The 57,671-nt window shown below is 38.9% G+C and carries 53 protein-coding genes, 6 tRNA genes and 1 other RNA gene (1 of these 60 only partly in view); 33 read left to right on the top strand and 27 right to left on the bottom strand.

Annotation, left to right across the window (positions count from 1 at the left end; translation table 11 throughout):
* From BLS16_RS07190 to BLS16_RS23500, 3 genes are all read right to left on the bottom strand, one after another.
* Positions 1–558, bottom strand: partial view of an aminopeptidase gene (locus tag BLS16_RS07190; protein WP_092331701.1) — the 5' portion only. 819 nt of this gene lie to the left of the window's left edge; 558 of the gene's 1,377 nt are visible here — the first part of the coding sequence; its start codon is at positions 556–558; its stop codon lies off the left edge, out of view.
* 124 nt (positions 559–682) lie between these two features.
* Positions 683–1,420 (bottom strand): CvpA family protein, encoded by a 738-nt coding sequence (locus tag BLS16_RS07185; RefSeq protein WP_092331698.1) that lies wholly within the window; start codon positions 1,418–1,420, stop codon positions 683–685.
* Positions 1,421–1,681: 261 nt separating this feature from the next.
* A tRNA-Sec gene (locus BLS16_RS23500) sits at positions 1,682–1,779 on the bottom strand.
* A 150-nt stretch (positions 1,780–1,929) separates the two neighbouring features.
* Between BLS16_RS23500 and BLS16_RS23495 the strand changes: the two genes are divergently transcribed.
* Entirely contained in the window at positions 1,930–2,073 is a 144-nt protein-coding gene (locus BLS16_RS23495; protein ID WP_176786098.1) for a hypothetical protein, read from the top strand.
* On the opposite strand, the gene BLS16_RS07180 is transcribed toward BLS16_RS23495, so the two are convergent.
* From BLS16_RS07180 to BLS16_RS07140, 9 genes are all read right to left on the bottom strand, one after another.
* Positions 2,070–2,597 (bottom strand): DUF2889 domain-containing protein, encoded by a 528-nt coding sequence (locus BLS16_RS07180; protein WP_092331696.1) that lies wholly within the window; start codon positions 2,595–2,597, stop codon positions 2,070–2,072. The genes BLS16_RS23495 and BLS16_RS07180 overlap by 4 nt on opposite strands.
* A 49-nt stretch (positions 2,598–2,646) precedes the next feature.
* Positions 2,647–3,273 (bottom strand): CBS domain-containing protein, encoded by a 627-nt coding sequence (locus BLS16_RS07175; protein WP_092331694.1) that lies wholly within the window; start codon positions 3,271–3,273, stop codon positions 2,647–2,649.
* A 223-nt stretch (positions 3,274–3,496) separates the two neighbouring features.
* Positions 3,497–4,201 carry an ABC transporter ATP-binding protein gene (locus BLS16_RS07170; RefSeq protein ID WP_034599260.1) on the bottom strand — a complete coding sequence of 235 codons (705 nt, stop codon included), beginning with the start codon at positions 4,199–4,201 and terminating at the stop codon, positions 3,497–3,499.
* Positions 4,201–4,968: an ABC transporter ATP-binding protein gene (locus tag BLS16_RS07165; RefSeq protein WP_092331691.1), complete on the bottom strand. Its 768-nt coding sequence runs from the start codon at positions 4,966–4,968 to the stop codon at positions 4,201–4,203. The genes BLS16_RS07170 and BLS16_RS07165 overlap by 1 nt, the downstream gene beginning before the upstream one ends.
* Positions 4,949–5,902, bottom strand: coding sequence for a branched-chain amino acid ABC transporter permease (locus BLS16_RS07160; RefSeq protein ID WP_092331689.1), 954 nt, complete (start codon positions 5,900–5,902; stop codon positions 4,949–4,951). Before BLS16_RS07160 ends, BLS16_RS07165 begins: the two co-directional genes overlap by 20 nt.
* A gap of 8 nt (positions 5,903–5,910) precedes the next feature.
* Positions 5,911–6,801, bottom strand: a complete 891-nt coding sequence (locus BLS16_RS07155; RefSeq protein WP_092331686.1) for a branched-chain amino acid ABC transporter permease — start codon at positions 6,799–6,801, stop codon at positions 5,911–5,913.
* 212 nt (positions 6,802–7,013) lie between these two features.
* Entirely contained in the window at positions 7,014–8,177 is a 1,164-nt protein-coding gene (locus tag BLS16_RS07150; protein ID WP_092331684.1) for an ABC transporter substrate-binding protein, read from the bottom strand.
* A gap of 493 nt (positions 8,178–8,670) precedes the next feature.
* Positions 8,671–10,572, bottom strand: a complete 1,902-nt coding sequence (selB, locus tag BLS16_RS07145; RefSeq protein ID WP_092331681.1) for a selenocysteine-specific translation elongation factor — start codon at positions 10,570–10,572, stop codon at positions 8,671–8,673.
* Between the two features lie 103 nt (positions 10,573–10,675).
* Positions 10,676–11,707 (bottom strand): YkvI family membrane protein, encoded by a 1,032-nt coding sequence (locus BLS16_RS07140; RefSeq protein WP_092331679.1) that lies wholly within the window; start codon positions 11,705–11,707, stop codon positions 10,676–10,678.
* A gap of 126 nt (positions 11,708–11,833) precedes the next feature.
* Between BLS16_RS07140 and yyaC the strand changes: the two genes are divergently transcribed.
* A complete protein-coding gene (gene yyaC / locus BLS16_RS07135; protein ID WP_092331676.1) occupies positions 11,834–12,406 on the top strand; it encodes a spore protease YyaC in 573 nt (190 codons plus the stop codon).
* Positions 12,407–12,414: 8 nt separating this feature from the next.
* Here the strand turns inward: yyaC and BLS16_RS07130 are convergent, their stop codons facing one another.
* The 13 genes from BLS16_RS07130 to rpmH all read right to left on the bottom strand — a co-directional run bounded on the left by BLS16_RS07130 (position 12,415) and on the right by rpmH (position 24,642).
* Complete coding sequence (locus BLS16_RS07130; RefSeq protein ID WP_176786097.1) at positions 12,415–12,897, bottom strand: DUF4446 family protein; 483 nt, start codon at positions 12,895–12,897, stop codon at positions 12,415–12,417.
* A gap of 163 nt (positions 12,898–13,060) precedes the next feature.
* Positions 13,061–13,762 carry a DUF554 domain-containing protein gene (locus BLS16_RS07125; RefSeq protein WP_092331671.1) on the bottom strand — a complete coding sequence of 234 codons (702 nt, stop codon included), beginning with the start codon at positions 13,760–13,762 and terminating at the stop codon, positions 13,061–13,063.
* Positions 13,763–14,887: 1,125 nt separating this feature from the next.
* Positions 14,888–15,736: a ParB/RepB/Spo0J family partition protein gene (locus BLS16_RS07120; RefSeq protein WP_092331668.1), complete on the bottom strand. Its 849-nt coding sequence runs from the start codon at positions 15,734–15,736 to the stop codon at positions 14,888–14,890.
* On the bottom strand, positions 15,729–16,490 hold the full coding sequence (locus BLS16_RS07115; protein WP_176786101.1) for a ParA family protein: 762 nt from the start codon (positions 16,488–16,490) through the stop codon (positions 15,729–15,731). Before BLS16_RS07115 ends, BLS16_RS07120 begins: the two co-directional genes overlap by 8 nt.
* A gap of 218 nt (positions 16,491–16,708) precedes the next feature.
* A complete protein-coding gene (locus BLS16_RS07110; protein ID WP_092331663.1) occupies positions 16,709–18,157 on the bottom strand; it encodes a VanW family protein in 1,449 nt (482 codons plus the stop codon).
* Between the two features lie 142 nt (positions 18,158–18,299).
* Entirely contained in the window at positions 18,300–19,019 is a 720-nt protein-coding gene (gene rsmG, locus BLS16_RS07105) for a 16S rRNA (guanine(527)-N(7))-methyltransferase RsmG (protein WP_092331661.1), read from the bottom strand.
* Between the two features lies 1 nt (position 19,020).
* Entirely contained in the window at positions 19,021–20,922 is a 1,902-nt protein-coding gene (gene mnmG / locus BLS16_RS07100; protein ID WP_092331658.1) for a tRNA uridine-5-carboxymethylaminomethyl(34) synthesis enzyme MnmG, read from the bottom strand.
* A gap of 8 nt (positions 20,923–20,930) precedes the next feature.
* Positions 20,931–22,295: a tRNA uridine-5-carboxymethylaminomethyl(34) synthesis GTPase MnmE gene (mnmE, locus tag BLS16_RS07095; RefSeq protein WP_092331655.1), complete on the bottom strand. Its 1,365-nt coding sequence runs from the start codon at positions 22,293–22,295 to the stop codon at positions 20,931–20,933.
* Positions 22,296–22,407: 112 nt separating this feature from the next.
* Positions 22,408–23,034, bottom strand: a complete 627-nt coding sequence (gene jag / locus BLS16_RS07090) for an RNA-binding cell elongation regulator Jag/EloR (RefSeq protein WP_092331653.1) — start codon at positions 23,032–23,034, stop codon at positions 22,408–22,410.
* Between the two features lie 29 nt (positions 23,035–23,063).
* Positions 23,064–23,738 carry a YidC/Oxa1 family membrane protein insertase gene (locus BLS16_RS07085; RefSeq protein ID WP_092331650.1) on the bottom strand — a complete coding sequence of 225 codons (675 nt, stop codon included), beginning with the start codon at positions 23,736–23,738 and terminating at the stop codon, positions 23,064–23,066.
* Positions 23,739–23,749: 11 nt separating this feature from the next.
* The gene (gene yidD / locus BLS16_RS07080) at positions 23,750–23,956 is read right to left on the bottom strand and encodes a membrane protein insertion efficiency factor YidD (protein WP_092331647.1); all 207 of its coding nucleotides are present in this window, start codon (positions 23,954–23,956) and stop codon (positions 23,750–23,752) included.
* Positions 23,957–23,964: 8 nt separating this feature from the next.
* A complete protein-coding gene (gene rnpA, locus BLS16_RS07075; protein WP_092331646.1) occupies positions 23,965–24,303 on the bottom strand; it encodes a ribonuclease P protein component in 339 nt (112 codons plus the stop codon).
* A gap of 204 nt (positions 24,304–24,507) precedes the next feature.
* Complete coding sequence (gene rpmH, locus BLS16_RS07070) at positions 24,508–24,642, bottom strand: 50S ribosomal protein L34 (RefSeq protein ID WP_007777819.1); 135 nt, start codon at positions 24,640–24,642, stop codon at positions 24,508–24,510.
* A gap of 360 nt (positions 24,643–25,002) precedes the next feature.
* On the opposite strand from rpmH, the gene dnaA reads away from it, so the two are divergent.
* From dnaA to BLS16_RS07000, 14 genes are all read left to right on the top strand, one after another.
* Positions 25,003–26,364: a chromosomal replication initiator protein DnaA gene (gene dnaA / locus BLS16_RS07065; protein ID WP_092331643.1), complete on the top strand. Its 1,362-nt coding sequence runs from the start codon at positions 25,003–25,005 to the stop codon at positions 26,362–26,364.
* Between the two features lie 441 nt (positions 26,365–26,805).
* The gene (dnaN, locus tag BLS16_RS07060) at positions 26,806–27,909 is read left to right on the top strand and encodes a DNA polymerase III subunit beta (RefSeq protein ID WP_034599286.1); all 1,104 of its coding nucleotides are present in this window, start codon (positions 26,806–26,808) and stop codon (positions 27,907–27,909) included.
* A gap of 7 nt (positions 27,910–27,916) precedes the next feature.
* Complete coding sequence (recF, locus tag BLS16_RS07055; protein WP_092331641.1) at positions 27,917–29,011, top strand: DNA replication/repair protein RecF; 1,095 nt, start codon at positions 27,917–27,919, stop codon at positions 29,009–29,011.
* Positions 29,012–29,272 (top strand): extracellular matrix regulator RemB, encoded by a 261-nt coding sequence (gene remB / locus BLS16_RS07050; protein WP_092331638.1) that lies wholly within the window; start codon positions 29,012–29,014, stop codon positions 29,270–29,272.
* A gap of 145 nt (positions 29,273–29,417) precedes the next feature.
* Entirely contained in the window at positions 29,418–31,352 is a 1,935-nt protein-coding gene (gene gyrB / locus BLS16_RS07045; protein WP_092331636.1) for a DNA topoisomerase (ATP-hydrolyzing) subunit B, read from the top strand.
* 14 nt (positions 31,353–31,366) lie between these two features.
* Positions 31,367–33,847 carry a DNA gyrase subunit A gene (gene gyrA, locus BLS16_RS07040; RefSeq protein WP_092331633.1) on the top strand — a complete coding sequence of 827 codons (2,481 nt, stop codon included), beginning with the start codon at positions 31,367–31,369 and terminating at the stop codon, positions 33,845–33,847.
* A gap of 106 nt (positions 33,848–33,953) precedes the next feature.
* Complete coding sequence (pdxS, locus tag BLS16_RS07035) at positions 33,954–34,838, top strand: pyridoxal 5'-phosphate synthase lyase subunit PdxS (RefSeq protein ID WP_014901047.1); 885 nt, start codon at positions 33,954–33,956, stop codon at positions 34,836–34,838.
* Between the two features lie 2 nt (positions 34,839–34,840).
* Complete coding sequence (pdxT, locus tag BLS16_RS07030; protein ID WP_034599293.1) at positions 34,841–35,419, top strand: pyridoxal 5'-phosphate synthase glutaminase subunit PdxT; 579 nt, start codon at positions 34,841–34,843, stop codon at positions 35,417–35,419.
* Positions 35,420–35,829: 410 nt separating this feature from the next.
* A complete protein-coding gene (gene serS, locus BLS16_RS07025) occupies positions 35,830–37,095 on the top strand; it encodes a serine--tRNA ligase (protein ID WP_092331630.1) in 1,266 nt (421 codons plus the stop codon).
* 124 nt (positions 37,096–37,219) lie between these two features.
* Positions 37,220–37,309, top strand: a tRNA-Ser gene (locus BLS16_RS07020).
* Between the two features lie 33 nt (positions 37,310–37,342).
* Positions 37,343–37,419: transfer RNA gene (locus BLS16_RS07015), tRNA-Arg, on the top strand.
* Between the two features lie 69 nt (positions 37,420–37,488).
* Positions 37,489–37,566, top strand: a tRNA-Arg gene (locus tag BLS16_RS07010).
* 16 nt (positions 37,567–37,582) lie between these two features.
* Positions 37,583–38,029 carry a tRNA adenosine(34) deaminase TadA gene (gene tadA / locus BLS16_RS07005; RefSeq protein ID WP_092331628.1) on the top strand — a complete coding sequence of 149 codons (447 nt, stop codon included), beginning with the start codon at positions 37,583–37,585 and terminating at the stop codon, positions 38,027–38,029.
* A 41-nt stretch (positions 38,030–38,070) separates the two neighbouring features.
* A tRNA-Ser gene (locus BLS16_RS07000) sits at positions 38,071–38,161 on the top strand.
* Positions 38,162–38,312: 151 nt separating this feature from the next.
* Here BLS16_RS07000 and speD read toward each other — a convergent pair.
* Complete coding sequence (gene speD / locus BLS16_RS06995; RefSeq protein WP_092331625.1) at positions 38,313–39,119, bottom strand: adenosylmethionine decarboxylase; 807 nt, start codon at positions 39,117–39,119, stop codon at positions 38,313–38,315.
* A gap of 213 nt (positions 39,120–39,332) precedes the next feature.
* Between speD and BLS16_RS06990 the strand changes: the two genes are divergently transcribed.
* From BLS16_RS06990 to rsmI, 17 genes are all read left to right on the top strand, one after another.
* Positions 39,333–39,424, top strand: a tRNA-Ser gene (locus BLS16_RS06990).
* A 166-nt stretch (positions 39,425–39,590) separates the two neighbouring features.
* Positions 39,591–39,856: signal recognition particle sRNA large type (gene ffs, locus BLS16_RS06985), an RNA gene on the top strand.
* 98 nt (positions 39,857–39,954) lie between these two features.
* A complete protein-coding gene (gene dnaX, locus BLS16_RS06980; protein WP_092331622.1) occupies positions 39,955–41,619 on the top strand; it encodes a DNA polymerase III subunit gamma/tau in 1,665 nt (554 codons plus the stop codon).
* An 87-nt stretch (positions 41,620–41,706) separates the two neighbouring features.
* The gene (locus BLS16_RS06975; RefSeq protein ID WP_014901054.1) at positions 41,707–42,033 is read left to right on the top strand and encodes a YbaB/EbfC family nucleoid-associated protein; all 327 of its coding nucleotides are present in this window, start codon (positions 41,707–41,709) and stop codon (positions 42,031–42,033) included.
* 7 nt (positions 42,034–42,040) lie between these two features.
* Positions 42,041–42,637 carry a recombination mediator RecR gene (gene recR, locus BLS16_RS06970; protein WP_092331620.1) on the top strand — a complete coding sequence of 199 codons (597 nt, stop codon included), beginning with the start codon at positions 42,041–42,043 and terminating at the stop codon, positions 42,635–42,637.
* A 682-nt stretch (positions 42,638–43,319) separates the two neighbouring features.
* Entirely contained in the window at positions 43,320–46,850 is a 3,531-nt protein-coding gene (nifJ, locus tag BLS16_RS06965) for a pyruvate:ferredoxin (flavodoxin) oxidoreductase (RefSeq protein WP_092331617.1), read from the top strand.
* Positions 46,851–46,983: 133 nt separating this feature from the next.
* On the top strand, positions 46,984–47,238 hold the full coding sequence (locus BLS16_RS06960) for a pro-sigmaK processing inhibitor BofA family protein (RefSeq protein WP_092331615.1): 255 nt from the start codon (positions 46,984–46,986) through the stop codon (positions 47,236–47,238).
* Positions 47,239–47,453: 215 nt separating this feature from the next.
* A complete protein-coding gene (locus tag BLS16_RS06955) occupies positions 47,454–49,025 on the top strand; it encodes a spore germination protein (RefSeq protein WP_092331612.1) in 1,572 nt (523 codons plus the stop codon).
* A gap of 2 nt (positions 49,026–49,027) precedes the next feature.
* Positions 49,028–50,119, top strand: coding sequence for a GerAB/ArcD/ProY family transporter (locus BLS16_RS06950; RefSeq protein ID WP_092331609.1), 1,092 nt, complete (start codon positions 49,028–49,030; stop codon positions 50,117–50,119).
* 4 nt (positions 50,120–50,123) lie between these two features.
* Positions 50,124–51,218, top strand: coding sequence for a GerAB/ArcD/ProY family transporter (locus BLS16_RS06945; protein WP_092331607.1), 1,095 nt, complete (start codon positions 50,124–50,126; stop codon positions 51,216–51,218).
* Positions 51,215–52,441, top strand: coding sequence for a Ger(x)C family spore germination protein (locus BLS16_RS06940; protein ID WP_242876222.1), 1,227 nt, complete (start codon positions 51,215–51,217; stop codon positions 52,439–52,441). Before BLS16_RS06945 ends, BLS16_RS06940 begins: the two co-directional genes overlap by 4 nt.
* Before the next feature lie 29 nt (positions 52,442–52,470).
* Positions 52,471–52,725, top strand: a complete 255-nt coding sequence (locus BLS16_RS06935; protein ID WP_092331601.1) for a sigma factor G inhibitor Gin — start codon at positions 52,471–52,473, stop codon at positions 52,723–52,725.
* 151 nt (positions 52,726–52,876) lie between these two features.
* Positions 52,877–54,295 (top strand): aminotransferase class I/II-fold pyridoxal phosphate-dependent enzyme, encoded by a 1,419-nt coding sequence (locus tag BLS16_RS06930; protein WP_092331599.1) that lies wholly within the window; start codon positions 52,877–52,879, stop codon positions 54,293–54,295.
* A 28-nt stretch (positions 54,296–54,323) separates the two neighbouring features.
* The gene (locus tag BLS16_RS06925) at positions 54,324–55,202 is read left to right on the top strand and encodes a DNA polymerase III subunit (RefSeq protein ID WP_092331596.1); all 879 of its coding nucleotides are present in this window, start codon (positions 54,324–54,326) and stop codon (positions 55,200–55,202) included.
* Positions 55,195–56,007 (top strand): PSP1 domain-containing protein, encoded by an 813-nt coding sequence (locus BLS16_RS06920; RefSeq protein ID WP_092331594.1) that lies wholly within the window; start codon positions 55,195–55,197, stop codon positions 56,005–56,007. The genes BLS16_RS06925 and BLS16_RS06920 overlap by 8 nt, the downstream gene beginning before the upstream one ends.
* Positions 56,004–56,309: an initiation-control protein YabA gene (locus tag BLS16_RS06915; RefSeq protein WP_014901066.1), complete on the top strand. Its 306-nt coding sequence runs from the start codon at positions 56,004–56,006 to the stop codon at positions 56,307–56,309. Before BLS16_RS06920 ends, BLS16_RS06915 begins: the two co-directional genes overlap by 4 nt.
* A gap of 36 nt (positions 56,310–56,345) precedes the next feature.
* Complete coding sequence (gene rsmI, locus BLS16_RS06910) at positions 56,346–57,191, top strand: 16S rRNA (cytidine(1402)-2'-O)-methyltransferase (RefSeq protein ID WP_092331591.1); 846 nt, start codon at positions 56,346–56,348, stop codon at positions 57,189–57,191.
* Between the two features lie 93 nt (positions 57,192–57,284).
* On the opposite strand, the gene BLS16_RS06905 is transcribed toward rsmI, so the two are convergent.
* Entirely contained in the window at positions 57,285–57,563 is a 279-nt protein-coding gene (locus BLS16_RS06905) for an AbrB/MazE/SpoVT family DNA-binding domain-containing protein (protein ID WP_092331588.1), read from the bottom strand.
* Between the last annotated feature and the right edge of the window lie 108 nt (positions 57,564–57,671).

Raw genomic sequence — 57,671 nt, 5'->3', positions numbered from 1 at the left:
AGATACTGCTTCACTCAGCTTTTTGTTATATTGATCCTTTGCTAAATGCGGGAGTAAATCCGAAATTGTAAAAACAGGGTCTGCTTCATCTTCTCCAATAATTATTTCAACCTTCTGCCCGTTGCGCAAGAAGACGACTCCATGAAGAGATAGAGGGAGGGCCATCCATTGGTACTTTTTAATTCCCCCATAATAATGAGTTTTTAAGAAAGCCAACCCTTCCTCTTCATACAAAGGACGCTGCTTAATATCTAATCGCGGAGCATCAATATGGGTTGCGATTAGTCGAAAACCCTCGCTCAAAGGTCTCTGTCCTGAAATTGCTAAGATACCTGCTTTTCCTCGAACTGCCAAACAAACTCTTTGACCAGGTTGAAAGCCTTCAAGCTTATCTAGAGGTATAAAACCTTCCCGTTGAGCCCAACTCTCAATAATCTGCCAAGATTCTCGCTCAGTTTTTCCTTTACTCAAGAAAGAAAGGTATTCCGTTATAGCATCTCGTTCTTGATCTGATATCATTAGATCATCCCAGGCTAGTTTGACTTTTTTAGATCCCATGCAATCACCCCTAAAACTTAATTAACTTGATTTTACAATGTCAGTTTCTTTAAGTTTTCTTCATTTTCGCCTCGTTTATCCGACAGATATGTCAAACTTAACTAGATTCTGTTAAGTAAGACGATCAGAACCATACTCCCTTACCCATTGAAAGTGGCTCAAGCAACTTTTCTTTAAGTTGAGCAGAAAACATCTGATCTAAGAGGTTAAATGTTTGGATCAAATGGGGATATAGGTATGAATTCAGCACAAGTTCCATAAAACCATCATTTGCGCCGATATTTAGAAACGGTGACAATAATCCAGCTAATACTGACAGACCAATAAGTGACCCTAGTCCGCCAAACAATAGCCCTCCTCCGCGATTAAATGACCCACTCCAGCTTCCAAGTGGGCGCAGAAGAATAGCTACCAGTATCTGAATACATAACACCACAAAATAAAATACAAAGCCAAAAGCAAATAAGCTTAATATACTCTCGGTAATTGTCCCTGCTAAACTATGGGTTACTTGTTCAAGAGTTTGAGGCATTTGGGTACTGGATAAATCTGAAAAGGGGAAAAACCCGCGCCATTCTTCAGGAATTATACCTAGGATATTCCCTAGTACTTGTTGCTGCAGAGTTTCCGCTTTAGACTCCACAGTAGGAAGTAGTACACGGTAAATCATTGGCTCTATCCATTGTCTAAGTGGAAAATACTGTTCTGCAAGGCTCAAGACAGCCACGTATTTCCACGATGCTACTAAGAACCCTACAAGCCATATAAAAAAATTAACAATGCTTGTTATCAAACCTTTTTGGTAGCCATGTAGTGCTCCAAATAAGATAAACCCTATAATAAGTACATCGACTAGATTCACATAGTCCCTCCCTAATTGACCCTCGTCAGATTTCTACAAGTGTATAAATAAAGCTTATTCGGGTTAAATCCATAAAATCCTGCTGTATTATTATTCTTCTAATCTTCACTTTAACTAACCACAGAACCAATATATCAAAAGGCAGCTTCACGCTGCCTATAAAAAACAATTCCAACTACTCCGGATATATTTTTGAAATAAAGGTACCTAATCGCTTTAAGATAACTCAAACCTATAACCTAGGATTTCGAAGTTCAAATTTGGCGGGGATGTGTGCGAATCGAACACACCTCGGAACGTTCTGCGTCCCGACACGCGGATTTGAAGTCCGGGAGCAACACCAGTCACCATCCATCCCCTTACTAACGACAATCATATTATCACATTAATTATCATTTGGAAAGTAAATCAGTCAAAGTCCCAAATAACTTGATGGTTAGAACTTATTGTATTTGTACAAAATAATTCTAACAAAGAAACCCATAATACATTAAAGGAGGATTAAGCAAATGAACCCTTCGGGAACTTTGATTTCAAACTTAACAAAGGAACAAATCGATGATCTGAAAGCATTAGAGCATAAGTTTAGCTCTATTACTGGTCAAGAGACTATCCTAATAGCCTATAAAACCCCAAATAATGAAAGTCATTAAACCGCTCCTTTGTTATAATGAAAGCAACTACCCTCCAAATACTTCTCGACAATTTCATTAACTTGCTCTTCTCCCATGGTAAGGTGCATCAACTGATATGAAGCTTGCATTAGGCTCTTTACACACTCAAGAGTTAGGTCAGTAATATGTGTGCACCCTTCTTTTAGGCCAACAGCAGCTTGTACTTGTCTCCGAACATTTTTATTGAGATTTATTCCTACCAGCTTTTGAATTCGTTTTTGAGTTTCAGCACAATCTGTATGGGGGGCTCGACGTAATTCTCCCGTAGCTGTTGTTATTGTACGAGTCTTTATATCAACTTCCAAAGTCAAGCATAGCTCATGATGAGTGTCAATAAAAGTACCCTCCACAGTCAGTGTATCTTTGTCCTTTGAACGAACACTAATGGAAATTGAACGGTTAAAAAGGTGCAATTCTTCCATCTCCTCATTTTTTTGGTAGTTTCTATCTACATTATATCTCTTTTCTTTAAGAAGAAAAGCACTGGGTGAATACCTCTTCATCCAGTGCTTTCTTTTTGAAATAAAACCAATGTAAATCTTTTAAAGAATATTATTTTTTAATTTGATAACCTTTTTTATCCAAGGATTTTTCAACTTCGTCAACCTGATCCCCCTGAAGACGAGCAAGAATCTGAACCTTATTGTCTTTGAGATGATATACAGCTAAACTTCCAATATTGACCTCATGTTCCTTAGTCACAAGGGCTAAATCCGACATAACCCCAATTTGATCCTTAGTTTCAATCGTTACGCGCTGTCCCGGACTACGAAATCCCATGATATCTAAAAAGGCATCTAATATGTCTGAACCAGTTATAATCCCAACCACTTTACCTTCTTCAATGACAGGTAATCCACCAATTTTATGGTCTCTCATCATCAAAGCGGCATCCTCAATTTGAGTGTCTGGGTGGCAAGTTATGACCTTTTTAATCGCAACTTCACGGATGGGTGTCTTGGCAATAAGGTAGTTAAGTTCAAAAATACTTAATGTTGTTGCTGGAGAAGGAGAGACCTCACGGAGATCTCCATCTGTGACAAAACCTACAAGTTTACCCTTTTCTACAACCGGCAATTTACTAATCTTTTTTTCTCTCATAAGAGCCATTGTATCCGCAATAGATTTATCCGGGCCTACCGTAAAAACTTGAGCTGTCATAAATTGGCGAACATACATTTCTAATTACCTCCTTCTACAATTAAGCATAGCCAGCAAAAACCAAGTTACACACTCTTTGGTACCAAGCTAATGCAACTGGCAGCACTTAGTAACCATTACGTCACGCAAAATAGACCATGATCCCTAATCCATCCATGCTGCTTATTGTTGCAATGTACCCTGAGACGAAGATGGAGAGAAGGGAAACTCCGAAAAGTCTACCATCAGCCTATGATTTATATTAGCCTCCTAAGTAGGCCTTACGGACTTCTTCACTGGCGGCCAGTTCTTTAGAATCACCGGAAAGAACTATCTTACCAGTCTCTAATACATACGCTCTATTAGCAATAGAAAGAGCCATATGGGCATTTTGTTCAACAAGTAAGATTGTAGTACCACTTGAATTTATCTCCTTAATGATTGAAAAGATTTGTTTTACCAAGATCGGTGCCAAACCCATTGAAGGCTCATCTAGCAGCAAGAGTTGAGGTTTAGACATTAGTGCTCTGCCCATTGCCAGCATTTGTTGTTCTCCACCTGATAAAGTGCCTGAAAGCTGACTTTTTCTTTCCAGTAAGCGTGGAAATAATTCGTAAACTTTCTTCATGTCTTCTTTAACGCCCGCTTTATCCTTACGTAAGTAAGCTCCGAGTTCTAGGTTTTCAATGACAGTCATATTGGCAAATACACGTCTACCTTCTGGTACTTGAGATATTCCCTGGGCAACTATACTTTGAGGAGCAATACTAGCAAGGTCTGACCCTTTAAAGGAAACCTTCCCTGTCTTTGGCCGCAGTAAGCCAGAGATTGTTTTGAGACAAGTGCTTTTACCGGCACCATTTGAACCGATAAGTGTCACAATTTCCCCTTGATTAACTTCGAGGGAGATACCTTTAAGGGCGTGAATTGCACCATAGAATACATTTACATCTTCAAGGACAAGCATCAGACAACCTCCTCCCCTAAATAAGCCTCGATGACTTTGGGATTATTCTTGATTTCATCTGGTGTGCCTTGCGCAATAATCATTCCATAATCTAAAACATAGATTCGTTCGCATACGCCCATTACTAGAGACATATCATGTTCAATTAACAAAATAGCTAAATTGAATTGTTGACGAATCCAACGAATGAGATTCATAAGGTCGTGTGTCTCTTGAGGATTCATCCCCGCTGCAGGCTCATCAAGCAATAAAAGCTTAGGCTCTGTGCCTAAAGCACGAGCAATTTCTAAACGGCGTTGTTCACCATAAGGCAAATTTTTAGCAACTTCTTCAGCCTTATCCTCCAGATTAAAGATCTTGAGAAGTTCCATCGCTTTACGCTGCATTTCTTCTTCTCCAGCATAATAACTTGGCAAACGTAAGAAGGCACTAAGGGTACTATAGGAACTTCTTTGATGATATGCTATCTTAACATTTTCAATAACAGTTAGATCACTAAAAAGACGGATATTCTGGAACGTCCTGGCCATCCCACTTTGGGTAACCTGATAGGGTTTAAGCCCTCTCATATCTTTACTCTGAAATTTAACGCTGCCCTCCGTTGGCTCATAAACTCCTGTCAGCAAATTGAAAACTGTGGTTTTTCCGGCACCGTTTGGACCAATTAAACCGATCAATTCCCCGTCGTTAATCTCAATATTTAGATTTGATACGGCTTTTAAACCTCCAAAAGACTTGGAGAGTTTGTCAATCTTTAGAAGAGGCATTCTTATCACCCTTCTTTCCGAGGAAACTTAAGCTAAATTCTTTAGTTCCTAGTAGTCCCTTCGGTCTAAAAATCATCATTACGATTAAAAGTACGGCTGTTATTACTAGTCTCCACTCTGGCCAACCTGATAATGCAGCGGAAACCACCGTCATTACCACAGCACCCAGAACACTACCCGTTAAACTTCCTAAGCCACCGAGTACAACCATAACTAAGATATCAAATGACTTTAAAAAACTAAAGGTTAGAGGTTGAATAATATATAGGTAATTAGCATAGATTCCGCCTGCCAATCCTGCAAAGAACGCACCAATTGTAAAGGCCATAATTTTGTATTTTGTCGTATTAATACCCATTACATCGGCTGCAATTTCATTCTCCCGAATAGAAATACACGCTCGACCATGGGTTGACTTAATAAAATTTCTAATAATTATAATACTTAAGACCGTTAGCCAAAATGCCCATGTCCAAGTAATTGTTTTCGGCACTGAAAATCCTGAAGCCCCTCCAACGTAGCTTGTATTTAAAAAAACAATTCTTACTATTTCTCCAAATCCTAAGGTTGCAATCGCCAAATAGTCTCCCTTTAGTCTTAAAGTAGGCAGACCAATTAAAAAACCGGCTACGGCAGCAGCCGCTGCCCCAGCAATCAAGGCCAATAGAAGAGGTCCATGAAATTTAACAACGACAATAGCTGCCACATAAGCTCCGATCGCCATAAAGCCTGCATGCCCAATTGAAAATTGGCCTGTGATCCCATTGATTAAGTTTAAGCTTGTTGCAAGAATTATAAAGATACAAACCTGAATCAAAGTGAGGGCAACAAAAGGGGGTAAGATGTCCATGAAAATACTTCCCTGAACGATGGCATAGACAAGTAGGACACCTACTAAAGTTAGGACACTTTGACGATTAATCCGCTTACCCATGATTCCACCTACACTTTCTCACGGATGTTCTTACCAAAAAGCCCACTTGGCTTAACAATGAGAACAAGTATTAAAATTAAAAATGCTACTGCATCGCGCCATGTCGACGCTCCTAAACCACTAACAAATGATTCTGTAAGCCCTAAGAAAAATCCTCCTACCATCGCACCGGGAATAATACCAATTCCCCCTAAAACTGCAGCAACAAAGGCCTTAAGCCCCGGAATAATACCCATTAACGGATTAATTGTATTAAAGTATACTCCCATCAAAACCCCTGCAGCGGCTGCCAGAGCGGAACCAATTGCAAAAGTTGCCGAAATAGTGTTGTTAACATTAATACCCATCAATAACGCTGCTTCAGTATCGAAAGATACTGCCCTCATGGCTTTTCCAATCTTTGTATACTTAACAATACCATGCAGCAAAACCATAAGGACAATTGAGGTGACAATCATAACAATATCACCATATTTAATGATGATGCCACCTACATTATAAATTGTATCGGGAAAAACAGGAGGATAAGTGCGCATCTGAGGAGATACAACTAACATGCCCCCATACTCAAGGAAAAAAGAAACTCCAATAGCTGTAATTAAAGATGCAATTCGAGTAGCATTACGCAGCGGTTTATAAGCAATCCGTTCGATTAATACCCCCAGAATCGCACTAACTGTCATTGCAATTAGCAACGCCGGAATAAACGACATATGCAATGTAGTTGTTGCAAACCAACCTGCATAGGCTCCGACCATCATTACATCACCATGAGCAAAGTTTATAAGCTTAATGATACCGTAAACCATGGTATAACCGAGAGCAACTAAAGCATAAATACTTCCTAGAGAAAGTCCGTTTACTATCTGCTGCAATACTTGCTCAGTTACACTTCCCATATTCTCAACTCCTTACTCCCGAATAGTTTTTTCCACTTATCAAATCCGAGACAGCCACTTCTTGTCAATAGGTGTTTCGATTTGTAACCCTGGACAAATAATAAAATATTTTATACCTTAGCATTGGCACTTTGCCGGAGTCTAATACAAAAAAGAGGGAGGGGTTGTCCTCCCTCCTTAGCTTTTTGTGACAATTCTTCCAAGTTGATAGATTATTTTGGGTTAACTTTTGTCATGAATACGCTTTTGCCCTCTTTAAATTGTAGAATCGCAGCACTCTTCACTGGGTTATGAGTTGCTGGATCAACATTCAATTCTCCACTTATCCCTTGGAATCCCTTCATGGTTTCCAGAGCACTTCTCAATTTTTCAGGTTCTGTACTGCCGGCGTTCTCAAGAGCTTTAATTAAAAGATTTGCGGTATCATATCCAAGAGCTGCGAATGTGTCAGGCTCTGAATTATATTTTCCTTGGAAATCTTTAATGAATTGAGCCATTCCTGGATCATCCATAGCTCCATGATTGACATAGTAAGTATTCTCTAATGCTGCAGCACCTGCTACATCAACTAATTGAGGGGAACCCCAGCCGTCTCCGCCTAGGAATACTTGCTTCATCCCCATTTCACGTGCTTGCTTAACGATTAAGCCTACTTCCTGATAATATCCAGGAACAAAGACTACATCGGGATTAGCGGCTTTAATTCGTACTAAGGTTGCTCGGAAATCTAAATCACTGCCTGCTACATACTGTTCTGTGGCAACAACTTCTCCGCCTGATTTTTTAAAGTTGTCTTCAAAGGAAGTAGCAAGACCTTTAGAATAATCTCCCTTTTGATCTATGAAAAGTGCGGCTTTCTTTGCTTTAAGGGTATCTGACGCGAAGTTAGCAGCTACCTGCCCTTGGAAGGGGTCAATGAAGCAAGCTCTAAAGATCCAAGGCTTTACCTTCCCGTTTTCAAATGTAACACTATCTGATGTACCTGTAGGTGTAATCAGCGGCACTTTGCTATCGGTGACTACTTGGACAGCAGCTAAAGTATTTCCACTTGTCATAGGCCCAAGTATTGCAACAACTTTGTCTTGAGTCGCCAGCTTTGTTGAAGCTACAGTCGATTCCCCAGGGTCTGACTTATTATCCGAAGATACGTATTCCAGTTTCTTTCCTAACACTCCACCCTTAGCATTTTGTTGCTCAAATGCAAGCTTAATGGCCTTCTCAGCGTATTGCCCAAAAGCAGCTGCTCCACCACTTAACTCAAGGTTACCCCCAACTTTTATAACCTCAGCGGACTTTTGCCCCCCAGTTGCTCCGCAACCGGTTACAAGGGAAAGACTTAATAAAGCTACAGTTGCTACTGAAAATAGTTTTCTCATCTTTCTACCCCTCTCTAATATTGACCCTTTTTTACTTCTGTTTATCGGACATGACTGTGATTCCTATATTGATTTTTTAGGATTATTTCTGCTTAATTCACCCCCAATTATAACCCTCAAGCACCTCTGGATATAGTACAAGGTCTAAGTCATCCAATCAAAAACTTATATGATTGGGTTTAATGTAAGGCTGTTAGATAACAACCCTCTAGTTCTATATTCTATATATTATAAAACAATTTGACAAGCTATTAGAGTACAATGTGTCACGAATTTTATAAACAATTTGATGGCAAATAATAGCAAACCATCTCATTCTGGATTATTTCTATTAGTTTTGATTAAAAGCCCTCGACTAAATTGTAGAACTTGATAATATTGGAATATTTTTCTATCTACTCTCTTAAGAATTTATTTATCTTTCTAATCTTAAAGTTATAAAGCAAAATGAGTAATTAACTTAATCTTTAAGCTAATTACTCATTCATCAAATCTATATTTTTCCCAGTATTCTCTTGTCTCCCTTTCGTTGAGTGACACGTTGTTGGTCAAAATACTCTAACAAAGGAACTGTATATTTACGGGAAGTCTCCCACAATTCTCTAACCTCTGCTACCCCAACTTCTCCTTTTAATCCTAACAATTCTATTAAGCTCTGCTTTGCCTTTTGAATATCCTCACTTTTAAAGTAAAACCCGCTAATAGACACCCATTCCCCTTGATCACATAAGTATCCCGCATATTCTTGAATCTCAGCTTTTCCTATTCCACACTTTTCAGCAGCTGAACTTAATTCAGGAGGCATAAATTTGATAGTTTGCCACAGAGATCTTAAGTCATTTAATCCCTTCATAATTGAGAGCGGAATCTGGGCACCTTCATTCGTTTGAACCTTACTCCCGGAGATTTTATAAAACTTTCGGGCACTTCCTTGTTCTAATATCATCTGCCAACGTCTATGACTCCACAATATTCCTAGACGGGTTTTTAGTTCTTCTCTACTAATTCCGCCTCTTAACGGAAATTCCTGTTCATTTGCTTTTACAACTTTTAAGAGTTTTTCTCTCCACGTTTCAGCATCTTTTTTTGCCCAATAAAGAGCAACATCATCTTCTGCCCAAATCTCTAGCCTTTCCTGTTCCTCCAGTGATTTCAAGTTTTCAACTAAATCATCAAGGTTGACGTGTAAGCGATTTGCCAAATCTTTAGCAGCTCTTGGTTCATCCATCTCTCTCTCTAAAAGGTCAAGGGGATCTCCCTGATCTTTAATCCTCAGTTGTGCTAATACACTTTCTTTAAAGCGTTTCAATTTAAGCTCAGACACATCTAATATTTTTCCTCCTGCTATTGTGAAAGTAGGAGAATAAAATCTTAAAACAAACCGGTCTCCTGGTGCTGCAAGAACGGGCTCTTCTAATAATATCTGAGCAAACCCCTCACCACCAGGATTAATTTCCTTGTGTTCTAAGAGGTGTAGGCGTCCCAATATCTCCGTTGTCCCAATATGAAAGCGAACTCTCTGCCTCTGCACTAAAGGCTTTTCTGCAGTGGTAAGGTTTGTTACTTTTAAATCCAATATTTTTCCAACTTTAAATACTTTTGGCTTTACGAGTACTGAGCCCCTAACAACTTCTGAGACATCTACCCCAGCCAGATTGACCGCTACTCTCTGTCCCGCCCCAGCAAAGTTAACTTTTTTATTATAAACTTGTAATGAGCGAACTTTCGATTGTATATTACTAGGCTCTATTGCCAACTCTTGGCCCAATTCTATAGTCCCACTATGAAGAGTGCCTGTCACAACCGTCCCAAAACCCTGAATGCTAAATACTCTATCAATTGGCATTCTCACTGGGCCGGTTGATTTCTTACTTTCCACATCAGAAAGCAAATTATCAATAATATCTCGAAGGTCGTCAATACCTTGACCTGTTAAAGCTGAAACACGACATATTTGAGCTTGATTGAAGGCTGTATCTTTAAGTTTATTATGTATCTCTTCATCCATGAGATCTAGCCACTCATTATCAACAAGATCTGCCTTATTTATGACAACAATTCCTCTGGGAATTCCCAACAATGTCAATATATCTATATGTTCTTGAGTCTGAGGCATTATTCCCTCATCAGCCGCAATGACCAATAGTACAACATCCATTCCGCTTGCCCCCGCCAACATCTGGCGGACAAAACGTTCATGGCCTGGAACATCAATCATTCCAACTTGACGGCCGCTTGGAAGTAACATATGTGCAAAACCAAGTTCTATTGAGATACCTCTTTGCTTTTCTTCTTTTAATCGATCAGTATCCATACCGGAGAGAGCACGAATTAACTCAGTTTTACCATGATCTACATGTCCGGCTGTTCCCACTAAATAGTGTCTTTCACCCATTTTAGTTCCCCTTAAGCTATTTGCATATTCTATTTTAAATCTTATATGGTTTACTCGTCTTATTTACTATAGCAAAATTGTAACTTGTTTAGCAAACTCAATTTTATCTTTTTAGCCAATAATACATAATAACAGGCAAAAATACTAATCCTAGGTATCCAAACAGAGGATAAACGATCTGCACAATATGAGAAAATCTGACCCCAGCTAATGGTAGCAACAATACAAATAATGCTAATGTCGCTCTACCATAGTTTAAACGACCTGAATCAACAACTCTGCTTATTAGACTAAAGCCATTCCCTACGGCTGCAGTAATCATAGCTAACCACAAGACTACTACATAGAAAAAAGCCGGCCAGTCACCTAACTTGCCTGCAATTCCAACCATCGGAATTTCAAGGCCTAATATATCTGGAAAACTTAGCAAAGATACACCTATGGCTAAGGCAAACAATCCTAAAGCAATTCCTCCAAGCAAAGCCCCTAACCGGGCACCTGCTTTCTGTACATCTCGTCCAAGAGATGCAAATACTACCATTGCTAATGTAACGTTAAATGAGACATATAGGATGGCCGAGATAAACCAGTTACTAACAATCGGGTTTTGGAGGATTATTGTTGGTTCATTTCCCCCTGAGCCTGCAAGAAGTGTTGCTACTGTAGCAATCCCTAGACAAAAGATGAACTTTAAAGGAATGAGCACAGAATTAATCCAAAGTACTCCTTCACCCCGATACCACAAGGCTAATGCAATCACACTTGCAGTCAATAGAATTCCTAACCACCTTGAGAAGCCAAAATACTCTTGAAAGAGAGCCCCACTGCCAGATATCATCGCTAGCATACCTACGAATAAGAGAATACTTACAAGGATATCTGCCCAGCTTCCTAGTCTTGGACCCAGCAAATAGTTGAAGAAACCATCATAGGATGTTACTTTCCAACGACTCTGTAAATCCAGCATACCCCAACCTAGGAGAGAAAATAGAAACGAACTCAGCACAACTCCTACTAAACCCCAATACCCAAACCGTGCAAAGAACTGCTGTATTTCTTGACCGGAGGCAAAGCCAGCCCCCATCACCGCACCTACGTAGGTTGCAGCCACTTGAAAAGATGTTTTCCAACGCATGATTACTCCCTCCTCGCCATCATGCTTATGGCTAGAAATGGGATATCATGCATAAAAGATGATCTATTTGGTAAATAATTTAATGAATAGCTAAATTTTTAAATACATCGAGTAAGGGGGCTGCTTGTGAGTTTATTTTCATTGCTTACTGAAACTCAAAAAATCAAAGCCCATGTGGATGATTATACTGCAAAAGAGAAACTTGAAACGCGTCTTTCAGATCTTTTTGTTTCTACTCTGAAACGCCCCGCTGTTATTTTATGTATAGGGACAGATCGTTCAACGGGAGATGCTTTAGGGCCATTAATTGGCACACAGCTCTCCCGTCTAAAACTCCCTGAACTTAATGTCTATGGTACATTAGATAATCCCGTACATGCTACAAACCTCGAATCAAACGTTTATAACATACAAAGTATTTTCTCAAATCCATTTATTATTGCGGTAGACGCTTGTTTAGGGCGTCTTGACTCAATCGGCTGCATTACTCTTTCTGATGGGCCATTAAAGCCCGGAGCAGGCGTTAATAAAAATCTACCGGAAGTAGGTGAAGCTCATATGACCGGTATTGTTAATGTGGGGGGCTTTATGGAATATATGGTTTTGCAAAACACTCGTCTCAACTTAGTTTGGAGACTGTCCGAGAATATTAGTTCTATAATTACACGTTCATATTTGAAAGTACGAAGGAGCAACTAAGCACTTAATTATATTTTCTTTCCGTTCATTGCTTTTAATACCACATCTTTTTCCTCATCTGAAAGTGAATATTGGGACTGTCCGCCACTTATCGGTTTTGCATATATTCTGGCCTCTTCACGACTATGAATCGAACTTAATACTAGGCCATCTCCTTCTTGATTTAAGAAGGCAACTGCAAAGCTCAAGTCACTTCCGACATCTTCAAAGGCTCTAAAACGCTGTATTTCTGCTCTATCGATACTAGCTCTTAATTTAATTTCAATGGGGTCAAGCCTTTCATTGCATTTTTCGAGATTTTGCTCTAAGTCTGATACTTTTTGAATATATTTATCAAGAAGTACATCCATTTGTTGACCGTCCATAAATGTCTGTAGACTTATATATGATGCCTGAAACTTTTTCATCTTACTGTATAGAAAAATCTTAATAATTAATAGCATAACTGTAAGGAAGGCTAAAACACCTATAGCCAACCAATTCATTGACATTACACCCTCTATCATCACCAATTTATCCCTGGTCTTAGAATCTCGGCTTTGATTCCGCCTTGACGACTAAACAAAGCGGTAGATCATTTTTAATGATCTACCTAAAACCAGGTTTTTCACTTCCTTTCAAGTACAAATTTTATCATTGTTTACTTATCTCGCCCTACATACCTAAATGAAGACGTGTAAAAAGCATTGCTATTGGAATCGCCAAAAACAACCCCGGTAATAGATTACCCACTTTAATCTCTTTTATTTCTAGAATATTTAGGCCTATCCCGACAATCAAAAGTCCGCCAGTCGCTCCCATCTCATTTATTATCTGGGAAGACAAGACTCCCTCTAAGAGACCTGCTGTGACCGTGAGTAATCCTTGATAGGCAAACACTGGTATTGCCGATGCAAGCACGCCAATTCCCATTGACGAAGCAAAAACAATTGCGGTTATTCCATCCAACATTGATTTGGCGTAAAGTATTGTATTGTGTCCTGTTAAGCCACTCTCTAGGGCTCCCATAATTGCCATTGCCCCGACACAATAAATTAGGCTCGTTGTTACGAAGGCCTTGGTGAAATCTCCTCCTCGTCCATTTTTTGATAGCCTACTTTCAAGCGACTGCCCAAACTGTTGTAGTCGAAGTTCTATGTCAATGATTTCACCAATTATCCCGCCTAACACTAAACTTGCTATAACAATCAACGTGTTCTTAGTTTGAATGGCCATTGATATACCTATTAATAATACTGCTAGCCCAATTCCTTGGATTACTGTCTTTTTCATTTTTTCTGGTAATGCTTGTCCGAACATAAGACCTAGCAATCCACCTATTAAAATTGCCCCAGTGTTTACAATAGTTCCTAACAATTATATCCCTCTTCCTTTATTGACTGATTAAATGTTCCACGTGGAACATTTAATCAAAGTTGCCATGCTTGCCGCTATAAGACAGCACCATCACAAGATGAAAATAGGGCCCCCTCAGGGCAAGACGGTTTTGCCCACATCCTTCATGACCAGCTAAATTCTTCACACGAATTAGCCTACTTGCTGAACGGCGAAAGGAAACCTGCGATACTGTTTCTACACATGCTTTGTAGGCTTTATGCTATCCATGCAATGGGTTCACTCCTGTTAGAGCGTAACCGCTTGTTTTTAGGCACAATATTTTAAAAGACGTTTTGGGGCTATTTTGACTAGATTTCATCACGCAACCATTCCAGTACCCTCAGATGTAAAAAAAACTAAGTAACGTCATCTTAACGTCCTAAAGATATTAAATAGCATATATGAAAGTCCCCATATTTGTTGTTTGTTGTTTGTTTCCACTCACAACAAACTTGGCTTGAAGAGCACTTCTCAGAAAAGCAGATGCTTCAGGGTAGTCAGGCTGAGGCGAGAGACGACGGTTCGCGTCCCCTTAGCCCACCGCAGTACTTGTCCTTGGATGGAGTGATGCCGCTGTGCCCGAAGACACTGTCTTCGCACGTATTAGCCTTCTTGCAGAATGGCATAGAGCGGCACAAAAGCGACAGAACACGACGTTCCTATTGCTACATGCCCCAAAGACGGCATAGCGTACGGCAAGAAATGCCCAGATTGGACGATTGCGCGATCCGTCCAGCCAGCCAGCGTCGAAACACTCAGACCCGTGCAAACCAAAACTCCGTCTTCCCACAGGTTAACTCAGCCGAAAGCGATCCACCTCATAGCCAAACAGAAGACCAACACCGTGGTAACCTAGAAGATTATCAGAGTGGACGACCATGCCGCTTCAATGTTAAGCGTCAACTCATATATACAAAATAAGTTAACGCTCAGTGTTTTTTCATATAAGATTTAAACAATAATTTACAGAAACATATTTTTTTGAGTGCACTCAGCTTAAAAGCTTCTGCCATTCACAACGGATAAAAAGGGTGGGCGTGCCACCCATCGCCCTTAAGAAAGCTAAACCATAGAGTAACTAGATGTTCCACGTGGAACATCTAGTTACTCTATGCGGATGTTCCAAAGCTCTAGTAACCTATTCAACTCTTCTTCCGAAAAAAACTGAACCTCGATGCTGCCGCGTTTAGTGTCACCCTTAATATTGACTTTTGTTTGAAAACAGCTCCTAAGATGATCTTGCACTTGGTTTAGTAAAGGACTAAACTCCCGAGTATGTCGCACCTTATCTGATTTCTCCGAAAGTCTGTTGATCAAACTTTCAGTATCTCGAACAGACAGTTGTTCTTTAGCGGCTTTTTGAGCAGTTAAGACTTGTAAAGTTGTATCTTTAACACCCAACAACACCTTGGCATGGCCTAATGAGATAGAGTTACTTCGAAGTAAATCAAGAATAGCATTTGGTAATTGTATTATCCGTAGAAGATTAGTTATTGTTGATCGAGCCTTGCCAACACGTTGTGCAACTTGTTCTTGGCTCAATCCGTATTCTTTAATAAGTTTCTCATAGGCCAGTCCTTCATCAACAGGAGATAAATCAGCACGCTGAATATTCTCAATTAATGCTCTCTCGGCCATTTCTTGATCACTGCACTCTTGAACAATGCACTTTATAGTAGATTGTCCGACAATCTTTGCAGCACGAAGGCGTCGTTCACCGGCGATTAAAATATACCTGTCGCCGGACGATCTAACCAGAATAGGTTGTAACAATCCATGTACTCGTAAGGAGTCTGCAAGATCATTTAGTCCTTGAGGATCGAATTCCCTTCTCGGTTGCTCAGGGTTAGGGTCTATAATTGATACTGGGATTTCTTTAATACTTTCTTCATTACCACCTAAATCATCTGATAGGAGTGCTTGAAGTCCCCGACCAAGTCCCTTCTTAGACACGTTCTAACACCTCCTTAGCTAAATCACGATAAACTTCTGCACCTCTAGACCGGGAATCATAAGTATTGATTGCCTTACCATGACTAGGAGCCTCACTGAGGCGTACATTACGCGGAACAATATTGCGAAAAACCTTTTGCGGAAAGTACTTCTTGACTTCATCAACTACTTGAATCGATAGATTGGTGCGAGCATCAAACATTGTTAAGAGGGCTCCCAAGATATTTAATTTTGGGTTAAGATGTTTTCGAACACGATCCAAGGTATTCATTAGTAGTGTTAACCCTTCAAGAGCATAATACTCGCATTGAATCGGTATGATTACATCTGTAGCAGCAGTGAGCGCATTAATTGTTAGAAGCCCTAAAGAAGGAGGACAATCAATAAAGATAAAATCATAATCATTTTTTACGTCTTCAATAGCCTTCCTTAATTTCGCTTCACGTGAACTTTGAGAAACAAGTTCAATTTCTGCACCGGCAAGTTCAATTCTTGCAGGCACAACCTTTAAGCCTTTTTGCTCAGTTTTCATAATAACCTGTTCTAAAGGAACATCATTGATAAGAACGTCATAAATACATCGAGTCAGCTTATTTTTGACGATTCCCATACCACTAGTAGCATTACCTTGTGGATCTAGGTCAATAAGTAAGACACGTTTACCTAGTTCCGACAGACAGGCACTCAAATTTATCGCTGTTGTAGTTTTAGCGACTCCGCCTTTTTGATTAGCAATAGCGATCACATTAGTTATCAATAGCCAGCACTTCCTTCATTACACAATACAATACTATCTACATGATCTTAGAAACAAATTATTCTATCGACGAAACTGGTTCAGGTCATTGAAATCTTATATACAGATTCGATTAAAGACGAAAAATGTGTACTCTCTGATAGTATCAAACCAAACCCAATAAAAAAAGCGCTTTTGACGCTTTTTTACAAATTAAAAATAATAATCTTATAAAATTATGCACCAACTGAAATAATTTTAGGTAAGGGTGCGTACCGACTTTGATTAAGTGTTTCTGTATTTTTGATATTACCATTCAACTTAATAGTTCGGAAGGATTTAACCACATATCCGGGCTGACCCTCTTGAGTGGTACGTGAAACTCCATGAGCAAGAGTTTCATCGACTAAACGTTGTTCTTCAACTGGAATAACTGACTCGATCTTACTCGATATAAGCACTTCTTGTCCTTGAACAAGCTTTCCAAAGAGTTCAATTGTTACAGAATTACTACTTACCTTTGTACGAACAAGTAGATACCCACCTGTATTATTGTTAAACTTTAAGTCGAGATCTGGGTAAGCAACAGTGGCATCTTGTCCAAGTGGTACGTATGAGATAGCTAAATCATGATTGCTTCTCTGAGTAACAGGTAAATTAGCCAATAATCCCGTATTATAAAGAGTGCTGGATACTTGACATATTCCGCCTGCTAATCCGGGAACAAATTTACCATTAACGATTATATAGGCATCTTTATAGCCAGCCTCAACAGTTCTTTCACCAACAATCTTGTTAAAGGATAAAGTTTCACCTGGTTTTATAACAGCCTTATCCATAGCTCTAGCAGCAATGCGAACATTTTCTGATCTTGCAGTTTGAGAGGGATCAAAACGTGTAGTATAACTGGCCAGTAATCCAGTAATTTTTTGTTCTTCTAATTGGGCAGCAGTTACAATTGGAAGTTGATCTTTATACTTTACCGTAAACTCTGGCACTTGGGAGAAAATATCGATATCTTTGATCCGATCAACTAAATCTTCGGTATCGATAACTCTTCCAACGACTTCCTTTTTTATAACCATTGAGTTATGAGGATTAATATCAAAAGATGCATCTATGGCAGGCTTATTAAATTCTCCTAAATCTTTGTTAAGTCGTTGTAGTAATTTATCGTCGTCCCATTCCTGTGCCAATCCCAAATTAATGCCCTCAGAAGTTTTCATCTTAGCTAATACTTTATTTATAATTGTTCCTCTTCTACTAACTTGATAAGCTTCCTCTAATGCGGCATCTGCAGAGACAGTTAAGCCTAAATCTTCTAATTTAACTTCTTTTACTTCATCATCCACGTTAAGCTTTACGGTTTGCCCAAGAAGACGTTCAACTTCCAATTCCATTGTCTCCTTGGCTTGATCCATTGTCATATTACCTACATCAACATCAGAAATTGTGACTCCATCAACAATTAGATGCTGATCCCAGGTATATATCGTAGCCGAGAGAGCAACAACAACTAAGAAACTTATTATAAGTCCTAATGATATATATAATCTTTTACTCTTTTTAAAATCGAACTTAAATCTTTGTTTCCTTGCACTTCTTCGATGTCTTCTACTGAGCTCTGTCCCCGAAACTAGATTAGCATTATCTCTTCTAAACCTTTGATTTTGTGAATCTTCCAAATTGCCACCCCCTACTATACCTACACCCTGCAATACAGCACTTTATTGTTAAATTCGACGTTCTAATCCTATTTCCTTCACTGTCCGTCATAAAAAAGAGCCTTACACTCAAAAAGAGTAATGCCCTAGCCAAAATTATTGTCTAAATAATAGGATTCTTACTAGGAGTTCCTGCCTTGCGCGGGTATTGGGATGGAGTTTTTCCAACTTTACGAATTAATATTACTGCTCGATGCTCTGCACTATGCCCTAAATTATACTTTTCAATTCCTTCGGGTTTCCCATTTAGAACCAACAATGCATTTTTTGATTCAGCTAGCTCTTGATCTGCATTCAAGCCTTTAGCAGCAATGAATCGACCATTAACTTTAAGAATAGGCATAGCATACTCTAACAAAATAGGTAAACGTGCTACAGCACGTGAACAAACTGTATCAAAAAAACCTCTATATTGTTGATTACGTCCAAAATCCTCGGCTCTGGCATGATTTGTAACAATTTTATTTAACTTTAAGGTCTTAATAACAATATCAAGGAAGTCTAATCTCTTCTTCAGCGAATCAACAAGCACGACACTTAACTCAGGAAGCAAAATTTTAAGTGGTATTCCGGGAAAGCCCGCTCCGGTGCCCAGATCTGCAAAATGCTCACCCTGTATATATTGGGCAAGAACCATGGAATCAATGAAATGTTTTAAAATTACTTCCTGGGGGTCTGTGATTCTTGTCAAATTGAGTTTCTGATTCCACTCGATTAACAGGTCTCCAAACAAGCAGAACTGATCCATTTGAGATTCAGACAATTCATATCCTATATGATTATAGGTTAACCCCTTAATAAGGGTTGAATACTCACTGAACACGTTATTTCTCCCTTCGGCGACGTTGTTCTAAAGAGACCAATAATACTGAGACATCTGCCGGGCTTACTCCTGTAATTCGGGAAGCTTGCCCCAAATTTAAAGGGGTAACTTCCATTAGTCTTTGTCGCCCCTCGGTAGATAAACCGCGGATATCTTCATAACGGAGATTCTTAGGTAAAATTAGGTCTTCCAGCTTAGAAAACTTCTCAATTTCCGCCCATTGTTTTTCAATATATCCAGAGTATTTAGCTTCTATCTCGGCTTCCTCTAACACTTCAGAATCCAAATTATTAAATTCAGGTATAAGTTCAACTATTTGTTTAAGAGTAATCTCCGGCCTACGAATTAAATCTTGAGCACTTATTCCTCCACGTGTTGGAGTAGAATTCACCTCAATCATTACTTTCTGCAAGGTTTCATTGAATGGGGAGAATACATTAGTTTTTAATAGTTGATTAATATACATCAAATTACTTTTCTTCTCTTGAAACCGTTGCCAACGATCATCACTCACTAAGCCAATGAATCTTCCTTTTTCTGTCATTCTTAAATCAGCATTATCTTGACGCAGAACAAGCCGATACTCCGCTCTTGATGTCAATAAGCGATAGGGCTCCTTAACCCCCTTTGTGACTAGATCATCAACTAAAACTCCCAAATAACCATCAGAGCGTCGCAGCACAAAAGGTTCTTTAGCTAGAGCCCGAAGAGCAGCATTTATCCCTGCCATCAAACCTTGAGCAGCTGCCTCTTCATACCCAGAAGTACCATTTAACTGACCAGCAGTAAACAAGCCATTTAATTGACGTACTTCTAGACTAAGAGAAAGTTGATGAGGTAATACATAATCATATTCAATTGCATACCCTGGACGGAGCATTCGAACATGCTCTAAACCTGAAATGCTTTGTAGAATTTTTACTTGAACATCCTCAGGCATACTGGTTGAAAGACCAGCTACATAAAGCTCATCACTTTGCCAACCTTCCGGTTCTAAAAAAATCTGATGAGCATCCCTTTCAGCAAAACGAACAATTTTGTCTTCAATTGAAGGACAATAACGTGGGCCAATACCCTCAATTTTACCCGAATACAATGGCGCCCGATAGAGATTCTCACGAATAATATCGTGGGTAATCGTTGATGTATATCCTAACCAGCAAGGGACTTGTTTAGAAGTATCACCTTGCCAAAAAATGCTCTCTGTCGGTAGAAAGGAAAACCCCCAAGGTCTTTCATCTCCAGGTTGTATTCTAAATTTAGAATAATCTACTGATTGCCGCTGAATTCTTGGAGGAGTTCCAGTTTTAAACCTTCCTAATTCTACACCATACTCTTTGAGCGACTCTGAAAGAGAAATTGCAGGCATTTGACCATTAGGTCCACCTTCATACATAGAATCGCCAATAATAATTCTCCCTCTTAGATAGGTACCACTTGTCAATACTACGTTATTGGATTCAAAACGTGCACCTGTACGAGTTACAACACCAGCTATTGAATAATTATTTATGACAAGTTTCTCTACCAAGCTTTGAACTATAGTTAATCTAGGTTGTGACAACAATGCATTACGCATCTGAGCTTGATAGGCTTGTTTATCCGACTGAATTCTTAAGGCATGAACGGCAGGTCCTTTTCCCGTGTTTAACATCTTAGCCTGTATAGATGTTTTGTCTGCTATGATACCCATTTGGCCGCCTAAGGCGTCAATTTCGCGTACCAGATGCCCCTTAGCCGGTCCTCCAAGTGAAGGATTACATGGCATATGGGCAACCGTATCTAAGTTTAGAGTTAATAAAAGCGTTTCACATCCAATTCGTGCAGCAGCAAGAGCAGCCTCACACCCGGCATGTCCGGCTCCAACTACTATCACATCATATTTTCCAGCAAAGTATTCCAAAGCTCTTCCTACTTTCCTATACAAAATCGAGAGAAAATATCGTCAAGAAGTGATTCTTGTACATTATGACCCGTTATTTCTGAAATATCTTGTAAGGCATGTCGAATATCAATAGAGAGTATATCCCAAGGCATTCCCTGGAGCAAACTTTCTAAAGCTTGATTTAATGAAATTTTACAATTATCTAGTGAGGATATTTGTCTAATATTTGAGAGTAATGGATCAGATGATATAGCAGTATCTCCCTGAAAGACTCGTTTTCGAATTGCATTCTCAAGTTCATCAAATCCTCTATGCTCTAAAATAGAAAGGGGTATACATAGTCCATAGCTATTATTTATAACAACCTCTTGATGACTCTTTAATAAGTCTGTCTTATTTAGAACTACAATAACCTTATCTTTATAAGTATTTAAAATTTCATTCTCAACATCAGTAAGAGGAATATTTGCCTGAACAACCAATAGGATAAGCTCTGCAGACTTCAGTGCATTCCATGATCGTTCGATTCCCAGCCGTTCAACAAAATCACTGCTCTCACAAATTCCTGCCGTATCTACTAACTTTAAAAGAATTCCACCAACACTGACCGATTCTCTTATTTCATCACGGGTTGTCCCTGGTATATCTGTAACAATTGCTCTATCTTCCTTCAATAGGGCATTGAGCAAACTAGATTTTCCTACATTAGGTTGACCTACAATAACTGTTAATAAGCCATCTCTGAGAATTTTACCGGTTTTACTTCCTTTTAAAAGATCCTCAATACTACTTAAGGTCTTACCAATAAGTGATTGCAAATTATTTCTATCAAGGCTTTCGACATCATCTTCAGGGAAATCAATCCCAGCTTCAATATAAGCAAGTATTTCTAATATTTTATCGCGTAAATCTGTTATTTGATGCGAGAGTCCACCACTAAGCTGAGCTAAAGCTAAGTTTGCAGAAGTTTCTGTTCGAGAACTAATTAAATCAATAACTGCTTCAGCTTGGATTAAATCTAACTTTCCATTTAGAAAAGCCCTCTTAGAAAATTCACCTGCTTCTGCTAAACGGGCACCATTTCTAATACATTCTTGCAAAATTCTTTGGGCTACGTAGGGACCACCATGACAGTTAATTTCATAGACATCTTCACCAGTATATGAAAACGGAGATAGCATTCTACCAATTAAAACTTCATCGAGAACTTTATGTTCATCATGAAATAGTCCCAGATTCAGAGTAAAGTTTTCGCCTAATTGCCAACGTTCACTATTTTGTGGGTTAAAACATTTATCTATTATTTTTCCTGCTTCGGAACCACTTAATCTCAAAATATGAATACTAGCTTCACCCATAGCGGTAGCCATTGCAACTATTGTATCTTCCAAAGTATTCATCTCCAATTAACAAAACTTTATTTTAATTATTTGTTCTTAGTACAAAGCAAATAAACAAATTATTGTTTCCTTTAATAAAATAAAAAAGAGGGGTATACCCCTCTTAGCCTCGTTTCAGTGATATGACAACCCTTCGATTCGGATCATCTCCCTCACTAAAGGTTGCAATTCTAGCTTCATCCTGCAAAGAAGTGTGTATAATCCGCCGTTCATGAGGGTTCATCGGTTCTAAAACTATTCTTGTACCCGTTCTCTTTACCTTTTCAGATAATCTCTTTGCTAGACGAACCAAGGTTTCTTCCCGTCGTAACCTATATCCCTCAACATCAACAACTATTCGAACTCTTTCGGATAGTTGTTTAGCTACTGCCAAATTCGTTAAATATTGAAGTGCATCTAGAGTATCACCACGTCTTCCTATCAGGATTCCAAGCTCAGGCCCACTAATATTAACATGCCAGTGCTCCCCATCCTTGCTCACCTGAGCATCAGCATTGACACTCATAACTTGGCATACTTTTTTAATAAAATCTGCAGCTAATATACCCGGGTTGTCTTCACAAGAAATTCGCACCCTTGCTAAACGTGTTCCAAAAAGTCCAAATAAACCTTTCTTGGCAGGTTCTTCGAGAACCTCTATTTTTACCCGATCACGATCGACGGCTAATTCGTTAAGACACGCTGTAATAGCCTCTTCAACTGTTTTCCCAGTTTTCTCTGCAATCCTCATGAACGATCCTCCTCACGCCTTACACATCCCTATATTGCTTTCTTACCTTTGTTCGATAATCTACTATTAATAAATAGTTGTTGAAAAATCGACACAACATTCATAGTAACCCAATATAAAGCCAAACCTGCTGGAACCGTAACACTAATGTACGCGAAAAACACCGGCATAATATAAAGCATTGTTTTTTGAGTTGGGTCAGTGGAAGCATTAGGACTGGTTAACTTGGTTTGTAAAAATGTAGTCGCAGCTGCAAATATAGGTAAAATCAAGTGATATGAGAGCGCAAATCCATAAATTTTTGTCAAATCAAATCCTAAAAATAAATGTGCTGAAGCATTAGCCGGATCATAAGGAAAATGTAACAATGCACTATATAATGCCCAAAAAATCGGCAACTGAACAACTATTGGCAGACACCCACCTAATGGATTTACATTATGTTCTTTATACAACTCCATAACGGCAGCATTAGCTTTTTCTTTATTATTTTTATATTTTTCTTGGATAGATTTGATCTTTGGTTGTAAATCTACTGTTTTGCGCATTGAGGCCATCTGTTTATAAGTGAGCGGAAAGATTAAAGTCTTAATCAAGATAGTCAAAAGAATAATCGCAACACCATAATAAGGCAACCCAACAGCAGTAGAAAAACTATATAGTATCTTTAATAAATAAGTCATTGCTTCAACAATAGTACTCACAAAAGCCCTCCTTATACTGGGTCATGTCCCCCTGGGTGAAACGGATGACATTTTAAAATTCGTTTAATAGATTTCCAACTTCCTTTTACAAGACCGTACTTTAGCAAAGCCTGAGCAGTATATTCCGAACAACTTGGATAGAAACGACAAGTAGGCCCTTTTAGAGGAGATATAAAAATTTGATAAAAGCGAATTAAAACAATTAGAATACGTCTCATTACTAATCTCACCTTTTTATTAAGGTGTTGGCTCTTTTCAAAATATACATGATATTGCTTTCGACTTCGGAGTAAGAAACTCCTTTGATTCTAGCCCTAGCAATACAAATAATTTGTATATCTTTTCTAATTTCCGGCAGGTTAAGTCTTATTACCTCCCGCATAAGCCTTTTCGCACGATTTCTTTGAACCGCATTGCCGACTTTCTTCGAAGCAATAAAACCAAATCTATTAGGTTCTTTAAATAATACATAAATTGCTACATTTTTTGCAGAGTAATTTTTACCGATCGCAAAAATTTCTTTAAATCCAGATTTTTGACGTAAGCGAAATTTCCTTTGCAGCATATATCCTCCAGGTTTACATACCTTCTATATTCTAACTCACTATGCATTAGTTTAAACGTTTAAAGATTAAGTGTGTTTACCCAATAAAAAATGATGAAATCTGGGAAGGGACCGCCGACTTATGTATGGACGCTTACCCCATAGATACTTCACATCAGAAAACTATTCTTCCTAATGTAAAAAAAAGGCCACATTAATGCGGCCTTAAACTGATAATTTCTTCCGACCCTTTAAACGACGGCGCTTTATTACATTTCGCCCCGTTGGCGTACTCATACGGCTTAAAAAACCGTGAACACGTTTATGACGCCGATTCTTCGGTTGGTAGGTTCTCTTCAATTTAACGACACCTCCTTTATTTCAAACGAAAAACATTTCGAAGACAATCAAACTTACTTAGAGATTATACTCTAATAAAATTTAATCTGTCAAGCAAAGGACTTTGACAGTGTGTGGATAACTTGAATCAAAAAAAGGTTATCCACTGTGAATAATTTTTCAAACGTCAAATATTCCTGTTGATAACCCTTGGGAAACTTGATATTATATTTTTACAATACCTGACGACAACAACAAATCGTGTTTAAGGTTATTCACAACACGTAATTTGTTTAAGTTATCCACAAATGTGTATAAGTTTGTGTATAACTTTTTTATTGTCATTATTTTTTTTCATTTTTAGACAAGGGAGGTCCGTCAATGCCACCACAGTCGAACTCACTCCAATTATTGTGGCAGGAAACGCTAGAAAAACTAAAAAACGAACTTTCTAAGCCTAGTTTTGAAACCTGGTTGAGTTCTACACGACTTCTTAATATTGATGGAGATACACTTGTCATTAGTGTCCCCAATGAATTCGCAAAAGACTGGTTAGAAAGTCGTTATGCACCAATGATTCGGTCATCAGTTCAATCAGTTTTAGGTCATTCTGTCAGTCTGCGCTTTATTTTGTCTACCTCAGATGATATCTACAGTGATAGTATGACGGCAGGCGATCCTGTTTCTACTGAAATTATCAAACAAAGCGAGCCAGTAGCTAATTCGCTAAATACTAAATATACCTTTGATACATTTGTCATCGGAAACAGTAACCGTTTTGCTCATGCGGCCTCACTAGCTGTGGCTGAATCACCCGCGAAATCCTATAATCCACTCTTTATTTATGGTGGTGTAGGTTTAGGTAAAACGCACCTTATGCATGCAATAGGCCATCATGTACTTCAAAGATCGCCCAATACTAAAGTAATTTATGTCTCTAGTGAAAAGTTTACAAACGAATTAATTGATTCCATTAGAGACGAAAACCCTGAAGAATTTCGCAACCACTATCGAAATGTAGACATCCTACTAATTGATGATATTCAATTTCTAGCAGGTAAAGAACGAACTCAAGAAGAGTTTTTTCATACATTTAATGCCCTTCATGAAGCAAATAAACAAATAATTATTTCATCTGACAGACCTCCTAAGGAGATTCCAACATTAGAGGATCGTCTACGTTCTAGATTTGAATGGGGTCTAATTACTGATATTCAAGCACCTGATTTAGAAACTAGAATAGCTATACTGAGAAAAAAGGCGAAAATGGAAAATCTCCAAGTACCTAATGAAGTAATGGTTTATATTGCAGATAAGATTCGTTCAAACATACGTGAATTAGAAGGAGCACTAATTAGAGTAATGGCTTTCGCTTCATTAAGCTCAATCCCTATAACCCCGGAAGTAGCTGTAGAAGCATTAAAAGATATTATCCCTGCTAATACTACCAAGCAGATTACTATTGACACTATCCAAGAATCCGTTGCAAGATTTTATAACTTATCACCAACTGACTTTAAAGCAAAAAAAAGAACCCGAGCTGTTGCATTTCCCAGGCAAATTGCCATGTACCTATCGCGGCAACTTACGGATTTTTCTTTACCTAAAATAGGTGATGAATTTGGAGGAAGAGATCATACAACTGTCATGCATGCTCATGATAAAATTTCTCAAGCTTTAATAGCAGATCCTTTGCTTGAGAAAAAAATAAGTGAAATCATTCAACGCATTCAATCAGATTAAGTGCTCTTATTTAAATCAAGATTTAATTAGGGTTATAGATGGTCTAAAAGGTGGATAACCTGTTAATAAAATTGGTATATAATTTTGCATGTGGACACGTGGATAATATTATCTGGTTGTCCACAACTTTTTCAACATACCTTTTATCAGCTATTTGAACCTCTCAGTAAACTTATACACATGTTGACAAGTAATACTACTACAACTACTAACTATTATCTTATTATTAATAACCAAGGTTTAGAACTAAAAGAATACGGAAGCTCTAAAGATTTTTTATTAAGGTTTTTTGTACTAGTCAGAAGGTAAAAAGCCAACCAGCCCAGGGAAAACTTTCTTTAACTAATAAAATAAACTCTTGAAGAATCTTACTAGGTGTCTATTGGAGTTAAGTTAACTACAAGACATCGGCACAAAAAATTATAGGAGGATTCGATTCATATGAAAATCTTCTGTTCAAAAGATGGACTGCTTTCTGGTGTAAATGCTGTACAACGGGCTGTTTCTAATAAAAACCCATTGCCAGTCTTACAAGGAATATTAATACAGGCCGAAAACCAGTCTTTACAATTTGCAGCAACTGATCTTGAAATGGGGATTCGCTGTGATGTTCCAGCCCAAATTATTGAGGAAGGTACAATGGTCGTTCCTGCTAAATTGTTTACAGAAGTCGTTCGAAAATTACCAGATACAACAATTACGTTAGAAGAACGTAATCAAAAAATAATTATAAGTTATTACCAATCTGAAATAGTTTTGAATGGATACGATCCAGAAGAATTCCCTTTACTTCCAGATTTGATTGAACCTTTATCATTTACATTGCCTACAGTAATATTTAAGAACATGATTAGACAAACAATATTCTCATGTGCTGCAGAAGAGAACAGACCAGTCTTTAATGGTATATTACTTCAAATTGAAGGATCAAATATTCGATTAGTAGCCACAGATACTCATAGATTAGCTTATGTAATTTCAGAAATAACAAATACAGGGGATTCAAGATTTAGTGGTATTATACCCTCCAAAACTCTTTCTGAAATTTATCGATTACTAAGAGATGAAGATGAGGTTTTAACAATAAGCCATAGCAACAATCAGGTAGTTTTTCAATTTGGCACAATTTTTCTCATATCAAGACTGATAGAAGGTCAATTTCCTAACTATAAACAAGTTATTCCACAAGCATGTGAAACTAAGGTATATTTATCAGTTAGAGAATTTCTTGACGCAGTAGAAAGAGCTTCTTTATTATCTCGCGATAAGAGTTCAGCTAATATTGTCAGGATAAATGTTGTAGATAATGAATTGAGGATTGATCAGACTTCGGAATTAGGTAAGATATCCGAGCAAATAGGCATTGAAATGGATGGTAAAGAGGTAAGAATTGCTTTTAATGCAAAATTCTTAATCGATGCTCTGAAAGTAATAGATAGTGAGCAAATATTATTTGAGTTATCCGGACCATTTAGTCCAGGCGTAATGCGTCCTATAGATAATCCAAATTATATTTATCTCGTTTTACCTGTAAGAACTTCTTAATTTAATTATGATGATAAACAGCATAAGACTACAAAATTTCCGTAATTATGTGGATGAGAGTATCCATTTTATGCCTGGTACAAATATCTTAATTGGTGACAATGGACAAGGAAAAACAAATATCATTGAAGGAATTTATTATTTACTAACTGGAAAGTCATATAGAGTACATAGAGAACAGGAACTTTTGCGTTGGGAACAAAGTGAGTTTCATATTTATGGACAATTTCTTATTAATCGTCATAAAGTTTCGCTAGAGAGTCATTATAAAGATAAGAAGAAGATGGTAAAAATTAACCAGGTGGCCTGTCAGCGTTTATCCGATTTTGTAGGTACTATTAACGTTATCTTCTTTTCTCCGGATGACCTTGTAATGATTAAAGGTGGGCCTGCGGAAAGAAGAAGATTTTTAGACTTACATATTGCCCAAATGCGCCCGGGCCATGTTAGCATTCTTAACGCCTATAATAAGGCACTTCAGCAAAAGAATGCTTTATTGAAGTCATATAATGATAAAAGCTTTAAATACTCACAATTACAGCTTTGGAATCAACAGATTATTGAATTAGGAAAAAAAATAATTCTTAATAGAGCTGATTTAACAGAACGTTTACAACGTGTTGTTGAACCTATATTTCAAAATTTATCATCAGAAAAAGAAACTATAAAAATTATGTACTATGCCTTAGGCAAAAGCTCTGTTTCAGAGGCCATTTCAGAATTTGCAAATTTGCTCAATGAAAAGTTAGAACAAGAGATAGAACGTCAAATGATTCTAATTGGACCTCATCGTGACGATTTACAAATTTTTTTAAATGATAAACCAGGAAGACTTTATGCATCTCAAGGTCAACAACGTTCATTAGTGCTTAGTTTAAAGCTTGCTGAACTTGAACTAATGAGACAAGAAAAAGGGGAATACCCCCTTCTTTTACTTGATGACGTCTTGTCTGAATTAGACCGTTTTAGGAGAGACTACTTAATAGAATTTATTGAGTCTTCAAAAATACAAACTCTTATTACTATGACAAGTGCAGATAATCACCTAGACTTAGGTACAGTTTATTTTGTAGAAAAAGGGCATATAAGGAGGGAAGCTTAATTGTATATACATCTTGGAGGAGATGTTTTGCTTAAGACTGATAGAATAGTAGCAATTATTGATTTAGAAATGACAAAATTAAGTCAAGTCAATCAGATCTTTTTAGATAAAGTTCACAAAAATAATAGAAAAATAAATTATATTTCAGAAAAGGGTAGAGAAAAGACCTTAGTTGTAACAATGACTGACTTATATTTTTCTCCAATATCTTCAATTACATTATTAAAGCGTTCTTTTACTGAGGTTGGAAAAGACAGTTAACAAACAAACTTTAGCTTTAGATAGCTTTAAATTGATACCACTTTAATTTTAGTGTACAATAATAAGGTTGAAGGCATTTTTTGGCATATGGATTAAGCAAAAGATGCAACTATAAAGTCAAGTTTTCTATTAGGAGGAAACAGCTTTGCAAGAAAACAAAGAGCAACTAGTTCAAACTATTAGTGACAATTATAATGCGGGGCAAATCGAAGTGCTTGAAGGTTTAGAAGCTGTTCGTAAACGTCCTGGAATGTATATTGGTACCACAGGTCCTCGTGGTCTTCATCATCTTGTTTACGAAATTGTTGATAATAGCATTGATGAAGCCTTAGCTGGCTTTTGTAATGAAATTGATGTCATAATTCATCAAGACGACAGCATTACAGTAGTTGATAATGGGAGAGGAATTCCCGTCGATATCCATCCTAAAACAGGTAAACCGGGTGTTGAACTTGCTTTGACAGTGTTACATGCCGGAGGAAAATTTGGTGGAAGCGAAAGTGCCTATAAAGTTTCCGGGGGTCTGCATGGGGTAGGTTTAAGTGTTGTTAATGCTTTATCAAAGTGGTTGGTTGTAGAAGTTTCTAAAGGTGGACATGTTTATCATCAGGAATATTCAATTGGTAAACCAACAACGAAACTAATAAATGTTGGAGAAACCAATAAAAGTGGTACTAAAATATCTTTTATGCCTGATTCAGAGATTTTTGAAGAGACAGTATATGATTTTAATATTTTGGCCCACCGCCTTAGAGAACTGTCATTTTTAAATAAGAGTGTAACAATTAATTTAACAGATGAGAGAACTGAGGTTAAAGAGACATTTTTACATACAGGTGGTATTCAAGACTTTGTTCGTTATCTTAATAAAAACAAGGACTGCTTGCATCCTCAACCAATTTTTATTGAAACCTTAAAAGATAGTGTTCAAGTTGAAGTTTGTATGCAATATAATGATGGTTATGCCGAAAATTTGTTTTCTTATGCCAATAATATCAATACCCAAGAAGGCGGAACCCATGAGGCTGGTTTTAAGTCTGCATTAACACGTGTGGTTAATGATTACGCACGAAAAAATAATATGATTAAAGCCGGTGATTCCAACCTGACAGGGGACGACATAAGAGAAGGCTTGACAGCAGTTATATCTGTCAAAGTACCTGATCCACAATTTGAAGGTCAAACTAAAACAAAACTTGGAAATAGTGAAATTCGTGGAATTGTAGATTCTGCAACGGGCGAAGGTTTATCAACTTTTCTTGAAGAGAACCCCTCAATTGCCAGAAAATTTATCGATAAATCTGTTCAAGCTGCTCGAGCACGTGATGCTGCTCGAAAAGCTAGAGAGTTAACTCGTCGTAAGAGTGCTTTAGAAGGAACTTCTCTCCCCGGTAAACTTGCTGATTGCTCTTGGAAGGAACCGGATTTGTGTGAAATGTATATTGTCGAAGGAGATAGCGCAGGGGGCTCAGCGAAGCAAGGCAGGGATCGTCGCTTCCAAGCTATTTTGCCATTACGAGGAAAAATTATTAACGTCGAAAAAGCCAGGCTTGATAAAATATTAGGAAATACAGAAATTCGAGCTATGATTACCGCTATGGGAACAGGTATATCTGAGGATTTTGATATTGAAAAGGCTCGTTACCATAAATTAATTATTATGACTGATGCTGATGTTGATGGGGCTCATATTCGAACTTTATTATTGACCTTCTTTTACCGTTACATGAAACCTTTAATTGAAAATAATTTTGTGTATATTGCTCAACCCCCTCTTTACAAGGTTAAAAAAGGCAAAGATATTCAATATGTTTATTCTGAAACTGAATTAACAAAGGTTCTTGAAAAAATAGGTCGAGATAAAGTGGAAATTCAGCGCTATAAAGGTTTAGGAGAAATGAATCCGGAACAATTATGGGAAACCACCATGGATCCGGCCAAAAGAACTATCCTACGAGTGACTATGGAAGACGCTATGAGGACGGAAGAAATGTTTTCCGTGTTAATGGGTGATAAAGTGGAACCCCGTCGTGACTTCATAAATCGCTATGCTAAAGATGTTCGTAATCTAGATGCTTAAAGGAGTGCTCAATCATGGCTGATGAAATATTGGAAGGGAAAGTCGTTCCCGTTGAAATTGCGGATGAAATGCGAAAATCATTTATCGATTACTCGATGAGTGTTATCGTTAGCCGTGCTTTGCCCGATGTTCGTGATGGGCTTAAACCTGTGCATCGAAGAATTCTATATACACTTCATGAATTGGGTTTGACCCCTAATAAACCTTATAGTAAATCGGCACGTCTTGTCGGAGATTGCATGGGAAAATTTCATCCTCATGGGGATTCATCGATTTATGATGCAGTTGTACGTTTAGAACAAGATTTTGCAAGCCGCTATCCACTTGTTGATGGACATGGTAATTTTGGATCAATTGACGGAGACTCAGCTGCAGCAATGCGTTATACAGAGCTTCGTATGGCAAAGCTTTCAACTTATATGTTAGAAGATATTGATAAAGATACGATTGATTTCACTCCAAATTATGATGAGAAACAAGATGAACCTACTGTATTACCTGCCAAATTCCCAAATCTATTAGTGAATGGGTCTTCGGGAATTGCCGTTGGTATGGCAACAAATATTCCGCCTCACAATTTAGGAGAAGTTGTTAATGCTACTGTTGCCTTACTTGATGATCCAAATTTATCGATTGATGACCTAATAAAATATATTCAGGGACCTGACTTTCCAACAGGTGGAACTATTATGGGTCATGAAGGAATTAGATCTGCTTATTTGACAGGTAGAGGTTCAGTTAAAATTCGAGCTAAAGCACAGATTGAGCAGATGGAGAAGGCTGGAAAGACTCGAATTGTCATCACAGAAATTCCGTTTATGGTTAATAAAGCTCGAATGATTGAGAAAATAGCTGAGCTTGTTAGAGATAAAAAAGTAGATGGGATTACTGATCTAAGAGATGAATCTGATCGATCGGGTATGAGGGCCGTTATTGAATTGAGACGGGATGTTAATCCCAAAGTTATTTTAAATCAACTCTATAAACATACTCAGTTGGAAGATACATTTGGAGTAAATATGTTGGCATTAGTCAATGGACAGCCACGGACGCTTACTCTTAAAGATATGATTTATCATTTTATCGAACATCAAAAAGATGTTGTCGTCCGAAGAACAAGGTACGAGCTTAATAAAGCCGAAGCTGAAGCCCATATTATCGAAGGATTGAGAATAGCCCTTGATCATATTGATGAGGTTATTGAAACTATTCGTTCTTCGCCTGATGAATCAAGGGCAAGAGAAAACTTATCACTCCGTTTTGGTTTAAGTGATAAACAGGCTCAAGCAATTGTGGATATGAGATTGAAGCGTCTAACCGGGCTTGAACGAGATAAATTAGAAAATCAATACAAAGAATTAATGGATACAATTTCCTATCTCAAATCAGTCCTTGCTTCTGAAGCAAAGGTTATCGGAATTATTAAAGAAAAACTCGAAGAGATTAAGAATAAATTTGGTGATCCCCGACGAACGCAAATAACAGTTGATGTTAGTAAAATGGATATCGAAGATCTGATTGCCGTTGAAGATGTTGTTATTACAGTAACTCATTATGGCTATATTAAGAGATTGCCTCTAAGTACTTATAAGAGTCAGAACCGAGGGGGTAAAGGTGTTCATGGGATGGCTACGAAAGAAGAAGACTTTGTAGAACATCTATTTACTACGACTACTCATCACTATATTCTCTTCTTTACATCACAAGGTAAGGTTTATCGATTAAAGGCTCATGAGATTCCTGAAGCTAGTCGAACCGGTAAGGGAACCGCCGTTATAAATCTCCTAAATCTAGAACAAAATGAAATGATAACTGCAGTCATGGCCATTAAAGAGTACAGTCCTGATTATTTCCTGATTACTGCTACTAAAAAAGGGATTATGAAGAAGACTGCCCTCCAGGAATATGATTCATCACGAAAAGATGGATTGATTGCTTTAACTCTCGATGAAGGGGATGAGCTCATAGGGGTCAAATTAACCCAAGGGTTAGATGATATTCTTTTAGCTACAAAAAATGGAATAGCAATTCGTTTTCCTGAATCTGATGTTCGTTATATGGGGCGTACAGCGCGAGGGGTGAAAGGAATAACCCTTGCGGCTAACGATTTAGTTGTAGGTATGGATGTAATTGGTGATGAGGGTGAACTCTTAACCATGAGTGAAAACGGATTCGCCAAACGAACTAATCTCAAAGAGTTCCGTGTTCAAGGACGTGGCGGCAGAGGGGTTATTGTCATGAAATTGAATTCCAAAACCGGTACACTTGTTGGACTCAAAGTAGTACAAGTAGAAGATGAACTTATGGTAATAACCAATAATGGAATTATGCTCAGAATTCCTGTTTCCAGCATTTCAAATCAAGGTCGTTCAGCACAAGGAGTTATGGCCATGCGTACCGGTGAAAGTACTGTAGTTGCTATTGCCAAAGTCTTGATGAAAGATGATGAGGAACTTATAGAAAGCAATAATGAGGATTCAGAAGAAGAAGTCTAAAATTGACAAAATTTGCGCAAGGTGTTAACATGTCTGAGATTCATAGAATGGCGTTTTTATACATACACTAGTATTTAATATTTTATCTTGAGGAGGAACAAATATAATGACTGACATCGGTTCATTTAAAGTAAAAACTGGACTTGCGGAAATGCTTAAAGGGGGAGTTATTATGGATGTAACAACCCCTGAACAGGCTATTATTGCAGAAGAGGCTGGAGCATGTGCTGTCATGGCTCTAGAACGTGTTCCTTCAGATATACGTGCAGAAGGTGGGGTTGCACGTATGGCAGATCCGTCGATAATCCAGAGCATTATGGCTGTAGTGTCTATTCCAGTCATGGCTAAAGCAAGAATTGGTCATTTTGTTGAAGCTCGGATTTTAGAGGCCTTAGGCGCTGATTATATTGATGAGTCTGAAGTGCTAACACCTGCAGATGATTCTTATCATATTAATAAGCACGATTTTAAAGTTCCTTTTGTTTGTGGATGTCGGAATCTAGGGGAAGCGTTACGCCGTATTGGTGAAGGTGCCGCCATGATTCGTACGAAGGGTGAGCCTGGAACAGGTAACGTTATTGAAGCAGTTCGACATATGCGAACTGTTATGAGTGAAATACGTGCTTTAACCTTAACTCCCAAAGAGGAGCTTATGTCTGCAGCTAAAAATATGGGTGCACCCTATGATTTAGTTCTTTATGTTGCAGAACACGGCAAGCTACCTGTCGTTAATTTTGCTGCAGGAGGAATAGCAACACCGGCAGATGCAGCATTGATGATGCATTTAGGAGTAGACGGTATTTTTGTAGGATCTGGTATTTTTAAATCCGGTGACCCAAAAGCACGAGCCAAAGCTATTGTAATGGCAACAACTCATTACAAAGATGCAAAATTGCTTGCAGAAATTTCTAAGGATTTAGGACAACCTATGTCTGGAATTGAAATATCAACCTTGACTGAATCTCAGAGAATGCAAGAACGGGGTTGGTAAGAATGAAAAAGCGTGTTGGCGTATTAGCACTACAAGGTGCTTTTCGCGAGCACCGGCAGGTTTTGGAAAAATTAGGCTGCGATGTTGTTGAGGTGCGTAAGACAAGTGATCTTGATGGAATACAAGGGCTTATCATTCCAGGTGGAGAAAGTACTACTATAGGTAAACTCCTGAGAATTGATGAGATGGGCGATAAGATTAAGGAACTTGGCGCTAAAGATATGCCTATTTTTGGAACTTGCGCAGGTATGATTTTACTTAGCAAAACTATTGTCGATAGTGAACAATATAGTTTGAATCTTATGGATACGGTAGTGGAACGTAATGCCTTTGGCAGACAAATAGCAAGTTTTGAAACGGATCTCCAAGTACCTGCGTTAGGAGTTAATCCTTTACGTGCTGTTTTTATACGGGCACCTTACCTCAAGGAAGTTGCTCCAAATGTAGGTATATTAGCGGAGTATAACGGCAAAATTGTATTTGTAAGACAAGGAAATTTGTTAGCCAGCGCATTTCATCCGGAACTAACCTCAGATCATAGAGTTCATCAATACTTTTTAAAAATGATTGATGAGCATTAAGCTATCGCTTGTGGGTTCCTTATAGCCAATCTTGGCTAATGGGTGCTGGCAATCCTGGTCGTCGTCCCCTTAGCCGTCCTGCAAGAAGATTAATTCGTGCGAAGACAGTGTCTTTTAAGAAGGGGTAATCCGTGCGAAAACAGTGTCTGCAAGAAGGGTTACTACGTGCGAAGACAGTGTCTTCGTGTGGGCTACAGGGACACTTGACTAATCCGCACTGCAGGAGTATGCGTATTGGGTTGCAGTGTGGCGATAAGCTCGTCCGCTTATCGTCATGGTCATCGCTTTCAAGTAGGTTAATATGAGCGGAGACAGTGTCTGCAAGTAAGATTAATTCGTGCGAAGACAGTGTCTTCGTGTGTGTGTGTGGTGCTAGCCTAGTCTTCATATGGCATGGGAGGGTGTTTTGTTTGTTAGATCTTAAGTATGTACGTAATAACCCTGAAGTGGTAAAAGAAGCTCTGCTGAAGCGAAATGTTTCAATTAGTCTCGATCACTTCTTACAACAAGAAGAAGAAAGAAGAAAACTTTTATTTGAAGTTGAAACGTTGAAAGCTCGTCGTAATTCTGTTTCTGAAGAAGTTGGTCGTCTTAAGAAAAAGGGTGAAGATGCTGAGGCCCTCGTATTGGAGATGCGAGAAGTAGGTCAAACAATCAAAGAACTGGAAGAAAAATCAGCGGGCATTGTAGGAGAGATGGAAAGGGTTCTCTATGATATTCCGAACATTCCCCATACTTCTGTGCCAATTGGTTCAGATGAGAGTGCCAATGTTCAAGTACGTACTTGGGGAACCCCTCGAGAATTTGATTTTGAACCCAAGGCCCACTTTGAAATTGGTGAAAAGCTAGATGTTTTTGATTTTATCAGAGCAGCAAAGGTCACAGGTGCTCGCTTCACATTTTATAAAGGCTTGGGTGCAAAGTTAGAGAGATCCCTAATTTCTTTTATGCTTGATCGCCATACTTCAAAGGGTTATACAGAAATACTTCCTCCGTATATTGTTAATCGTGCTTCTATGACTGGAACCGGTCAATTGCCTAAATTTGAGGACGACGCCTTTAAAATTGTAGGAACGGATTATTTTCTAATTCCTACTGCAGAGGTTCCTGTGACAAATCTATATCGTGATGAAATAATGGATGGTAGTCAATTGCCGATCCATCATTGTGCTTATAGTTCATGTTTTCGCTCAGAGGCTGGTTCGGCTGGAAGGGATACAAGAGGACTTATTAGACAACACCAATTCAATAAGGTAGAACTAGTCAAATTCTCACTTCCGGAAAAATCTTATGACGAACTTGAATTGCTGACTAAGGATGCGGAAGGTATTCTTCAAGATTTGGAACTTCCTTATCGTGTCATGGCATTATCCTCAGGAGATCTCGGTTTTTCTTCGGCTAAAACCTATGATTTAGAAGTTTGGTTGCCAAGCTTTAATACTTATAGAGAAATATCCTCTTGTAGCAATTTTGAAGATTTCCAAGCACGACGAGCAAATATCCGCTTTCGCAGAGGGCCTAAAGATAAACCTGAGTTTGTTCATACCTTAAATGGTAGTGGATTAGCGATTGGAAGAACAGTTGCAGCTATTATGGAAAATTATCAAGATAAAGACGGTAGGGTCCGTATTCCTAAAGTCTTACAACCGTATATGGGTGTAGAATATATTGGTTGATAGTAAATTCAAGTAAATTTTTTAATGTTTATTGGACTAAACCTCAAATTTCCAGTAAATAATAGTAATTAGTAGTTGAAACTTTACAAAATATATGGTATGCTTTTATTCGGTTGTTTCACTTGGAGGGGTGTTCGAGTGGTTTAAGGACCCGGTCTTGAAAACCGGTGACTTCGCAAGGGGTCCGTGGGTTCGAATCCCACCCCCTCCGCCATTATTTAAAGTGAATGACTTTGATTATTATTTTGCGCTTGTAGTTCAGCTGGATAGAGCGTCAGACTTCGAATCTGAATGTCGGGGGTTCGAATCCCTCCGAGCGCACCAATTATTGTGTAAACAGGTTCGATATTCGAAGTACGTATATCGAACTTTTTGCTCTTTTAAAAAACTAATGGCCTTGTAGCTCAGGGGATAGAGCGGGGGTTTCCTAAACCCTGTCTTGCGGAGGTTCGATTCCTCCCAGGGTCACCAAAAAATTGAGGTAACTATGCTTCATCAAGATTGGATGAGTCTTGCTCTGGTTCAAGCAGAGAAGGCTTTAGTTCTAGGGGAAGTTCCGATTGGAGCCATTATTGTTAAGGACAGCCAAATAATTGCCTCGGCGTTTAACGAAAAAGAACTGAGGCAGGATCCTACTGCGCATGCTGAAGTCTTAGTGATTCAACGTGCGGCTGAGAAGTTAGGTTCTTGGCGTCTGTCAGACGCCACGTTGTATGTAACCCTAGAGCCTTGTCCAATGTGTGCAGGAGCCATCGTGCAGGCTCGCTTAAAGCAACTTGTTTATGGGGCTGCAGATTTAAAAGGTGGAGCAACAGGTTCTGTTTTGAATGTCTTGAATACAAAGCTATGGAATCATAAGGTTGATGTTGTAGCAGGAATTTTAGAAGATGATTGTTCGAATATCTTAAAAACATTTTTTAAACGATTACGGTGAAATTCTTATCAGAAATGGTAGAATTCATCATAATTATATACGGAGGAGTATCGAAGTGGTCATAACGAGAGCGACTCGAAATCGTTTGACGGTGTGAGCCGTCCGTGGGTTCGAATCCCACCTCCTCCGCCATTACATAACTAAGACAAGTGCCTTTGCGGTTCGCCGCAAAGGCACTTTTAAAATTGATCAAAAAAATATACGGATTCAATAAGCACAATTATTTAAGATAATTAAATTTGTAGGGATTATCTGCTGTTTGCAACCTAACTTATCCAACAGACTAAACTCGTGGAATATTTCGACCATAAAAAATTTCAGCCATTTCTCTAGTTAAACGCTGTTTAATTCTCTTTTTTTCATTGGTTGAGAGTTCATTTTTAGCAGTACCAAATAGGTAATTATCTAGATTAAAGTCTTTTAGAATCATTTTGGTATGAAAAATGTTTTCTTGAAAGACATTTACATCAATCATTTGATAGAGTTCTTTCTTTTTTTTAGCGATATAGTTTTGAATTGAGTTAATCTTATGATCAATAAAAAATTTCCTGCCTTCGAGATCACGTGTAAATCCTCTAATTCGGTAATCAATGATGGCAATATCTGAGGAGAAACTATTTAGTAAATAATTAAGAGCTGTGAGAGGCGAAATCTTTCCACATGTAGAAACATCAATATCTGCCCTAAAGGTACTGATACCTTTATTCGGATGACTCTCTGGATAGGTGTGAACAGTGATATGACTTTTATCAAGATGAGCTACAACAGTTGAAGGAAATGACTTATTTGTATCTGTTAAAGGTTCTAGAGTGTTACCTTGTTCTTCTGAGACAAGCATAGTAACACTTGCTCCTTGAGGATCATAATCTTGTTTAGCAATATTTAAAATGCGAGCACCAATTATAGTAGATACTTCGGTAAGAATTCTTGCAAGACGGTCTGAGTTATATTCTTCATCAATGTATTGAATATATTCTTGCCTATGTTCCGGAGATTTTGCATAGCAAATATCATACATGTTAAAACTGAGAGTTTTTGTAAGATTATTAAATCCGTATAGTTTAAGTTCCCGTAGTTGTTTGATCTCCATTCTATCCTCCATAATATATAGAACATAACACACAAACATACTTTGCGATTTTTGGGATGAAAATATTCAAATATCATTTAAACATCAAAGAAAATACTAAAATAAATATATTTACAGACATTTAGGGATTGACGTGCCTGTGTATTTGCGATATAATCTCTCTTGTTCACTAAATTCCTCGAAACGCATATGTTTTGACGAAGGAACACCATTGGAGAGGTGGCTGAGTGGTCGAAGGCGCCCGCCTGGAAAGCGGGTACATTGGGCAACCGGTGTCGAGGGTTCAAATCCCTCTCTCTCCGCCATTGTGCTAACAAGCCAAAGCATCTGACTTGGGCTTTTTTACTTCTATACCTTAAAATTTTAAGCGGTACCATCGATGACTATTTTGAGTCAGCTAAGGAGGCACCGATTGTCTCCTGAAGGCTTGGCGCTAGCCAAGTTTTCTATATTTTGCTATAATTGATTTAGCCGTACTAGACGGGGAGGTAGCGGTTCCCTGTAACTTGCAGCCCGCTCTAGCAAGGTGGAATTCCTGCGAAAGGGTCACGCTTGTGAAGCTGTCTTTGATTGGCGGCGATGATATTTTGGTCTTACGCAACAGAACACTCCGAACCGTGTCAGATCCTGACGGAAGCAGCACTAAGGAGAACGTTTTGTGTGCCGTAGGGTTGCCTGAATTGAGTCTGCTGATCAAGGTAACGTTCGGAAGCGATGATTCAATCAAAGGTGTACGGCTATTTATATGAAATAAAGGTGGTCATGTACCATCTTTTTTGATACTATTCAAAAGTATAATTTTGATATATACACTCTATTTATTGAGGGTGAAGACATGGCATATTTAGCACTTTATCGTGAATGGCGCCCGAAATTGTTTAGAGATATAGTCGGACAAGAACATATCTCTAAGACGCTGCTTAATGCTCTTAAACAAGATAAAATTGCGCATGCCTACTTATTTAGTGGGCCAAGAGGTACGGGTAAAACGACTGCAGCGAAAATATTAGCCAAGGCATTGAATTGCGAAGAACGTAATGGTCAGGAACCTTGTAATAAATGCTCTTCCTGTATTAGTATTGATCAGGGCTCAGCCATGGAAGTTTTCGAGATTGATGCAGCTTCTAATCGTGGTATTAATGAGATACGCGATTTACGCGAAAATATTAAGTTAAGTTCAATTCAAGGTAAACATAAGGTTTATATTATTGATGAAGTACATATGCTGACGACAGAGGCCTTTAATGCTTTACTTAAAACTTTGGAAGAACCTCCTCCAAAGGTTGTTTTTATTCTAGCAACGACCGAAGTTCAGAAAATCCCTTTAACAATCTTATCCCGGGTACAACGTTTTGAATTTCATCGAATTTCAATTGAAGGTATCCAAAGGAGACTGACTGAGGTTTGTACTTCTTTAAAGCGGGAAGTTAATCCCAATGCGCTGGTAGTTATTGCTCAGAAATCTGAGGGAGGACTTCGAGATGCGCTAAGTATCTTAGATCAATGTCTTCTTCAAGAGGGTTCAATAGGGGTAGAAGAAGTTTATTTGGTTCTAGGCATGGTTGGTGAAACCTATAGTTCAAAATTAGTCGATGAAATTGCTTCAGATGATTATGGTAAGTGCATAAATTTTTTATCTGATGGTATTCAACAAGGGAGAGATCCTCGGCAAATTATTAGAGAACTCTTAGATTATTTGCGTCAAATGCTGTTAACTGCTGCAACTGGTGACACTCCTATGGTCGCACCACATATTCAAGAGCGGTTAATTAAACAGAGTAAACAAATTGGGATCTCTCGCATTTTGAAATGGATTTCGATACTTTTACAAGGAGAAGGTCAGCTTAAATACGCTTCTAATGCCAGATTAGCCGCCGAACTATTATTGGTACAAACTATTTATGGAACTCAACATCAACGGATAAATGGGCAAGAAGAAGTTTTACAAAGACTGTCTGCTCTCGAACAACAGATCCAAGGGCTATCTCCTCTCAATAAAGTTCCTCGTGAAGTGAAGTCACCTAAAATACCGAATACAGGTGTCTTAAATACTCTAAACAATGTATTAAAAACAGAAGTAGTAGAGAACACTAGTAGTCTGGGGGAGCAAGCATCAGATAGTAATTCTAAATTAACAATTAAAAGTATTCAAGATCGTTGGAATGATGTAATGGAGCAGGTCAAAAAACGCAAAAAATCAACTCAAGCCTTTTTGATGGAAGGAAGACCCGTTCAACTTGAAGGTAATAATTTAATAATTCTTTTTCGAGAAGGATGTTCCTTTCATAAAGATAAAGTAAATCAGGCAGAAAATCGTAAGACTGTCGAAGAAGTCCTTAACCTGATGTTTGGTACAACATTGACATTACAAAATATCATGGAAAATGAATTCAAAACCATAGATGATCAGGATAACCAAGAGGTAAAAAACCAAGAACAGGTTTTAATAGATAAAGCAAAAGACCTGTTTGGATCAGATCTTATAGAGGTAAGAGAATAGATTTTTCCATTAAATTATTAATAGACAGTGATTAATTATTTATAAACTTAAAGATAGGAAGTGTTTAAATTGGCAGGTTTTAAAGGTATGGGTGGCGGCATGGGTGGCAATATGAACCAGATGTTGAAGCAAGCTCAAAAAATGCAAGAAGAAATGGCTAGAATGCAAGAAGAGCTTCAGACGAGAACAGTAGATGCATCTTCAGGGGGCGGAATGGTTCAAGTTGTAGTGAGTGGGAAAATGGAATTAGTAGATTTAAAAATCAAACCGGAAGCAGTAGATCCTGAAGATGTAGAAATGCTTGAGGATTTGGTAAAAGCGGCCTTAAACGAAGGATTACGGAAAGCTCAAGAGATGACTAGCAATGAGATGGGTAAATTGACGGGCGGTTTAAAAATCCCCGGATTATTCTAGGTGTTCTATGGATTTCTTAAAATACCCCCAGCCTTTAGCGGAACTAATTAGCTCCTTATCTCGTTTACCTGGGATTGGACCCAAAACAGCAGGGAGGCTGGCTTTTTACCTTCTTCAACAACCACAAGTTTCGGAGGATCTAGCAAAGGCTATTGTTGTTGCGAACAGGGATATTCGGAAATGTTCGATTTGCTCAAATTTTACTGATCAGGATCCTTGCGCAATTTGTCAAAATATGCAAAGAGATCTAACTGCTTTATGTGTCGTCGAGCACCCAAGAGATGTAGTATCGTTAGAAAAAACCGGGGAATTTAAAGGAATTTATCATGTACTCCATGGTGTACTCTCTCCAATGGATGGGATTGGACCAGAGCAATTGACGATTAATCAACTTTTAAGACGTTTAGAAGGAATTAAGGAAGTCGTTATGGCAATGAATCCCACTGTGGAAGGGGAAGCGACCGCTCTGTATTTGGCTAGATTGTTGAAACCAATGGGGATAAAAGTATCACGAATAGCTCACGGGTTACCCGTTGGTGGAGACTTAGAATATGCAGATGAAATAACTATTGCGCGTGCTCTTGAGGGCAGGAGAGATTTATAGATTTTCTTTTAATGAAATGGTAATAAAACTATTTTCTCAAGCAGAATAATACTAATAAATTCTCGCAAGTAAAACGATCTCAGCTACTCTCCAGTGACGATACTCTCCAGTGGAGAGTATCGCCGAGGCGCAAGGCTGGTAAGATTACGTAGGCGCCGAGGGTGGGTATCACGCTATATAGCGCTACTAGATTTATTAAGGACACTTAGAATTCATTATAATTATAGACTGCAATGTTACATAAATAGAAAACCTTTAGAACATATAGTAACGCTTAAGAAGAAGGATTAATATATTCTAAATAGTCCGAATGTTATAACTAATCATATTTCTGTATCATGGATTGAAACAAAACAAAATTTAATTGTGAAAAACAAAACATGCCATATATAGATTTTATTATTGACCGGTATATGAATTAAAGATATACTGTGACAAAGGGGACTATTCAGGCATGACCTGAATTTGTTCCCTCACCCTTTTTTTACACCAGTTTCGTAAAAATTCAATCTTTTCAAGGCCTGATTTCAATTAATTACTTAATTAATTACTTAATTAACTAATTAATTAAGTAAGAAAGTTACTTAATTAATTTAAATAATTGAAAGAGGGATCGCCATAAGAAGAGTACCTAACCTAATGATTCCCAAAAATTAAATTAATCACATGAGGAGGAAAAATTATGGCTAAAATGAAAACTATGGATGGGAATGAGGCAGCCGCTCACGCATCGTATGCTTTTACAGAAGTTGCAACTATTTTCCCCATCACCCCTTCATCAACCATGGCTGAGTTAGTTGACGAGTGGGCAGCCCACGGACGAAAAAACATTTTCGGACAAACTGTGAAAGTTGTTGAGATGCAATCTGAGGCCGGTGCTGCAGGTGCAGTTCATGGCTCCCTACAGGCTGGGGCTCTGACCACTACATATACCGCTTCACAAGGATTACTCTTAATGATCCCTAATATGTACAAAATTGCTGGGGAATTACTTCCGTGTGTATTCCATGTCAGTGCTCGTGCCCTAGCAACTCATGCACTCTCTATTTTCGGAGATCATCAGGACGTTATGTCAGTACGTGCAACAGGTTTTGCAGAACTTTCTTCTCACAATGTACAGGAAGCCTTAGATTTAGGCTTTATAGCTCATCTTGCAACCGTAAAGTCCAGAGTTCCGTTCCTTCATTTCTTTGATGGATTCCGTACTTCTCATGAAATTCAAAAAATTGAAGTTCCAGAGTACGAAGAGGTTGGTCAACTCTTAGATATGGATGAAGTTCAGGCTTTTCGTGACAGATCATTAAATCCTGAGCGCCCTGTTCTACGTGGAACAGCTCAAAATCCTGATATTTACTTCCAAGGTCGGGAAGCTTCAAATCGTTTCTATGACGCAATTCCTGACATCGTTGAACATTATATGCAAGAGTATAAGAAACTGACAGGTAGAGAATACCATCCATTCCAATACTATGGTGCAGATGATGCTGAATATGTCATCGTAGCCATGGGCTCCATTTGCGATACTATTGAGGAAACTATCGACTACTTAATGGCTAAAGGAGAAAAGGTTGGCGTTGTAAAAGTTCATTTATACCGTCCATTCTCCAGTGAATACTTCTTTAAAGCACTGCCAAAAACTGTTAAGAAAATTGCCGTACTTGATCGTACAAAAGAGCCTGGCTCTTTGGGCGAACCATTATATCTTGATGTTAATGAACTTTTCTATACCAGTGATCTCAAACCAGTTATTGTTGGAGGGCGTTATGGTTTAGGTTCTAAAGATACCACCCCATCCCAAGTACTGGCTGTCTATAAGAACCTCAAATCGGAACAACCTAAGAATGGCTTTACCATCGGTATCATTGATGATGTAACTAATACATCCTTACCGGAAGACGAAATCATCGATACTGCGCCAGAAGGGACTATTTCCTGTAAATTCTGGGGTCTGGGCGCTGATGGTACTGTTGGAGCCAATAAACAAGCAATTAAGATTATTGGAGATCATACCAAGCTTTATGCCCAAGCATACTTCCAATACGACAGTAAAAAATCTGGCGGAATTACTGTTTCCCATCTTCGCTTTGGCAAAAAACAGATTAAATCCCCTTACTATGTGACAGGAACTAATTACATTGCTTGTCACAACCAAACTTACGTTTACCAATATGACCTCTTAAAAGGCCTTAAACAAGGCGGAAGCTTTGTTTTGAATTGCCAGTGGACACCGGAAGAGTTGGAGCAAAAACTGCCTGCATCCATGAAAAAAGCTTTAGCAAAGAATAAAGTTAACTTCTATATCATTGATGCTGTATCAATTGCCCGAAAAATCGGACTTGGAAACCGTATTAATATGATTATGCAAGCAGCTTTCTTTAAGCTGGCTAATGTTATTCCTGTTGAAGAAGCTGTCGATTATCTCAAAGCATCTGTGGTGAAAACCTATGGCAAGAAAGGTCAAAATATTGTTGACATGAACACTGCCGCGATTGACATGGGTGTAACATCCCTCGTCAAGGTTGATATTCCAGCTGTTTGGGAAAATGCAGACATTGCCCAGGCTGAGGCTGCCGCAGCAGTTGATGAGCCGGATTTTGTCAAAAACATTCTACGCCCGATGAACGCATTAGAGGGAGATAGTCTTCCTGTCAGCACCTTCATAGGTCGTGAAGATGGAACTTTCCCTGTAGGAACCACCAGCTTTGAAAAGCGTGGTATTGGTGTAATCGTACCGGAATGGCAAATTGATAATTGTATCCAATGTAATCAATGCTCCTATGTTTGCCCTCATGCAGCAATTCGCCCCTTCTTATTTAATGAAGAAGAAGCAAAAAGTGCTCCGGAAACCTTTGTAGGTAAGAAAGCTATTGGTAAGGAAGCAACTGGCTTGCAATTCCGCGTTCAAGTAAGTGCTTTGGATTGTACCGGTTGTGGAAACTGTGCGGAAGTTTGCCCGGCTAAAGTAAAGGCTTTGGTTATGAAATCTGCTGCAGAGCAAACCGAGCAACAAGTTGCCAACTGGGAGTATGCTGTTACCCTGAAGAATAAGAGTAAGCTTTTTGATGTAACAACAGTTAAAGGTAGTCAATTTGCACAACCCTTACTAGAGTTCAATGGTGCTTGTCCGGGATGTGGAGAGACTGCTTACGTTAAACTTATCACCCAATTATATGGAGATCGTATGATGATTTCCAATGCAACCGGCTGTAGTTCGATTTGGGGTGGAAGTGCTCCAGCGGTTCCCTATACTACGAATGAGGACGGCAAAGGTCCTAGCTGGGCTAACTCCTTATTTGAAGATAACGCTGAATTCGGTTATGGTATGTATTTAGGCGTTCGTCAGATCCGCGAAAAGCTGTTTGATTTAATGACTGAAGCCTTAGAAATGGATATTAGTGCAGATCTAAAAGAAGCATTCCAAGATTGGCTGGCCGGTTGGGATGATGCTGATGCCTCTAAAGCTGCCGCAGCTAAGATTCTTGTAGGATTGAGCGGATACACAGGAGATAATAAGGTTATTGCAGAAATTCTGGCGAAGAAGGATCATCTTATTAAGAAATCCCAATGGATTCTCGGTGGAGACGGCTGGGCTTATGATATCGGATTTGGTGGCTTAGACCATGTCCTAGCTTCGGGTGACGATGTAAATATCTTTGTTATGGATACTGAGGTATACTCGAATACTGGTGGCCAGTCTTCAAAGTCTACACCAAGAGCTGCTGTTGCTAAATTTGCTGCTGCCGGTAAGAAAATTCGCAAGAAAGACCTAGGCATGATCGCAATGAGTTATGGATATGTCTATGTTGCGCAGATTGCTTTAGGAGCTAATATGGCTCAAACCATTAAAGTAATTAAAGAAGCCGAAGCTTACAAAGGACCTTCCTTGATTATTGCTTATGCTCCTTGTATTAACCATGGACTTAAATCTGGAATGACTAAGAGTGTACAGGAACAAAAGAAAGCAGTTGATGCTGGTTACTGGCATCTCTATCACTTCAATCCGGACTTGATTGATCAAGGCAAGAATCCATTTAGCCTAGATTCGAAAGAGCCAAGTGCATCCTTCCGTGACTTTATCATGGGTGAAGTTCGTTACTCATCCCTCTTGAACACCTTCCCTGAAAGTGCTGAAGAACTCTTTGTCGGTGCAGAGAAGTATGCGAAGGTTCGCTATGAGTCATATAAACGTTTAGCTGAACAAAAGTGGGATTAATTCATAACAGCAAATTCTAAATTAACAACAATGAAAGAAAAGAGAGTAGGTTATTAGCCTGCTCTCTTTTTTGTGTTCTACTTTGTTCTTATAAGCATATGCTTTAATATGCTTTAGGCAAAGGAGGATTTCCATGACCTTTGTTTTTTTGGGATTATTTGCAATCTTATTGGCATTAATTGTGCGTTCGTCTATGGGACAACCTAGAGTCTTTCTTAAAGTACTAATACATGTTTTGGGAGGAGTTGTGGGGCTCTGGCTTTTAAACTTGCTGTTAACTGTAATCGGCTTGGATATTCCAATTAACCTGTTTACGATCTTGCTAGTAGGACTATTAGGTTTCCCGGGAGTATTAGCTTTAACGGTCTTACAACTGCTGGGGATATAGCAGGAAATAGCAGACTTAAAATCACCTAACTGTATAAAACAAAGAAGAAACTGCCATGTCAATGTGCAGTTTCTTCTTTGTTTTAGCAAAAAAGTCTAATTCCAAAGTACTCTATTCTAGTAAGGGGTTAGGATTCAGGTATCAGTCAGGAGATATAATTCCGGGCGAATAATCAACACATTACAGGACAAAATAAGCTGAATGGGAGGGATTTCATGTCAAGCTGGATGAAGATGCTTAAAGATCTTACTGTACGTCCTAAGGGAGAGCGACGAATACGGAAATCTCCTTCTTTTTCATTTGAAGAGGATATGAATAAGCCCCTATCAGGGCAGACAGTAAAGGAAATCCTCTCAAAGAGCAGTGACATTGTCTTTCGAGAGTTTAGTTTTCCCGGAAAAAGTCGTATTCCTTGTATGTTAGTAGTAGTTGACGGTCTTGTTGATAAAAATATACTTGACCAATTTGTCTTAAAACCTCTTATGGTGGATTTAAACCATCACCCGGAGTTAGAGCGAGTCACACTATCTAATGTCATCGAAATCACAATTCAAAATTTTCTCCCTGGTATAGAAATTAAGAAGATTTCGAAAATGGAAGAGGCTGTAAGTACTATATTATCTGGCGACGCAGTTATCTTTTTTGGAGAATCTACTGAGGCAATTTCTATTGGGGCAAGGGGATGGGCTAATCGCGGCGTCAATGAGCCTATTGCTGAATCTATTGTAAAAGGGCCACATGAAGGCTTTACCGAGACACTTCGAATTAATACCTCTCTTCTACGGCGGAAGATTAAACATCCTTCGTTGAGGATTATCTCCTTAAAACTTGGGGATATATCAAACACTGAGCTTGTAGTAACTTATATTGAGAAAATAGCAAACAAGGATATTGTTTCTGAGGTATTGCTAAGGTTAAGCAAAATTAAGATGGATAGTGTGATAGATGTGGGATATATAGAGGAAATGATTGAAGACTTTCCTTATTCCCCATTCCCCCAGATTGCCTATACTGAACGGCCGGATGTATTAGCCGGCAAGCTCTTAGAGGGGAAGGTGGGAATAATTCTTGATGGAACACCTATAGTCCTAGTTGTACCGGCAATACTAGTTGAGTTTCTAAATGTTAATGAGGACTATTATCAAAGAGCTATGACAGCAATTCTTTCACGTTTTGTACGTTATGTAGGAGCCTTTGTAGCAGTTGTGGCTCCGAGTACTTATATTGCGGTTACAACATTTCATCAAGAAATTATCCCTACGGATTTATTAATGAGTATATCCGCAGGCCGGCAGGGAGTACCTTTTCCCGCCTTATTAGAGGCCTTAACAATGACCATAGTATTAGAAATATTACAGGAAGCCGGCCTAAGATTACCCAAACCAATCGGACAAACGATTGGAATTGTAGGGGCACTTATTATTGGGGACGCAGCAGTAAATGCAGGCTTGGTCAGTCCCCTGATGGTCATTATTATTGGTTTGACAGCTGTTGCCAGTTATGCTATCCCCTATTACGACCTTAGTTTAGCTGTGCGGCTCTTACGATTTCCTTTGATGATATTGGCTGGCATTCTTGGTTTCTTTGGTGTAGCAGTTGGGCTTTATGCTATCTTGATCCACTTATTAGGACTTCGGTCATTTGGAGTGCCGTATACAAGTCCTATTGCTCCGCTACGTGTACGGGCCTTGTTACAGGATACTTTCGTTAGGGCCCCATGGTGGGCATTAAAGCGCCGACCTCAATTGATAGATGTTCAAGAACCCCGCTCAAAGGGGAAAGGGTGACAATGGAAAGAATTTCAGCACATCAATTCACAACTTTAGGAGCAGCAGTATTGTTAGGAACCACATTTCTTCCCGTGGCGTCCATAGTTGCTTTAGTCGGGGGGAGAGATGGCTGGATGAGCGTTATGCCGGGATTTGCACTAGGAATTCCTTACAGTCTGATGGTATTGTCCCTAATGAATTATTATCCTCGCAAAAATTTATTACAGATATCTGAAGAGGCCTTTGGAAGGTGGATCGGAAAACTAATTGGGATAATTTATTTATTATGTGCCATCTACCTCGGGGGGTTATTGCTGGGGCAAGTTGGAGATATCTATCAAACATCAATTATGCCACTAACTCCTCTATGGATTTTTTTCTTAGGCGGGATCATTCTTGTTCTATACCTAACCAGATCGGGAATTGAAGTTTTTGGACGTTTTTCTGAGATAACCTTCCCTCTTATCGTGGTGGCAATACTTTTAAACGTAGGACTGTCTATTCCACGAATTGAGCAAGGAGAACTTCTGCCAATCCTAGGAGAGGGATTACTCCCTATTTTTAAGGGCTCATTGAAAGTTATTCCTTTTGTAATGACATATATGCTCTTTTTGGCCGGAGTTATTGCATATCTGCCTACGGATAAGAAAGCAATTGGTCAACTAAAAACGGGAGCTTGGAAAATTATTTTCTGGGCAGGCATGCTTGACACCCTTATAGCACTGATTCAAATGCTTGTTTTTGGGCCATCAGAGACTATTCGTCTGGTATACGGATTACTGGCATTAGGGAAAATGGTAGAAGTAAGTCGGACAGTTTCGGGAGTGGAATCCTTATTTTTGGGTGTTTGGTTTGCTGCTGCAGTCATAAAGATAGGATCACTTCTTTTTGTAGCAATATGGGGTTTGGAAAGTGTCTTTGGTTTAAAAGGTGTAAAATGGCAGCATTTAACAGCTATCATATTTCTGGGAATTGCCTTTAAAAATGTCAGAGCGCCTTCTTTAATTACTGAAATTGGGCTTATTGATGAATACCTAATTATGCCTTTTGTATCTCTTTGGATACCGGTTCTCTGGGGAGTTACGCGCTGGAAGAGGGGAGCTGGAAACTGAAGAAATGGAAAGAATCTCCTCACATCAATTTACTATACTAGGAACAGCCGTACTTATGGGGACGACCTTTCTCCCCATAGCCTCGCTGACAACTGGGGTCGCCGAAAGGGATGGTTGGATGTCTGTGTTGCCGGGATTTGCCCTAGGAATTCCATATGGCTTGATGATCTTGTCGTTGTACAAAAAGTACCCTCAAAAGAACTTACTACAGATTACAGAAATCTTACTGGGAAAATGGGTTTGTAAAATTATCGGTGTACTTTATATATTAATTATGAGTTACTTTGGTGGTTTATTGTTAGGACAAATCGGAGATATTTATGAATCATCGATTATGCCGCGAACCCCAATTGAAATGTTTTACCTGGGGGGACTGTTACTAGTTTTATACTTAGCCAGATCGGGTATTGAAGTTTTCACGCGTTTTACCGAAGTGGTCTTTCCTCTGGTTGTAATTGCCTTAGTGTTGAATATTGGACTTTCCATACCACGTATAGAACAAGGAGAACTAATGCCGATTTTAGGTCAAGGAATAGTCCCAATTATTTTGGCTGGTTTCAAAGTGACTCCGTTTGTAATGGAGTACATTCTGTTTTTTGCTGGAATTTTACCTTTTTTACCAACCGATAAGCAAGAGTTTTCTCGTTTGAAAAAGGGGATATGGTTAGCAGTTTTTTTAGTAGGTTTTGTGAATACCTTGGTTGTCTTAATGCAGATAGTGATATTTGGACCTTCTGAAACTGTTAACTTAGTCTATGGTTTACTGGTATTAGGGAAAATGGTAGAGGTAAGTCGAACAATTTCCGGAGTTGAATCCTTATTTTTAGGAGCATGGTTTGGGGCATTGGTTATAAAGATTTGTGCCTTCTTTTTCGTTGTTCTTTGGAGCTTAGAAAGTCTATTTAGGCTTAAAGGAACTAAGAGTCATTTAGTTGTCGGGATGATATTTATGGGGGTTGCCCTCAATAATAAGCGAGGGCCTGGCTTAATCGTAGAAATTGGACTTGTTGATGATTATCTTATTTTTCCTTTTGCAAGTCTATGGATACTCACGATATGGACGTTTTCTCACTGGAAGAAGAAAGCGGGTGTCTCATGAAAAGTTGCAGAGAAAAGTATATGACCGGACTAATGATAATCTGTCTGTTTTTAATTTTATCGATATCAGGATGTTGGGGAAAGCGAGAAGTAGAAGATTTAGCCCCTCTGATGGGAATAGGATTTGATCTGGGGGAAAAGCCAGGAACATATCTTATTACACAACAATATGCAAAGACAAAAAAGGGAGGTAATAGCGGGGCAGAAACTGAAGAACGGACTTTAGGTGCGGAAGCCTCAAGTGTTAGAGAAGCCTTTGATATAGTATCTAAAGCAGCTTATCGAACCCCCTTTATGGGCTCATTAAAGGTAATCGTCATTGGGGAGGATGTTGCAAAAGCTGGCGGCTTTAACAATATGTTAGATTTTGCTCAGCGTTTTGCAGAATTTCGCCGTTCGATGTATCTGGTTATTGCTCGAGGCAAGGCTGAAGACGTGTTAAATTTAAAGCTACGCTCCGAGCAACTGCCGGCTTTATATATTAGAAGTATTATTGAAGGAGGAAATGAACTGTCTGCCTTTCCCATGGTACGCTTAGGGCATTACCTTACGGTTTTAGGCACTGAAAGCACAGCTCCCATCCTGCCGGTTGTTGAAGCAGTCAAGGATGGAGAAGGGATTCACTATAAAGCAGAAAAAAGTGATGAGGCCGGAGAGATTCGAATTGAAGGAGCAGGAGTTTTGAATGGAGATCAATTAGTTGATTTTCTGAACGATGAAGAAACAAAAGGGTATATGTGGCTGGAAGATGATGTATCCAATCGGTTGATTAATACTGTGGATCTCAAGGAAAGCAACGTGAAGTTTAGTGGTCAAGTCCTGAAATCTAGTACAAGGTATAAAGTTAAAACAGATGGCGAAAATTTCGGGCTAAACTATCAAGTAAGAACGAGCATTGCTATTGATGAAGTTTTAGGGCTGGATCGACAACTCTCCGGGACGGATTGGATAGAACTAGTTAAAGAGGCAGAAGGGAGCTTTGCTAAAGTAATTCAGCAGGAATGCGAGAGTGCCATTAAAAAGCAAAGAGAATTAGGTTTTGATTTTCTAGGGGTTGGAAGGCATATTGAGCAAAGAAACCCTAGGTATTGGAAGAATCTAAAAGAACGTTGGAAGCAAGAAGTTTCCGATTTTCCAGTTTCCTTTGACATAAAAGTAACAGTTCATAATACCGGAATGTCCAGCAGCAGTGCGACTAATTCAGGAGGAGAGGGGCAAGACTAGGGTTAGAAGTAACTAGGAGGAATTAAATTATGTCTAAGCCTACAATCACTGCTCAGCCCTCTTTAGAATTGAATGATAACAATTCAAGTATTTTAAAAAACGGGGGCAAAATTTTGCCCGTGTGTTATCGGTGTACGAAGGTTCCGAAAGAAGGATTATATGATGGTTTTAGAATACAAGGAATGTTTTTTTGTTCGGAATGTCAACAGGAGTTGTTCTCAGCAGAGCCGGGGTCACCAGAATATCAGGAGTTTATGTTCTTAATAAAAGGGATTTTTTATTAGATCATCATCTGGAATTTGAAAAATAATATTCAAGTTAAATAAACAGGAGTTGCCATTTGGATGAAATATTTCCTAATCCATGTTAAACTAAGATTGTACCCTGTCAAAATTGTATTCGTACATTTATGGATAAATGGAGGGTTTTTGTTACGTGGGTGAACTTGGAGAGGGATTGAGCCATTATCACAAACAAGGATACTGCTCTTTCCATACTCCTGGACATAAAGGTCGACAGGAGTTTTTTAATGGCTACGACTTTTTGAGTTTCGATTTAACTGAACTTCCGGGTCTGGATATGCTACATTCTCCAAGTGGAATTATTGCTCTGGCACAAAAACAAGCAGCGAAGATTTTTGGAGCGGAGGAAACTTTTTTTCTTGTTAATGGTGGGACAGCCGGCAATCAGGCAATGTTTCTGGCATTAAAAGACAATTCGGATAAACCCATTGTAGTGGAAAGAAGTTCTCATCGTTCTGTAATGTCGAGCTTGGTGCTAAGTGGGTTAAAGCCGGATTATCTAATCCCACGAGTTCATCCAGAGTTTAATCTTCCTTTAGGGTTGGAGCTTAGGAAGCAGCATATTAGGTGGGAAGAGGTTATTGGCTGTCACGTCACGTACCCAAGTTATTATGGAACAACTTTTAATCTGGAAGGTTTATTGGCTGAAAGATCACAATTAGGTTATAATAAACCGATTCTTGTTGATCAGGCTCATGGCTCACATTATCTCAGTGAGCTATTTCCTCGAAGTGCCTTAAAACTGGGTGCTGATCTTGTCTTGAATAGTTGTCATAAAACCCTAAGTTCTTTGACTCAGTCGGCAATGTTACATATTCAGGGACCAAGAGTAAGCCGCCCTCGATTAAAACAAAGTTTAGAACTCTTACAATCTTCAAGTCCGAGCTACTTGCTTGTCTCTTCTTTAGAACGAGCAGCAGAGTTCGCTTTGGATGAGTGGCGATGGGAGAATCTTAAAGAAGAAGTAGATAATCTTCATAAAAAATTAGATAATTGTTATCGTATTCTTAATCCAAAAGATGCCGGAACTTTTGGTATTCATTCAGTTGATTGGTCAAAGATTGTCATAAACACAAATCCTTTAGGTATTCCTGCGCCTGACTGTGTGAAATACCTCAGAGAAATCTTCGGTATTGAACCAGAATTATGGGACGAAGAGAACATTCTATTTTTATTAGGGATTGGGAACACTCCTGAGGATATTCGATGGCTTACCAAAGGACTAGAAAATTTAAGAGATTTTGCACCTTCACTAGCCCCAGCAACTAAGGTACTGAAACATGAAGGGGGATTAATTCCGCCATTACCTACCTCAATTCTCTCCCCCAGAGAAGCTTTCTTTGCCTCTAAACGTAAAATTCCTCTTATGGAGAGTTTGGGTCATGTTGTCGGAGAAACTATCTCACTCTATCCACCAGGAATTCCTGTCATTGTAATGGGCGAAGAAATAACTTATGAAGTTCTAAAAACGCTGCTTGCTTCCGAAGGAAAAAGATGGCAAGGATGGGATGGTTTCCGGGATCAGACAATTTGGATAGTTGAGGAGGATTAAGGATGAAGATGGGGAGTAATAAGATTTCATGAAACTACAGTTGACTCTATTAGAAAAAGCGGCCCTGGAAAACAGATTGGCTCATCTCTTATTGTTTCATGGAGGAAGTAAACTTCACCAGCGAGAGGTAGCTCTTCGCTTGGCGCAAATTTTGAACTGCCATAACAGTACATCTGAAGGGCCATGCAATGTATGTCCAACTTGCCGTAAGATCCTTAGTGGAAACCATCCTGAAGTTTCATGGTTGAAAGCACAAAAAGCGGTTATTGGGATTGAACAAGTTCTTTCATGGCAAGAAAGGTTATACCTTAAGCACTACGAAGGGGACTATAAGATATCTATCGTAGAACAGGCGGATTTGTTAACATTACCGGCGGCAAATTCCCTGTTAAAGGTTATTGAAGAGCCACCTGAGCGAACTATAATTATATTGTGTGCTGAGAATGCCGAAGGAATTTTGCCTACAATACAAAGCCGTGCCCAATTGGTGTTTTTTCCTAATCTCTCCGAAGAAAAATGGGTAAGTAGCTTAGGAGAGGTTAACGAATTGGAAGCAGCTCAGGCATTTCGCTTAAGCGGAAAAAATCATAATCTGGCAACTGAAATAGTGCAATATGGTCTACAGCAAATCAAAGACTGGTTAGAGAAGTTTCGCACGGCGGTGGAAGAGAGAAATTTTTTGAAACTTTTTCCGCTTTTTCCAATCGACAAGAACCAAGCCCTTCTATATTTACAGGTTATGGCTGTACAAGCTGAGGAAGGGATTAAGAATAACACCATTCGTCCGTTGGAATTATTAGAGATCGGTAAAGCGATCGATGTACTACGACAACAAGCTAATCCCAGATTAGTGATTGAGGTGTTAGCATTAGAATTATTTCAACAAGGAGGGGTTCGCAGTGATTGAGGTCGTAGGGGTTCGCTTTAAACACGCAGGTAAAATATATTATTTTGCCCCAGGAGATCTTACACTTGCTGTATCTGATAAGGTAATTGTTGAAACAGCAAGAGGTATCGAATTTGGAGAATTAGTAATTCCATCTCGTCTGGTTGCAGACGAAGAAGTAGTGCTCCCTTTAAAGCAGGTTATGCGTAAGGCGACATTGGCAGATGAATTATTTGTAGAGCAAAATAGACTTAAAGAAAAGGATGCTTTTCAAATATGCCTAAAGAAAATATCCGAACATCATTTACCAATGAAACTGGTAGATGTGGAGTATACATTTGATGGAAATAAGATTATATTCTCCTTCACAGCAGAAGGACGAGTTGACTTCAGAGAACTAGTAAAGGATCTTGCCGCCATATTTAGGACGAGAATAGAACTTCGCCAAATTGGAGTTCGGGATGAGGCAAAAATGCTAGGAGGAGTTGGCTCCTGCGGACGGATTCTTTGTTGTACCTCATTCTTAGGCGATTTTGAGCCTGTCTCGATTCGTATGGCTAAGGACCAAAAGCTTTCCCTAAATCCAACCAAGATTTCTGGGATTTGCGGTCGTCTTATGTGTTGCTTAAAATATGAAAATGGTTGTTACAGACCTGAGGATAAAGAACATTGTGGGCGACAAAATCCTCAAGCCGGACATAAGATAATTGAAATCCAGGATGAATCAAACCCTCGAGTCGAAAGTGTTTATTCACCCAAAACGGAGGGGAAACAGCAACGTAACAGGAAAGGGGAAAAGCCCAAAGAAAAGAGTGAAAAAGTATGAGCCAACTGACGCAGGCACTTACAGAAGTGGAAGAAAAATTGCGCTCCTTATTAGAAGAGGTAAACCGTTTGAAGCCCTATGTGCAAGCGTTAGAAGATGAAAATACTAAGTTAAGGCGGGAATGTACTCTTCCGGAGAAAGAAACAGAACGTGTTATTGCTAACGCCGAGCACATTCAAGGGGTTGCGCATGACAATCTTGTCCGTCTGTATCAAGAAGGGTTTCACGTTTGTCACCTTCACTTCGGGCAACCTTTAGAGGGCGATTGTTTGTTTTGCATGGGCTTTTTACGGAAAGACTAGTGGATAGAGAACTTAAATATACAAGGAGCCAAAGGTATGTTATCTAAAGGCACATTGTATGTATGTGCAACTCCGATAGGAAATTTAGGAGATATCACCCTGCGGGTATTGGATACACTTCGGGAAGTAGATCTTATTGCTGCGGAGGATACACGTCATTCAAGAAAACTATTACAACATTATCAGATTAATACTCGCATGATAAGTTATCATGCTCATAACGAAAAGAAGCAATCTGTCGAATTGGTAGAAAAGCTCAAAGGTGGCCAGGCAATTGCACTGATCTCAGATGCGGGTCTACCTGGTATTTCCGATCCGGGAATAGAAGTTATCAACCTTTGTCTTGCCGAAAATATTCCTGTTGATGTCTTGCCGGGACCTAATGCGGCTCTGACGGCTTTGGTTCTATCGGGAATGCCTACGGAACACTTTGCCTTCCATGGTTTTCTGCCTTCTTCAAATACAGCAAGGAAACAGAGTCTGGAGCAATTAGCCAATCTGCCGCTAACACAGATCTTTTATGAGGCTCCACACCGTTTGGTAGCTACGCTTCAGGGAATGTCAGAGTTTTTTGGCAATCGACAGGCAGCGGTAGTCCGTGAGTTAACAAAGTTACATCAGCAAGTGCATAAAGGGACTGCTCTAGAACTTAAAGAAGCTTTTGAGGAGACTGAACCTCGTGGTGAATGTTGCATAATAATTGCACCCTACATCCCCGTAAAACCCGTCGGAGGCCCCGTTGAATGGTGTTTAGAGGTTAAAGCACGAATAGATCAAGGATTGAGTAAGAAAGAGGCTATGAAGGAAGTAGCAAAGCGATATGGGGTAAGGAAATCCGACGTTTATCAGGCGCTCTTGAATGACGAAACAACAGATAGTTAATCAAAGCCGGATTTTCAATCTAGCATAAAAAAGAAGGCCATATGGCCTTCGAATTTTGAGCTTATGCTATTGATTGTCTATGTATAGGCTAACCTAAACAGCTTTTGAACTTGATTCAGTATTAGCGGCCACGTTTTCTCCCATAGCAACTGCACATTCTCGGCAAACATTTTTGCCATGGAAAAGTTGGATATCGCTTGCATTACCACAAAATACACAAGCTGGCTCATACTTTTTAAGGATAATTTTTTCTTGATCTACATAGATTTCCAGGGCGTCTTTTTCGTCAATACCTAAAGTGCGGCGAAGCTCTATCGGTAATACAATACGACCAAGTTCATCTACTTTTCTTACGATTCCAGTTGATTTCATCATTTTTCCCCCACTCCTTTGCAACAACATTCGACACAAAACTACAGACTTATGATACCAATCGTTCCATATAAAGTCAACCCATTTTTTTAAAGTTTTTGCTGGTAT

Source organism: Desulfosporosinus hippei DSM 8344, from assembly GCF_900100785.1.
Taxonomy (GTDB): domain Bacteria; phylum Bacillota; class Desulfitobacteriia; order Desulfitobacteriales; family Desulfitobacteriaceae; genus Desulfosporosinus; species Desulfosporosinus hippei.
The sequence above is the reverse complement of the archived record's forward strand: the minus strand, read 5'-3'. Positions and strand labels throughout refer to the sequence as shown.

What these genes read in the sequence shown, in the direction of transcription:
- dnaN (WP_034599286.1), top strand. Translation starts at nt 26,806, where the DNA reads ATGAAAATCTTCTGTTCAAAAGATGGACTGCTTTCTGGTGTAAATGCT.
- jag (WP_092331653.1), bottom strand. Translation starts at nt 23,034, where the DNA reads ATGAGGATTGCAGAGAAAACTGGGAAAACAGTTGAAGAGGCTATTACA.
- BLS16_RS07175 (WP_092331694.1), bottom strand. Translation starts at nt 3,273, where the DNA reads ATGTATGTTCGCCAATTTATGACAGCTCAAGTTTTTACGGTAGGCCCG.
- pdxS (WP_014901047.1), top strand. Translation starts at nt 33,954, where the DNA reads ATGACTGACATCGGTTCATTTAAAGTAAAAACTGGACTTGCGGAAATG.
- rsmI (WP_092331591.1), top strand. Translation starts at nt 56,346, where the DNA reads ATGTTATCTAAAGGCACATTGTATGTATGTGCAACTCCGATAGGAAAT.
- BLS16_RS06955 (WP_092331612.1), top strand. Translation starts at nt 47,454, where the DNA reads ATGTCAAGCTGGATGAAGATGCTTAAAGATCTTACTGTACGTCCTAAG.
- speD (WP_092331625.1), bottom strand. Translation starts at nt 39,119, where the DNA reads ATGGAGATCAAACAACTACGGGAACTTAAACTATACGGATTTAATAAT.
- nifJ (WP_092331617.1), top strand. Translation starts at nt 43,320, where the DNA reads ATGGCTAAAATGAAAACTATGGATGGGAATGAGGCAGCCGCTCACGCA.
- BLS16_RS06905 (WP_092331588.1), bottom strand. Translation starts at nt 57,563, where the DNA reads ATGAAATCAACTGGAATCGTAAGAAAAGTAGATGAACTTGGTCGTATT.
- pdxT (WP_034599293.1), top strand. Translation starts at nt 34,841, where the DNA reads ATGAAAAAGCGTGTTGGCGTATTAGCACTACAAGGTGCTTTTCGCGAG.
- BLS16_RS06935 (WP_092331601.1), top strand. Translation starts at nt 52,471, where the DNA reads ATGTCTAAGCCTACAATCACTGCTCAGCCCTCTTTAGAATTGAATGAT.
- BLS16_RS07155 (WP_092331686.1), bottom strand. Translation starts at nt 6,801, where the DNA reads ATGGGAAGTGTAACTGAGCAAGTATTGCAGCAGATAGTAAACGGACTT.
- BLS16_RS06915 (WP_014901066.1), top strand. Translation starts at nt 56,004, where the DNA reads ATGAGCCAACTGACGCAGGCACTTACAGAAGTGGAAGAAAAATTGCGC.
- BLS16_RS06975 (WP_014901054.1), top strand. Translation starts at nt 41,707, where the DNA reads ATGGGTGGCGGCATGGGTGGCAATATGAACCAGATGTTGAAGCAAGCT.
- BLS16_RS07180 (WP_092331696.1), bottom strand. Translation starts at nt 2,597, where the DNA reads ATGAAGAGGTATTCACCCAGTGCTTTTCTTCTTAAAGAAAAGAGATAT.
- BLS16_RS06940 (WP_242876222.1), top strand. Translation starts at nt 51,215, where the DNA reads ATGAAAAGTTGCAGAGAAAAGTATATGACCGGACTAATGATAATCTGT.
- BLS16_RS07130 (WP_176786097.1), bottom strand. Translation starts at nt 12,897, where the DNA reads ATGTCAATGAATTGGTTGGCTATAGGTGTTTTAGCCTTCCTTACAGTT.
- BLS16_RS06960 (WP_092331615.1), top strand. Translation starts at nt 46,984, where the DNA reads ATGACCTTTGTTTTTTTGGGATTATTTGCAATCTTATTGGCATTAATT.
- BLS16_RS07150 (WP_092331684.1), bottom strand. Translation starts at nt 8,177, where the DNA reads ATGAGAAAACTATTTTCAGTAGCAACTGTAGCTTTATTAAGTCTTTCC.
- recR (WP_092331620.1), top strand. Translation starts at nt 42,041, where the DNA reads ATGGATTTCTTAAAATACCCCCAGCCTTTAGCGGAACTAATTAGCTCC.
- rnpA (WP_092331646.1), bottom strand. Translation starts at nt 24,303, where the DNA reads ATGCTGCAAAGGAAATTTCGCTTACGTCAAAAATCTGGATTTAAAGAA.
- BLS16_RS06925 (WP_092331596.1), top strand. Translation starts at nt 54,324, where the DNA reads ATGAAACTACAGTTGACTCTATTAGAAAAAGCGGCCCTGGAAAACAGA.
- dnaX (WP_092331622.1), top strand. Translation starts at nt 39,955, where the DNA reads ATGGCATATTTAGCACTTTATCGTGAATGGCGCCCGAAATTGTTTAGA.
- BLS16_RS07140 (WP_092331679.1), bottom strand. Translation starts at nt 11,707, where the DNA reads ATGCGTTGGAAAACATCTTTTCAAGTGGCTGCAACCTACGTAGGTGCG.
- BLS16_RS06950 (WP_092331609.1), top strand. Translation starts at nt 49,028, where the DNA reads ATGGAAAGAATTTCAGCACATCAATTCACAACTTTAGGAGCAGCAGTA.
- gyrA (WP_092331633.1), top strand. Translation starts at nt 31,367, where the DNA reads ATGGCTGATGAAATATTGGAAGGGAAAGTCGTTCCCGTTGAAATTGCG.
- BLS16_RS06945 (WP_092331607.1), top strand. Translation starts at nt 50,124, where the DNA reads ATGGAAAGAATCTCCTCACATCAATTTACTATACTAGGAACAGCCGTA.
- BLS16_RS23495 (WP_176786098.1), top strand. Translation starts at nt 1,930, where the DNA reads ATGAACCCTTCGGGAACTTTGATTTCAAACTTAACAAAGGAACAAATC.
- yidD (WP_092331647.1), bottom strand. Translation starts at nt 23,956, where the DNA reads ATGAGACGTATTCTAATTGTTTTAATTCGCTTTTATCAAATTTTTATA.
- BLS16_RS07170 (WP_034599260.1), bottom strand. Translation starts at nt 4,201, where the DNA reads ATGCTTGTCCTTGAAGATGTAAATGTATTCTATGGTGCAATTCACGCC.
- BLS16_RS07165 (WP_092331691.1), bottom strand. Translation starts at nt 4,968, where the DNA reads ATGCCTCTTCTAAAGATTGACAAACTCTCCAAGTCTTTTGGAGGTTTA.
- dnaA (WP_092331643.1), top strand. Translation starts at nt 25,003, where the DNA reads ATGCCACCACAGTCGAACTCACTCCAATTATTGTGGCAGGAAACGCTA.
- tadA (WP_092331628.1), top strand. Translation starts at nt 37,583, where the DNA reads ATGCTTCATCAAGATTGGATGAGTCTTGCTCTGGTTCAAGCAGAGAAG.
- recF (WP_092331641.1), top strand. Translation starts at nt 27,917, where the DNA reads ATGATGATAAACAGCATAAGACTACAAAATTTCCGTAATTATGTGGAT.
- selB (WP_092331681.1), bottom strand. Translation starts at nt 10,572, where the DNA reads ATGGGTGAAAGACACTATTTAGTGGGAACAGCCGGACATGTAGATCAT.
- BLS16_RS07160 (WP_092331689.1), bottom strand. Translation starts at nt 5,902, where the DNA reads ATGGGTAAGCGGATTAATCGTCAAAGTGTCCTAACTTTAGTAGGTGTC.